The organism is Candidatus Chlamydia corallus (assembly GCF_002817655.1).
Taxonomy (GTDB): domain Bacteria; phylum Chlamydiota; class Chlamydiia; order Chlamydiales; family Chlamydiaceae; genus Chlamydia; species Chlamydia corallus.
This window is the reverse complement of sequence record NZ_NWQK01000002.1, coordinates 57,672-115,342: the sequence shown is the minus strand read 5'-3', so window position 1 is coordinate 115,342 and position 57,671 is coordinate 57,672. Positions and strand designations below refer to the sequence as shown.

The following is a 57,671-nucleotide window of genomic DNA, read 5'->3' as shown; positions in this document are numbered from 1 at the left end:
CTCTAGAACGCGAATACCTAGAACATCTCCCAAAGCAATAATTTCGCCTCTGCCGACCTTAGCGCCATCTAAAATAATATCGATACCGTATGCTGGATGATTTCCCAAGCTCAACACACTACCTAAATTTAATTTTATAAACTCATCGACAGCTAAGGAATACCTTGCTACTTCGACTATGAGCTTACTGTATCCAGGAAGAGGGGCTGCAGGAGCTTGTTGATTTTCAGGAAGAGGAGGGTCTTCATGAGTCAGGTTAGGATAACTCGTGATCTTAAATTCTCCAGAGGAAAGGCTTAAAAAACGTCCGCCAAAAAACTGATGTTTTTGCACTGTGAGTAAAGCGCCACTTTCTTCTGTTTCAGGATCGTAAAGACAACTATCTAACATGATAAATGATCCTGGGACTACTTGATGCCATTCTTCTTGAGTGAGCTGAGAATAACCCACTTCTACAGAAAGAGAGATCAGTTGCGTTTGATCTATATTACGAAGATCGGACTCCTCATGAAGACCTGAGAAAAACTTGTGGCAACTTTCGAACGTCTCCTCTGGCAACAAGAGACGAAAGCGAACATTTTTCCCATCTAGGCGAAGAGAAACATCTACAACTTGGTAAGAGCCTTGCAAACTTGTAGCTGTAAACATGGCATCACCCCCGACTTTGGCAGACAAAGAGGGAACCCACTGCAGTTCTTCAAATAATTTACAGGCTTCTGCTACAAAATAATAATGAAAACCGAGAAGTTTATCCTTCTCATAGAAATATGAAGAAAGGCTGGCGTCATCAAATACTGCTACCATGAGCTCCTGGAGGTCTTCTTCGGATGTCAGGAACAAAAGAGTATCTTTTTCCCAAGGTTGGACTACCATAGGTTGTATTAAGAGGTGCACACCAAATTCTTTAGTGGCTTCTACAGCACTTATAGATCCCCGGAATTTTATAGAAACCTGAGCATCTTCGAGCCGGAATTTCTCTTTAATTTTATGTTGGCAGAGCTCCTTAGGAAACTCAGGAGCAGCAACCTGCTCCTCAGACTTCCCTAGGGAATTTAAGAAACTATTCCGAGATTTTAACCAACTGACACTAGGATCGGCTGCTACTGCCATAAATTACCTTTATAAACGTGCTTCTTCAATTTTATAAGGATTTTGCTCTTTATCGTCTTGTTGTTGTTTTTGATTCTGATCTCTTTGATCTTTATCTTCTTCTCTATGACGAATTGTAGATGCAATCATATGTAAAGGAGTTTGTATTTCTTCGAGTTTAGGAAGTTGTACTAAAAGATTTCCAACTGCAAATTCTTTTAATGTGAGTTGATGATTTTTCAAAGCACTCACTAAAGAAGTCAGTTGGCTAGGATTACTCGTAATGAGATCCGCAGCTTCTGCCATCTGTACAGCATCTACAAAACTTGAAAACTGCACAGAAAGCTCTTGTCCAGATTGTACTAGTGTAAGATTTACTCCAGCAAAGGCTTCAGGAACATTGGTATTAGTGTCCAAGACTAATTCCACAAGTTGCTCACCGTTGATCTCGGAAATCACCATAGATTCTACAGTAGAAAGTATGACATTTTCTATCCACTGCATATCGATACCAGCAACAGCTACAGGAGCAACTTCTACAACAGCTTCTGAGGATCCAGCTGCTGCGATATCTACAAGGGATATTCCAGCAAAAGCATTCTCAGCAGAGCAAAATTCTTGAGATTCTTGGTCTTCTTCTTTAGATCCCACTTCAGCAATCTCATCGTTAACACGCTTCTCTTCATCAGCAAGTTTTCTAGATTCTGTGCGAGAATTTCCTTTACTTGAAGTAACTTTTTCTTGCCGTGTTTGCTTCCCTTCCAAAGAAAATACTTTTACATCGCGATTATCTCTAGGTTCAGGAGCAGAGTTTTGGTTCACAGTATGAGTATCTGCTTTAGAGGTATATAATGATTCTGTTGTTTTGTTTAATTCCATGAACTAGCTTCCCCCTGATTCACGTTTTTTTTTCTGGCGCAGTTGAAAAAGTAGCTGCCCCATTTCATCTTGTTCTTTTTCTTCAGCGCGAGCTTCTTCTTTGAGAGCTTCTTTCATCCACTCTTCTTTATGGAGTCGCGTTTTCTCTTCTTCTTTTCTACGCTTAGCTAAATTTACTTCTGCTTTTTCAAGTTCTTTAGAAGCAGCGAGCACAACATCTTTCTGTTTGTTGACCTTTTCTTCTTCTTCAGAGAGCTCCACTGCGACGACTTTGATATAAGACTTTATTTGTAAAACAGCGTCGCTGGTTGTGCCCTCATCCAACAAATCACGGAGTTGTTGGATTTTTTGCATATAATGATTTTTAACTTTATCGCGTTCGGCTTCTTTCTCTCGTAATTTCTCTTGTTCTATTTCTAAAAGACGTCGTTTTTCTTTAACAACTTTTTCTGCTCTATCTACACGATCCTTTTTAATCGCTAAAACAGGCTCTAGTGGATATTTGGCCACAGTGTACTACTCTTTATTTAGCGGAAAATGGCGCGCAGTTGCTGTGCTGCTTCCTCATAATTTGTCTTTTCGTGGATATCTTGCTTTAAAAATCGATTCAATTTGTCAATGTGATCGATAGCAAAATCTACCTCACGATCAGAGCCCCGTCGGTATTCTCCAATACGGATAAGCATCTCATTGGCTTTGTATTTAGCTAAAACTTCCCTTGCTTTACCTATAATCCGTCGTTGTTCCTCAGGAACAATAGCCGTAAGTAGTCGGCTAATGGAAGCAAGTACGTCAATTGCAGGATAATGGTATGCTTGAGCTAATGCATTGGAGAGAACAATATGCCCATCCAAAATCGATTTCACTTCGTCGGCAACAGGTTCGTTCATATCATCTCCTGCGACTAAGACCGTATAAAATGCTGTAATTGTTCCCTTATCGGACGCTCCCGATCTTTCCAAGAGACGCGGTAGTGTGGAAAAAACCGATGGAGTGTATCCTGCTCTAGCAGGGGGCTCTCCAGCGGCTAACCCCACTTCGCGCAATGCACGAGCAAACCTAGTGACAGAATCCATCATTAGTACTACGGTTTTACCTTGATCACGGAAATACTCTGCAATTGCAGTTCCTACATAGGCGGCATTAAGTCGCAATTGCGACGATTGGTCAGAAGTAGAAACGACGATTACCGAACGTTTCATGCCTTCTTCTCCCAAATCCCCCTCAATAAACTCACGTACTTCGCGCCCCCTTTCTCCAATAAGCGCGATTACATTAACGTCGGCTTCTTCAGCGTTTCTTGCGATCATACCTAAGAGCGAAGATTTTCCCACTCCAGCACCAGCAAAAATTCCTATACGCTGCCCCCTAGCGACCGTGAGCATACCGTCTATACAACGTACACCCGTAGATAAAATCTGTCGTAATTTCGCCCTATGTAAGGGATCTGGAGGTGCACGAAAAATAGGAAATGTTTGATCCACATTCTGTAGTGGACCTTTAGTCTCTATATCTATAGGTTCTCCTAACCCATTTAGAACTCGACCTAAAAGGCCGTTTCCTGCTCGAATATGTAGAGGAAGTCCTGTAGGAATCACTTCCGAAGAAGGACTCACTCCTGACAGCTCTCCTAAAGGAGAGAGAAAAGCAAAACTCTGGGTAAAACCAACGACTTCTGTAACGAGTGGCTCCATACCACTACGCTTCACTAAGCACACTTCTCCAACGCGTACATTAGGAACTACGGCTTTGATTAACATGCCGACCACTTCTGTAATACGGCCTACTACAGTCGTAAGATTCACATCCCCAAGTTGGGACATGAGAGTGTCAAAATCGGTTGTTAACTGATCCATGTTAGCCTAATTGCGTTGTCATAATCGTTTTCACGCTACTTACTGAGGTACCTACAATACTAGCGAAAAGTTCTGCTCTTTGCGTAGCTCGCTGTACAGCATATTGTACTTTAAGGAAGTTTGCTAAACTCTCACGATTACCATCTCTATCAGAGAAGTAGAGCAACGCACGATTTAGAACTTCCTCTCCAGAAGAAACCCAATCAATGACTTTTCTTGTTACCGAAGAGTCTTCTTCTTGATCTTGTTTCTTAGTATCTTGTTGCGTATGTTCAGCAATCGTATTTAAGTCCTCGTTAATTAAATCTATAATCACTCCTACAGCTTGAAAATGCTCATCTGCAAACTGTGCTGTTGTCTGACTATCTTCGAAAGTCGAGCGGAAATCCCAGAGACGCCCTTTAAGGTTGTTGATTTGCTCTTGGAGTTCTTCTGATTCCAAGGCCTCTTGCAGCTCAGGATCGATTAAATTAGAATTTTGGTCTTGCATCATCGCCATAGGATTCGGCTTAAATCCTTCGATAAGAGCGTCATTTTTAGGCGCAACATAAGATCCCAAAGCAAAGGGAGAAATATCTTTTTTTAACTCACTTACTAGGGGAGTGCCAGAATTTTGAGTTAGAGATTTTGTTTCTGAATCGCCATCAAGATTGGGGAAACATTCTATAGGGTCTATCATAAAGCAATGAAACCATCTTACTATTTTTGTCCTAAAAGCTTAGCCTAAAGGACCTGCACTTTTTGCCACTAAAGTATCATGCCAGTCTAAGACAGACTGAGCAAGAGCTCTTGTGGATTCTATTTCACAATTTGCTATCACTTGATCAGCAAATTTTAGGCAACTTTCTAGACTCTCTCTACGCACTTCAAAAGAACTCTCTTGATGCAATACGATGAGCATATGTGTAAGAGATAAAAATGCTTTTATACTCCAACTGTCTTCATTGTCTTTTACAAGTTTACTTAGACGTTCTTCAGCATCAAAAAGGTCCATTTTATGCAAAGAAATCAATGCGAGTCCTAGATCATGACCATAATGATTAGGGTTTAGAATATGCAGAGATTGAAATAACTTTCTTGCGCTATCTTCATCTCCCTGTTTAATGGCCAAAAGGCCTGCTTCAAATAACAAAGCAAAGTCTGCTTCAAATATTTCCAAATCTGCCATGATCTCTCTCTTATATTATTAACTTCCTTTAACTGCTCTAGCCATTGTGATCATTTCTGTGTTCACAGCGGTTAGGATGTTCGATACAGATTCCATATACTGTGATAAGATCTGCATACGGAATTGCAAATTGAACATAGTTCCCAAGTCAACAGTACCTTGTGTTGATGTTTCTAATTCAGTTAAATACTGTTGAACACCCTTCACGTAAGTACATACGCCGTCTAGCATCTTATTAAAATCGAATGCTGTACAACTTTTATTTGTAGCCATAGATTTTTCTCCTCTGGACCTTTATATCATCTTGCGGTTGATCCGACCCAGAACTTTCTGTAAAGCTACATAGCCCGCTAACAACACTTGTTGTTGTCCAAAAGATTCTTTATCGGATCCTTCTCGAAGAAGTGCATTTAACTTATGAACCTTATCTTGCACACTAGCTTTAAGTTCTTGAGCTCTGTTATGATCTTGCATATCTTGTTCTAAATCTAACAGCGGCTGAGAATTTTTTTCTTCTTTCGCTGTATTTTCCATATTAAACATAGAATATCTACCTAAATATAAATAATTAATAAACCCCAGTAATTGGTTATTTATTGTAGTCTATTTTATATTTCAACCCTTCCTTTTCTAAAAAGATCGCATTGGGTTGTATACTTGTTACTGTCATACCGTCAATCACGTCCCCTCTTGTTAAGATTCTGCCATTGACAACTACATTGATACTTATCTCCCCATATCTAGAATAGCCTGTAACACGATAACGATTCGGGTAACGTAAGTTTAAATCTATGATTCCCTCTTCAGCAGGAAGTAAGACAGCAAAATTTTTGACTAGCCTCACCCCAGGGATACTTGAAAGTTCTTGAACAACAGCACGGAATTTCTCTGCATCATCGTTATTCACATAACCAGTAAGAATAACCTCACCGTTCACAAAGGCAACATGGATATTTGCAAAACCTCCTTGAAGAAGATGGCCCGCAATTGCCTTCAGCATTTGTGTTTCAACAACAACTTTATTCTCTAGTAGCGAGAGATAATTAAAATGTATATTTAAATAATCAACGAGACAAGCAGCTTGCTCCTCAGTCTTAACATAGCCTGTGATAACAAATTTCCCTGGTTCTGGGGAATGCATACTGATTCCCTTAAACTCGGGACGCTTTGAGAGAAGAATGTTCATCTCTTGCCAAACAGCTTCATCATCAATGACGTTATCATCTATAGATTTCACAAAGGAAAGAGCATCTACTTTATAGAGTAGCTCACTTTTGTCCGCACTATTTTTGACATGTCCGATTAAAAAAAGTTGGCTGTTCGTTTTATTAAATGTATAACGCACAGTGGAAAACTGATTTATAACTTGGGCAAGGTCTTCTTGATAATCGACATTTTCTAAAGGAACCACTTCTTTTGTATGGAAAAGAGAGGCTGTCCCTATACCAAATAGAATAGCCAATCCACCAATAAATAAAGTAAGAATGAAAGATCCCGTAGGTAGTGTAGCTCGTTTTTGCTTTTCTTCTTCTTCTTGAGCCTCTTGTCTTTCTAATGCTTCGGCATCTTGCTGTCTTCCAAATAAACTGTAATCTTCGGGAGATAAAGAGGCGACTATAGTGTCCGCTGGAGCATGATGATCTATAAGTAAAAATAACGTAGTTCCTAAAGCTACCGCTTGATTTGAACTCAACGTGGAAGTCTTATCAATTTTTCGTCCTTCAACAATCACGCCATTTTTACTATCGAGATCTTCGATAATGATACCACCATCATTACCCACAACAATTTTAGCATGTTGATGCGAAACACTTAAGTCATTAAATACTATGTCGCAAGTTGTAGGATCTGTACCTAAAATATAGCTTTTTCCTGAATCTAAATGGAACTCAGCACCAATATTAGCTCCAGCTAAAACTTTAAGTAAAAAACGAGGAGGCTGCGTCAAATCTACAGATATATTTTTTTTGGCAATATCATCGATTTCTGCTGGGAAAATTGTCTGATCAAATCGGAATAGATCTTGAACATGAAACGGGGATAAAACAGAGCTCTTTTCGTTCTCGACTTTCTTAGCGCCTTCTTGGCCATCCTGTGCAGCGGGTTCATTTTTATCATTGGCAGTGTCAGAATCTTCCGCACCTTCAGCAACTTCTTCTTCTTGTAAAAAGGCTTCTTCTGCTTCTTTATCTTCCTCGTCTTTTTGTGAATCACCAGCTGTTACTTCGTCAGAGTTTTTCTGTCTCTCCTCGATCTCAAGTTCATCTTTTTTTTCTCGAGAAGCAGGCTTTTCTTTTCTTTCGATCTTTTCTTCTTTTACAGGTTCTTTTTCTTTCAGAGGAGTCGTATCCGTAGAAGCTTTTTTAAGAGAAGGTTCTGCTGACTTTGGTTGCGGATCTTGACTAGGCGAAGCTCCGTTATCTTCCATAATGGCATTCTGGGGTTCGTTGGTTCCTTCTTCTCCTTTCGGAGAATCGTTTGCATTTTGCGCCTTTGGACTCGAAGATTCTTGTGAAGATTCTTGGAAATCCCCTTTGGCAATTCTACCTTTTTGCTGACTTTTTTTTCCTTTTGCTGATGCAAGAAAAGCGTCAGCAAGCTCCTGATCCTTACTTGTAATTGGATCACCACTTCTCTGATCCGCTGGCTTTTCCTTAGCCTTCGCTGAGCTATCTGTTTGCGAAGCTTGCCGAGACTCAGTAACTTTTACCTGTTTATTACTATCGGACAAATCCTCAGAAGCATTAGAAAAATTTTCTTCAGAGAGATCAAAATCATAAACAAGGTCTTGAGGATCAAATTCATCTAATAAGAAAGAATACTGATTGCTTCCTAAGCGGATCGTATCTTCGTTTTCCAACTGTGTAGTTTCTTGGATCTCAACATCATTTACAAAAATAGGAATCGTATCATCTAAATTTGTGATATAGTAACTTTCGTCTGTTTTATTGATAAGAGCTTGAGATAAGGCGAGTCTGGAATCTTCAACAGGAATGTCATTAGCACTAGAGTCGCGTCCTATAGACCAACTTACCCCATCTTCCAAAACAAAAATTACACCAGACAAGGGGCCTTCATCAACAATTAATCGTACTGCCATTTATTCCACCCTGTTACTATTTACCTAGGCCAAGATCTGACAGCCATGTCTCTGAAAAATTCATAAAGCTCTCAACATGTCGCACAAAATCATCATATGTAGTATCCCCAGAAAATCTGCGAACCATGACAACACCGCCCTCGGAATCCAAACCTAAAGCACTGCCTCCTGTTTCTCTACCGAATAGATTGCCAATCATCATTTGCAAGTATATTTTTGCTGTATCAGCAGACGGAGGCAAAGCTCCTAACGAAGCACTTAAAACAATATCGTTATCAGCATTTTGCTGAGCACGCACTTTAACTACCTCACTTATAGGTAAGACATAGGCCCCGTCAGCATCCAACTCAAGAGTTGACGTTATACCCATATACGTGGCAAAATTTTTTATTAATTTTTCCAACATACTCGTGTTTTCCAACGCAGCAATGGTTGTCTTTGCTCCGTGAGGAATCGAGACAATCTCATTTCTAAAACCTGCTTTTTCTTCCTTTAAATCGAGTTATGCCAATACGAACTTTAAAAATAAAAACGATTTCTCATTTGTAGAAATAGCATTAAGTGATTTTTTTTGTTCATCTTTTTCATTATAAAGAACAAGAGACCACAAGAAAAATCGAGCTAAATCCATGACAAGATTTAATAATTATAATCTATCAGTTAACCAGAATACGCTCATTCCCTCGTAGACATCGGAGGGTATTCGTACTTCTAATGAAAGTTTAGAGTATTTTCGAAAGCTGTATATGTCAAGAGATGAATTAGGCATTAAAGCATCAATAGCTTAGAACAGAATGCACGCAAGAAGCTGAAATTTGCCTCTGGGATATATGTGAGCTCTTTTTTTCGTAAATTTCCCATTGTTTTTTTGCGGCACAAGTTAAAGAAAGTTTCGCTCTATTTACTCCTTCTTTGCTGCATTGCAATCTTTTTTGCACGCATTCACTAATAAAATCTATATCTAAATAAATAAAATGTTTTGGGGGTTTTTTCCATAAAAATGTTCGCGGCACGTTAAAATCAAACACAATACGATCTGGAATGCTAGCAAGACTTTCATAGGAAAGGTCAAAAAATTGAGAGGCAGGCTCTGACGAACCAAAGAAAATGACATCATACGGCTCTCTAAATGAGAGATCTTCTCGAGATAAGGTTCTGTATGGGCCAGTTACCTCTTGTCTAGAACAAAAGGTAATCTTATAGTAGCCACTTTGATACAACCTGGCTGCTACTTTCCTATTAATATCTGAGTACCCCACGAATAAGAAGTTCGTATTTATGGACTTACCATAGCTAAGGAGAGTCTCTTCAACGATAGTTTCTATATTCACTTCATGTTGGGGAAACGCTCTTCGTGAGCGATAATCCTTACCCTCCTTTAAAGCTTTTTGAAATAAAAAATGAAGCTCAAAGGGCAAATCTCTTTGTTTTCCTCCCTTCAAATACGCCCGTTTTACCTGTCCTTGAATTTCAGTTTCTCCAAAAATCAAACTATCTACACCACTCGTAACCTGAAATAGGTGAGTAAAGCAGGACAAACCTCGATGGCGATATGGACACATTCCTTGAGAAGTAAATTCTGAAAGCAGCGCTGCTTCAGCAATTTCAGGACTTTCTGAATAATAATAAAGTTCCGCTCGATGACAAGTAAGCAAAGAGATAAATGCGCCTCTTTCGCCTAAAAAACACTGTGCTAGAAAAAGATTTTTTTCAAAAGATTGTAGGTATTGAATAGCCCGCTCTCTTTCTTTTAAAGCGGCTTCACGATAACTGATTCCAACAACTCCTAACACCATAAGCACGATTCGATAATTTCAGAACAGTATGAAGGAAACTTATACCAAATTCACCAATGAAAAGTAACTTAGCTGTATAGACGAAGAGAAAATTAGAAGCCATCAAATAATCTATTTATGGTTGCTCATTAGGCTTTGAAGGCTTCTTTCTTTCGCATATAGCACAGGCTCTTTAAGTTGTCTTAAAAAAATCAAAACATAATTTTAACTCCCATCTTTAGTGGAAATCAAAGAAGAAGTATCGCCTATTTTCATAATTTCGATGCTTTGTTCTTTCTTGATTAGGAAAAAGATGTTCGGTTAAGATGCACTTTAGGCTTCTAAGAGAGTTGAAAGGATTCTGTTGTTACATGATAAGACTTTCACGGATATGCAGTTTAAAGCTGAATCAACGGAATAGCAGTCAATTACCTCAAGATCCATTTAGCCCTAAGGCAGACTTTATGCGTTGAGCTTATCCCTTTTCTTGTTGCAAAATAGATAAACAATCAAAAGATTGACCTATCCGCTCTTCTTAAAAATTCAACAAAATACCAAACACATGGCGGCATATACAGAAGCAAGTATTCTTTCTTTAGCCTCTCTTGATCACATTCGTCTCCGGGCTGGAATGTACATTGGAAGGCTAGGCAATGGTTCTCAAAGAGAGGATGGCATTTACACTCTTTTTAAAGAAGTTGTTGATAATGGGATTGATGAATTCATCATGGGCCATGGCAAATCTTTACAAATTTCTGCTAACGACAAGCAGATTTCAATCCAAGATCAGGGTCGCGGTATTCCTTTAGGCAAACTTATAGATTGTGTCTCTAAAATCAATACGGGAGCTAAGTATACCCAGGATGTTTGTCGCTTTTCGGTGGGATTGAATGGAGTGGGGCTCAAAGCTGTTAACGCGCTATCAGAAATATTTTCTGTGCGTTCTGTAAGAAAGAAAAAGTATCACCTTGCTACCTTCTGTCGAGGAATTCTGCAAGATTCTCAACAAGGTTCTACCAAAGATCCTGACGGAACTTTTGTTTCCTTCGCTCCTGATCCTTCTATCTTCCCTGATTATATCTTTAATCACGACTTTCTAAAAGAGAAAACCCGCCAATACACTTACTTACATCCTGGATTAGAGATCCTCTTTAATGATGAAGTATTTTTGTCTCGGAATGGTCTAAAAGATCTTTTTAATGCAGAGGTCCCTGAACTGCCTTTATACTCTCCCCTGTTTTTTCAAAATGATGATCTATCTTTTATCTTTTCTCACCTTGAGGGACATACGGAGCGCTACTTTTCTTTTGTCAATGGACAGGAGACTCTTGACGGAGGGACACACCTGACAGCCTTTAAAGAAGCCATAGTCAAAGGAGTAAATGAATTTTTTGGAAAGACGTTTGTTTCGAATGACATTCGAGAAGGCATCGTCGGTTGTATAGCAATAAAAATAGCCTCCCCCATTTTTGAATCCCAAACTAAAAATAAGCTTGGAAACACACAAATTCGCACCCCTTTAATCAAAGATGTGAAAGAAGCCATTATTCAGGCGTTACGTAAAGATAAGGCTACTGCTGACCTTCTTTTAGAAAAAATAAAATTCAATGAAAAAACTCGAAAGAATATCCAATTTATAAAACAAGATCTCAAAAGCAAGCAGAAAAAAGTACATTATAAAATTCCCAAACTTCGGGACTGTAAATTTCACTATAACGATCGATCCCTTTATGGTGAGGCTTCCTCTATTTTTCTTACCGAAGGAGAATCTGCCTCTGCCTCTATTCTTGCTTCAAGAAATCCCCTAACTCAAGCTGTTTTTTCTCTTCGAGGAAAACCGATGAATGTCTTTTCTTTAGAAGAAACCAAAATGTATAAAAATGATGAATTATTTTATTTAGCAACCGCTCTTGGCATTACTCAAAATGATATCCAACATCTGCGTTATAACAAAGTCATCCTTGCCACTGATGCGGATGTAGATGGCATGCATATCCGTAATCTCTTGATTACTTTCTTCCTCAAAACACTGCTGCCCCTTGTAGAAAACAATCACCTTTTTATTTTAGAAACTCCTTTATTTAAGGTTAGAAACAAAACAACCACACTGTACTGCTATTCCGAGCAAGAAAAGATGCTCGCTTTACAGCAGATCGGAAACAAGGACTCCTCTTTAGAAATCACAAGATTTAAAGGCTTGGGAGAGATTTCTCCTAAAGAATTTGCCGCTTTTATAGGTCCTGACATACGGCTCACCCCAGTTACAATCACTTCTTTAGAGGATATTTCTTCGATTTTACAATTTTATATGGGGAAAAATACAAAAGAGAGGAAACAATTTATTATGGATAACCTTATTACTGATTTTTAATTTATGCGTGACGTTTCAGAGCTCTTTAGAACACATTTTATGCACTATGCCTCTTACGTGATTTTAGAAAGGGCGATTCCTCATATTCTTGATGGGTTAAAACCAGTCCAACGCCGACTTCTATGGACGTTATTCCGTATAGATGATGGAAAAATGCATAAAGTTGCTAATATCGCGGGAAGAACTATGGCTCTCCATCCCCATGGAGATGCTCCTATTGTTGAAGCTCTTGTTGTCTTAGCAAATAAAGGCTACTTAATCAACACCCAAGGAAACTTCGGAAATCCTCTTACAGGTGATCCTCACGCTGCTGCCCGTTACATAGAAGCTCGACTCAGCCCTTTGGCTCGAGAAACCCTTTTTAATACTGACTTAATTGCTTTCCATGACTCTTACGATGGAAGAGAAAAAGAACCCGACATTTTGCCAGCAAAGCTTCCTGTTCTTTTACTCCATGGTGTCGACGGGATTGCTGTAGGGATGACGACTAAAATTTTCCCTCACAATTTTGTAGAACTTCTAAACGCTCAAATTTCTATTTTAAATAACAAAAATTTCACTGTACTTCCTGACTTTCCTTCGGGAGGACTGATGGATCCCTCGGATTATCAAGATGGTTTGGGATCGATTACACTTCGGGCATCTATAGAGATTGTTAATGATAAAACGCTTGTAGTGAAACAAATTTGCCCTCAATCTACAACTGAGACATTGATTCGTTCTATAGAAAACGCAGCAAAACGCGGTGTTATTAAAATCGATACCATCCAAGACTTCTCTACTGATGTCCCCCATATTGAAATTAAACTTCCTAAAGGCTCTCGAGCAAAAGATGTTCTTCCCACTCTATTCGAGCATACCGAATGCCAAGTGGTACTCTATTCTAAACCGACAGTGATCTACAATAACAAGCCTGTAGAGTGTTCCATATCTGAGATTCTCAAACTTCAAACTCAAGCTCTACAGGGATACCTTGAAAAAGAACTTTTATTACTCCAGGAACAATTAGCTCGGGACTATCATCACAAAACCTTAGAATACATCTTTATTAAACATAAGCTCTACGACTCTGTCCGAGAATCTCTAGCAATGAACAAGAAAATTTCCGCTGAGGACCTACATCAAGCTGTGTTACGTGCACTTGAGCCTTGGCTTCTCGATCTCACAACTCCCCCTACAAAACAAGACACCTCGCAACTTGCTTCATTAACTATTAAGAAAATCCTCTGTTTTAACGAAGAAGCTTGTACTAAGGAGCTTCTAGTCATAGAAAAAAAACAAATCGCGATACAAAAGGATCTTGAAAGAATAAAAGAAGTCACGATCAAGTACCTCAAAGGACTTTTAAAACGGTACAGTCACTTAGGAGATAGAAAAACACAAATCACAAATGTTACGATCGCAAAGAGACCTATCTTGAAACAACAAAGCTTAATTTAAAAATTAAGTTTTATGTAAAAAATTTCTCTTTAATAATAGATGGTAAAATATTTTCTTTTTAAATTAGAATTAACTTTATAGACACTATAACCATTCCAGTGCGAGATTATGGAACCACGTCACATTTATATAAGAAAACCAGAAACTCCAAAAACTCCCGAAGCAGAAAAACCCGGTGTGCCTGAGTATATGACTATGGCAAACATTCCTCATTTCGAAGGTCCTGTAAAAACTCTTGACCAGCTACGTTTAGCCCTTATCGAACAACGAGGGGCTGAGGAAGGGCAAAAGATGTACGACAATTTCATTCAGTCTATTTTAATTTCAACATTTGGACTTGTACATAAAGATATGGATCGAGCACAAAAAGCTTCTAAGCGCATGCGATCTGTGTATAAAGAGTAATAATGTCTTTTACCTATTTCCTAGCTCTTCCAATAGATAGACTGATGCAAGAACAGTTCCTAGGTTCTCCTAAGCGGTGGGCATCTTTACTTGACTCACCTTTATACCTTACGCTCATTGCTTATCACAACACTCCTTATTTAGCTAAGAAGCTCTCCGATTTTCCTTGGACTTTAGAGAAATGGCAAAAAATGGTCCTGCATGTCTCTAGTCTATTGAAGTCTATATTTTTATGTTCGGACCTTTCCTCTTTAAGGCTGCTTGCCTGTTCAAAATTCGAAATGTTGACTTTAAACGACCTCTATCTTCCCACCCAGAATATCTAAAGAATGGCTGAATCAAGATTTCGTGGTCTTTTCTTTGACTCAAATTTCAAAATCTCATTTACCAAGACCACTCCCGATTTTGATATCCTTACGTTTGAGATAAATAGGATCGCCGAGGTGTCGATTCCATCACTTGATCGCAACGTATTTGATATTTCTATCTTTATAGACTCATAAGATTATTTTTGAATATTTCTAAGTATCTAAGGTTCAGAAAAAGATCGTTTCTTCCAATAAAATCGCTAGATCCTTAACTGATTCGATATTAAACTAGTAAACAAGATTATCAAGATACCAATGAAAACTGTTGTTTCCTTTACTGTAAGTAAAGAAAGTTCGGGGCGTTTGGATAAGTATCTTACCGAGGTACATCCAGCACATTCCCGAACTTTCTACCAACAACATATTTTAAATCGGCTTGTCCAAATCAACGGGCAAATAAATACAAAGGTATCCACACGCCTAAATTCTGGTGATATAGTCACTATAGATATTCAAGAAAAAGAAGAACTTCTTGAACTAGTAGCAGAAGCGATCCCTCTAAATAAAGTTTACGAGGATGCGATGATCTTAGTGATAAATAAGCCTCGGAATATGGTGGTTCATCCCGCACCTGGTCATTTTCATGGCACCTTGGTTCACGCTCTTCTCAATGAAATAGGAGAGAGGCTTAAGGGAGAATTTCCTGAGGAACCCTGGAGGCCAGGAATCGTACATAGACTCGATAAAGATACTTCTGGATTGATTATCACCGCAAAAACTCGGAAAGCAAAGCAAGTCTACAGCGACCTTTTTGTTACTAAGCAGTTAAAGAAAAGCTATTTAGCAATTTGTATAGGCAAACCTAGTCACACGACGATCCATACAAGCATAAGCCGACACCACAACAAACGTAAAGAAATGACTGTAAGCTCTCAAGGCAAAGAAGCAATTACCCATTGCCAAGTCCTTGCCTTTAATGGAAAATTGAGTTTGGTTGCCTTATCTCCAGAGACGGGAAGGACCCACCAACTTAGAGTTCATATGAAACATTTAGGGACTCCTATTCTCGGGGATCCTGTGTATGGGATCTCTTCTATGAACTGTAGTTACGGCCTTGACAAACAACAATTGCACGCCTATAGCCTGGAATTTACCCATCCAGAAACTCTACAATTTTGTTCGTTAAAAGCTAGCCTACCTCAAGATATGCACTCCCTCTTACTAAAAGAATTTCGTAATGAAAAAACTATAATGAATAAAAATTTCTTGGAATCGATTTTAAAACAAACAATAATCTATTAAAAAGTTCATTTATTTTAGAAAACGCATTAAAATTAATTAAAATTGAATTTCATTTTTTAACATCTCTTTTTAAAGACAACGCGAATCAGTTAAGGATTACTATGAAAGAATTTTTAGCCTATATCATTAAAAATCTAGTTGACCGCCCCGAAGAAGTACACATTAAAGAAGTTCAGGGGACTCACACAATTATCTATGAACTAAGTGTAGCTAAACCTGATATTGGGAAGATTATTGGCAAAGAAGGCCGTACGATTAAAGCTATTCGTACTCTTCTAGTTTCTGTAGCAAGCAGAAATAATGTTAGAGTCAGTTTAGAAATCATGGAAGAGAAGTAGTGTTAGGCATTGCTTAAGTATTTATCATTGAAATTGCTAGCCTAAGGGGAAACCGAGGGCTGCCGCTTTATAAAAACAGTCCACGGCTAACCATAAAAACTCGGACCGAGCAGGACTCGAACCTGCGACCATTCGCTTAGAAGGCGAATGCTCTATCCACTGAGCTATCGGTCCATATTTTTGTATTACTTCAACCTTAATTGGGGGTGCTGAGCACGAAAGTGCGAATCCCTCAATCAGTATAAATCTAACAAAAAAAAAGTCAATTCTGACACAAGATTTTCTTGTTCCCCGAAGAGCTTCTTTCACAAATCTCTAATGAAAAACTCTATAGCCACACTCTTATAATTTTACTTAAAATTACGGAGCAACTTGGATTGTATTCTCCGATCTTATAACCTGGAAAATTAGAATCAATAGTTGCTTTACTCTAAAGAAGGATGGTCATGTTCAATAACAAAATGATCCTGATTGCTGGCCCTTGTGTTATTGAGGGAGAAGATATTACCTTAGAAATCGCTGCAAAGTTACAGTCTCTCCTAGCTCCCTATGCAAATCGTATCCAATGGGTTTTTAAAAGTAGTTACGACAAAGCAAATCGCTCTTCTTTAAACTCGTTCCGGGGACCTGGTTTAACAGAGGGGTTACGCATCCTAGCTAAGATTAAAGAAACTTTTGGAGTGAACATTCTTACAGATGTCCATACACCCGAGGAAGCTTATGCAGCCGCTGAGGTCTGCGACATTCTTCAAGTTCCTGCTTTCCTCTGTAGACAAACCGATCTCCTCATTGCAACTGCAGAGACTGGTGCTATAGTAAATTTAAAAAAGGGACAGTTTCTCTCTCCTTGGGATATGCACGGGCCAATTAATAAAGTTCTCTCTACAGGAAATGACAAAATCTTACTCACAGAAAGGGGGAGTACCTTCGGATATAACAACCTTGTTTCTGATATGCGTTCCATTGCTGTCTTAGGTCGCACAGGATTCCCTGTAATTTTTGATGCCACACATTCTGTACAGCTACCAGGAGCTCTCTCTACAGAAAGTGGAGGTCAAACAGAATTCATTCCTACTCTTTCGCGAGCTGCTCTAGCTGCAGGAGCTCATGGCCTTTTTGTAGAGGCTCATCCCGATCCCAAAACAGCGAAAAGTGATGCAACTTCTATGTTGAATTTAGAAGAATTGGCCTCTCTCCTTCCTATCTGGGATCAATTATTTACCTGCGTCAGTTCGTTTAGCATGGTCTCAGCATGACAAAATTTTTATACTGTGGTCTCTTTTATTCTGTGGGACTGCTTATTTTAGCTTTTGGGACTATGGTAGCTATTATTCAAGTGGATCAAATTTGTGATGTTTCCTGCATGAATAAACACTTTCAAGAATCTCCGCCTTTTTTAAAAATAAAAAAGGTGGGAGTCTCTAAACAAATTTGCTCTCCCGAAGAGCGATTCTTCAATTGTAAGGTTGATAAATCGTGTATGGAACTGCATTTCCCGCAATCTAGTTATTCCTGCAAAGAGTATCTCTCGAGGATATCGGGGCGTATCCTAACACAAAATTTTGAAAAGCAAATGCAGTTCCAAGGAAACTCGGGACTACTCAATTACCAAGATGGTTCTTTACATGTTTATGACTGTCGTTTTCAAGTAGATCCTTTACCTGGACATGAGTCTCCAGATAAGGATGACAGTTCTTCAGGAGGGATGAAAACTCTCTATTTATCTTTGCTAAGGAAATAAGCCTCTATGCCTATACTTTCTGTCTGTAACCTCGTAAAGAAGTATAACAAAAAGCCTGTTACCAATGATGTTTCTTTCCAAATAAATCCTGGGGAGATTGTTGGTCTACTCGGCCCTAATGGTGCAGGAAAAACAACAGCATTTTATCTTACTGTAGGTTTAATTCGCCCTGATTCTGGGAAGATTGTCTTTAAAAATGTAGATGTCACCAAGAAAACCATGGACTATCGTGCCCGGTTAGGAATTGGCTATCTTGCTCAAGAATCAACCATTTTTAAAGAACTAACGGTTCAAGACAATTTGGTTTGCATTTTAGAAATCATTTACAAAGCACGGAAACAGCAGTCGCATCTTTTAAACACTTTGGTGGACGATTTGCAATTAGGTTCCTGCCTACATAAAAAGGCAGGAACTCTCTCTGGAGGGGAACGACGAAGACTGGAAATTGCCTGTGTATTAGCTTTAAATCCTAGCGTATTATTGTTAGACGAACCTTTTGCCAATGTAGACCCTCTGGTCATTCAAAACGTGAAGTACCTAATTAAGATTCTTGCAGGACGTGGAATTGGCATCTTAATTACAGATCACAATGCTAAAGAGCTTCTTTCTATTGCAGATAGGTGTTATTTGATTATTGATGGAAAGATTTTCTTTGAAGGGTCTTCAAACCAAATGATTAGTAACCCTATGGTAAAACAACATTATCTGGGGGACTCGTTCTCCTACTGATCAACCGCGCAGAATTCGCTATTGGAAGGAGAACAGCTATAATCGGTAAGGATCCTTGTTAACGCTTCAAAGCCATCATCTTCTAGGATAGTGACTCCTGGTTTAATTCCCCGCTCCGCTAATTTAAATGCCTTAAATGTATTGCAAATACGTCCTGTGAGTCTAATGCCCATACCCTTTAAGTTCATTACAGAGGCATAATCTCCAAACATCTTTAAGGAAAGTTCACAAGCAGTAACTGCAAAGAGAATTTGGAACCCAGGATAACGTTTTTTTAAAATGTATAGACGTTGTGCAATGTCTATAAATGTAGGGATGATAACAATATGATATCTACGAGCATTCAGCCGCATCATTGTCCCTATAGAGCATGAAGTACATGTAGGATTCGCAGGATCATACTGGCAAGCGTCATTGAAACGTCCTTTAGGGCACGCCCTAGGTTTTTGACAATAAGAAAATCCGATCAAAAATATCCTATTGGGACGACCGAGCTCTTCTATAATATCATCTACGCTAGTACAACCATAAAAAAATAGGTTGCCTTTCTGTAAAGCTGGCTTAGGAGCTATCAATGCTTTAGCTAACCGAGCAAAAGAAGAGGGATCTTTCAAAAAAGAATAGGCAAGCTGCCTAGCATCTTGTAAAGAAGCGAGATACGCAAGAGTCTTCATACGGAGACCTCTTTTCGTAGCTTTAGTAATATAAGGAATCCTAGGCTTGTGCTCTAGTTTAGACATAAACACGGAATAAGAACAGTTAACAACAGCTGCAGACTACCATTACGATGCTTAGCAGTCACCCAAAAATCCTACAGAAACACTTTCCATAGTTTTTAAGATAAGATGGCACCATTTGATAGTATACAGCCTCAACAATAATCTAATCTAATAGAGGTTCGTCATCAGAGAGCACTTCCTCCGCAATTGCCTTAATTGTAGTAAGGCCTTCAGGGAAACCTAAACTACATAATAATTCATTTACTTGTTCTAACTCTGTAGTCAACTGGTCATTGATAAACTCTAGGCGAGCTAGTTGCTGTTGCATATGAGATGTTGGATGCATAGGACCCCTCCGTAACGATTCATAAAAAAGAGGAGCGAAAAATGTGCCAGCATCTTTGGAATATTAAAAAAATCCTTTAAGCTTTAGAAATCCAGTTCTAGAAACTATAGAACTATCCTGTCAGACTGCGTGCTAAACTTAAGTACATCTGATTTAAAAGTTGTAAAGAAGTAGCTACCACCGTCCACTCTTGCTGCATAGAAGTCAGGTGCATCTGCAAATCTAACTGGAAATTCTGTCCCATATCGGCAAAAGATTGCTGATCTGACTGTATTGTAGATTGTAAGGGGAACATACCTCCATTAATAACATTTCCTACTAACCCTGAAACTAAAGCCTCTTCAAGAATTTGCAATCGAGACTGCCATTGATCCTGTCCGCCATTAACTATAAAAGTTCCCGCTACAGAACCTGCAGCTATAGATAAGGGTAGCAGATAGTTTTGTAACAACACCAAAGAACCTGACACAGCGTTGATATTGTCCTCATAAGTCCTTAAAGCATCTAGAATCATCGAGCGCTGCTCATTAGTCAGCTTATCATCTTGAATCACTTTATCTCTTTGTTCTGCAACGACTGTAAGAGCTCCACGTGTTTCTTGAAGGTACAAAGCGGCTTGCTTTCGCTCCAGGTCCAGTTTTGCCTGAGCACTTTCCTTAGATCCAGGGAAGGCATTCGACCCTCCAGCACCTACTGCTGGTTGCTGTCCAACGTAACTAGCAAAATTGAAATACGTAGCTCCGTTGACATATTGAGAAATGGACTTAATAATAGCATTTCCAACCGAAGATCCTAAGTTACTATAATATAACTTCTTATAGATTTCATTTAGATAATCGACTTCTTTAGGCATATAGCGATCGATTAAAACAGAGGCCACTGCCGAAGGTAGGGGTAAAGCACGTAATTCGCTAGCTTGTGCTAATAATTGCCCATTAAACAATTCTGTCTTCATATTTGTGAACTGTTTAAGTTGATCCTGAAGATCTTCTATTTTAGCCTCTAGACTTTCTGATTCTACATTAGCAAGAGCCTTAAACCGAAAATAGGATCGTGCTGTATTTTCGGAAACTGCTTTTGCTAGTTTAGTAATTTCTGGTAAAAATCCCGTGGATCCGTAATTTAACAGGATTTGATTAATCTCAACTTTGCCGCTGTTGTTCGAATATATAGTATATTGAAAATTCTGTGAGTTTACTGTTATAGAAAAACTACCATTTGAATTTACAATTTGAGTCATTGCCGCTTTCATAGGTGCTGCTAACTCAAAACTAGAGTTGTCTAGCTCTTTAGCTTCTTCAAGAATAACAGCTTTAACATCATTCATTGTTGCAGTAGGGTTTAAAGCAACTACAGTAGATGTTGTAAAATAGGCCCAAATAGCACCAAGGTGCTCGCCACACTTAAACGAACTCAAAGATTGGGCACATTGATTAATAAGTTGTTGTTGTGCCGAAGTTAATTCATTGAAGCGGGAATTTAATCCCCGGGCTGTTTGTAGAGCTCCAGCTAAAGCCGCACTACTAATATCCCCTTGAGATGAACTGAGGTCAATTGGAGCAAAAACCCCAATTAAAGAACCAAGAAAGCTAGTCAAATCGGTAAACATACCTTTCTGATGCTGATTGACGTAGATGCTTGCATCAAGTACAGTATCAAAAGATCCTAAAGCAGTCACTTGATCTGAGTATAAGTCTGTTATATGTTGACAAAACATAATTTTATCATTTCTGGTGAGCTCAGAAGCATTAATTATTGCAGCAAGTTTTTCTCCAGCATCCCCAATCTGTTGCAGTCCAGCTTCATCAAAATTACCTACATGATCTGCTAAAGTTTGCAATTCTTTCTTAATCTCGGCAAAGCTGACCAACTGTTCTGATGTAAGTACTCCTTCTACTGCTGTAAGAATATCGTTCAACCCTTCGACTCTACTGTCTGCAAATGTTTGAGTTAAAGTAGCTTGATTGCCATATTGTATTGCTAATTGGTTAGTAAAGTCTGTTTTTATCCCTCCAGTGAACGTGTCTGCTCGTTGTATTGCAGTGAAGATCGCATCAGGAAAGTTATACAGAGACTGAAAATTCTCTTCTGTTAAATTAGTACCTGCTGCGATTAAACCCTGAAGTTCAGTATTTAATTTATCAAATACAGCTTTATTTGTAGGATTCTTAGACCCTACTTCAGCCATGATTTTGGTCATAACAGTATTAATACTAGCAATAAGATCCCGCGCCCATTTCTGTTTCACTGCATTGTAATATGTTCCTACTCCAGAGCCTACTAGTGAAGAACTTGCTGTAACCACAATAGATGCGTGTGCGGAAGAAAGAGGTTTCTCACGAACGGCTGCGATAGGGATAGACTTAACTACTGTCCCACGCTCAACTTCATATTTGTGTAGTTTCTCTACAGCAGAGCGGTAGCGCTCACTTGCCTTTTGATCTAAAACTTCAAGCAATCTTTCTAGTATGTAACGTTCGGCTGTAGTCTTTTCATAATTAATGATGTGTTCTAATGATTTCCTATGTTTTTGTGCAAAAGAATGCGTCGAAAATATTATAGGAAGTTTTTTATAACATGTTGAAATAGAAGTGCTATAAATCATATTAATGTCTACTTAGATAAGAACAGTATTATTTTTAATTAACATTAACATGAACAAATTATTTTTTTAATTCAAAAAATTGATTTGTTCTTTAAAAAGAAAACTATCAATATTATAGAAAACAAATTTTTTTTCATTAAAAAGCTTTATAGAAAAAATAAAAGCAAAATATGAAAATAAAATAAAAATTATTATTTATTTTCTATGTCTACCTTTTCTATTCAAAATCGACCAAGAACCATTTCAGGTGAAAGTACTCAAATCATCAAACTTGACCACAAGTACTCTGGTTTTGATCCGAGGTCCGTGCCTGCCATAAACTTAGAAGAGTTGAATTCAGGGATTTATGCTCTAAGACATTTAATGAATGCTCTACAATCAGAAAATACAAATGTTGCTTCTTTATTAAACCCGAACAATACGATCTTCCCAACCACAGAATCTTGGACACATTCAAAAAACTTGCTTCGACAAGCTAGCTCTCCAAGAGCGCCATCATCATTAAATCCTATGGATCTCATATCAGAAGCAGCTCTTGCTTTAGTTCGTATTATTGATGCAGGTCTAACCCAATTCGTGGACTCCGTCACTGAAATTGATCTCAATTCTTTATCCACTATATCCACAGTTCGTCAGTTAATGAAAAGCTACCTTGGTTTAACATCTCTAACACCTGAACAAGAAAAGGTTGTATTTGCTAGCTCCTTCATTCCTTCAGAAACAAATCTAATTGATCATGTAAAACAGGAAAAAGCTACTGAAATTCAAGCTAAACAAGACGAAATGAGAGCAGCATTAGAAGCTCAAGGGGTTTCTACTGAAGAAATCGAAGCAATACTAAAAGCATATCCTGATAGCTATGCTAAAGAATTCATCAAAGAGTTTATTGCAGAGCCTTTACGTATATATCGCACACAAGTCGGTGTGCCAATCACAAGCATGAATGAAAGTGCTATCCAAATCCTTCCTACACCTCCTACTATCACCCCTGACAATGTCAATGACGTCAACGGTATGATTACTCTAAGCTCCATTCTAAAAGCTATAGATGATGCTGTTAAACAAGCTCCTGCGCTTGCTGGGGACGAAGAAATCATTACTATGCTACAAACTTTGGTTCCTCTATCCAATAAGACTACTTTCACAACAGCCGAATTAAAAATTATTTACACAGCAACCCAACTTCCTAATACAAAAGCTTTAAAATATTACCTTACGAACAAACAAATTGCTGAGTATCGAGGAAAAATTACGACAGTGTATCAAACTGCAGTGCAAAATCTCTCTAGTACACAACGTGTAATCGAAAACAATCGGAAAATGTTAGAAGAACAACTCAGTATGTTCCAACAAGCACAAAATTGTTTTGTTACTTGGATTAGTCAAGCAAACGCGCTCAGGACAGGCATCACAAATAGCTATACTTCCTCTGTACTGACAACTTCTATGGAAATGTACGGAGGACTCCTTTGCCTTTCTTATATGTACGAGAGGTTATCTACTAGTGAAAAAGCAATTTTTGATAAGAGCGTAAATGACTATTTATCCACTCAAGTCATTAATAATGGTTCATGGGTAAACGGCTGGATTGCAAAAATGGCCGCGTATCAAGAACTAGCAGAATACTCTTTAGGAACAGCCGTAACGACTCAAGGTCAAATCAAAGCTTATCTACAAACACGTGGAAATGAGTTGAAAAACACGCGTCATTTTTTCCATGATATTGGTAATCAAATGTATAGCTTTGCTGATGACCCTGTATTCGGGAATTGTCTTTCATCAGTAAATGGTGTTATGCAACCCAATCTAGGCGGTTTTATTAAACAAGCCATGATCAATGTTGGAACCGTTAAAGGCGACTATGTAAGCAATGCGGAGAGAATCCTAAATCAATTTAACACCACTGCAGTCGCCCATATTTTACAACTACAATCACAAATAGCTGCTTTAAAACAGAAATCTGAGGAGTTAGACCCAGGAAAAGCCTCTTTCACAGAGAATCGCAAATTTGCTGTAGCTGCTTGGCTAACATCGGAAAGCTTAGGTAACGCGTTAATTGCTATGATTTTAAAGTCACAGCTACCGAAGCAAGAGGCTTTTTTAGAACCTTTGATCGAAGAAATTAACTTCAATAACATCGCAGCTAATGCCCTAAATAGCTTACTGCAGATTACAAATGAATTTGCTACTACTTCTGTCTACTATAGCTTCTCTTCCTATTTAGTTCAGAGTAAAACTGGAAATGATCTTTTTGCTGGAGATTACTATGAAACGCTTCTAGCTGCATCTAGAGAACGAGAGTATATTTATCGTGACACTGCTAGATGTAAACAAGCCATTGCCTTAGTCAATGAACTTCTCAAGAAAATTCAGGCTCTGCCTGGAGCTACCTCAGCACAAAAACAAGAAATGCTCAATGCAACAACTTACTATCAATACAGCTTATCAATTACTTTAAACCAGCTTACTGTTCTAGAATCTTTATTCGTTAATCTCAACATGACTCTTGTAACAAATAGCGGCAACTACGACAAAAGTATATTTAGAATTACTGGCTTTGATGACTGGATTCCTACTCTAGCTGCTTTAGAAAGTTTTCTAACTACTGGTTTCCCCAATATTAGTGCAACAGGTGGATTGGGTCCTTTATTTACCCAAGTACAATCGGATCAGCAAACTTATACTTCTCAAGGCCAGACACAGCAGCTCAACCTACAAAACCAAATGACAACCATCCAACAGGAATGGACGCTAGTGTCTACATCCATGCAAGTATTAAATGGTATTCTATCGCAGCTTGCTACTGCTATCTATCCCAATTAATTTCACGCCTAGGAGTTTTTTTACTTCTAAGGTTTTTTCTCCTTACTACTTATATATTATATGTCTGTATCTTAAGCAAATTACGAACAAGTATTCCCCTTATCTTCTGTTAAGAGTCAACTAAAGACCCTTAACAAGAATCATGCAGGAGGAAATCCAAAAAAAGAATAGAACTTGGAAAACGGTTCTTGACGTTCAAAGAAGCTATTGATTTTTCTAACCGAAGATCATTTTAATACTTGTAACGCCCTATTCAAAAAGACCTCGTCAAAGCATATAAAAATCTATCTAAACTATTAATTAAGTATTACTGAAGATAGGCAGAATATAGCGAACCAATATTGACCAGTACCTGCTGAATAAACGATGAGTTAGTTTCAAAGGAAAGTGTTTTGATTTCAGCTGCTGTCCTAGATCCTTCAGCAAACAAACTTTCTAATTTAGCTATGAACTTTTGCGTAGAGTCGTTAGAAATTTGTACATAAGGATAACCAAACTGTGGGGGCTTTGTAATTGCAGATGTAAGTTTTTGTTTGATTTCCTCATTATTAGCTTGGAAATTCGTTTTTATCATCTCCATGACAGACTCTAATGCCGACACTTGGCTATAGACATCACCAAGAGTGGAGCTATTTCTGGTGATCACTCTAGCAAGGGCTTGATCAGCCTTTTCTGATGATCCCCGAGTTTCTGTCTGTGTTCTGGGGACAGATCGTGTTAGGGCTGGGGTGCTTACATTATTTATTGTATCACGAACCATCTCATTTTGTCCGCGAGCATAGGCCCTGTTGATTGCTTTGTAGGCATCATAACCTGCAGATATCTGCGACTTATAACCAGAAACTGAAGACTTTGATGTCTTGTAAAGCTGCTTTACAGCTGATCCTATAGTACTTGCTTCAGCAGGAGCGACTCCTGCACTCACAACAGCAGCAGAAGCAATCTGTCCTAAAGCATTGAGTATGCCCTGTTGTTGCATCGCTTCATCCATGGCTCCTTGCAAAGCTTTTTCCGCATCTACTAAGGCTGCTGCCGTGCTGGTGTCCCCCGCTGCTTGCGCTGTTTGTGCTTGTGCCGCCAGTTCCTTCTGTGCAGCCTGGGAGTCAGGATTTTCCGTATTGAACATATGAATCATCTGACGGAACCCTGACATCAGAATCGAAACGCTCTCATTTGCAGCGTCATTTAGAAGCATAGAAACACGAAGGTTCCCAATAGTATTTCCGTGCTGCTGGGCAGTTCCAACTGTAGATCCTAGATTTGGAACTTCAGAACCATCTGAAGGTTTGATATTTTTAATATCCTTTTCAGCCTGAACTACTGTTCTCTGCGCATCTAGGAGAATAGGAGAGACAGGGAATTTTTTCAAAGCCTCAGCTATTTGTGTCTTAGCGTCCGCAATCGTTGCTTTAGCTGCCTCTACGTTGTTTAAACTGTTATTTCCTTTAGCATCTTCTACAGCGCCAGCAGCATTCTGTGCAGCAAAATACGCATTTTTAATTATATTGCCATCTTGCTCTATAAGTACAGTTGTAGTATCTGTCTCGTCAACCAGAGTTTGAGCAATTGCAGGGGTTTTCCCTGGGACTATTGGGCTATTCTGCATCTCTTCAAGCAATGTAGCGGCTTGCTCCTTGTTTGCTACAGATTGGAGCAGGGCAGCCTGCAAAAGATCAAAGGAAGTCAGTTTACCTAAAGAATCAAGAATATCTTTACTATCTGAAGCATATTTAGCTAATTGTGTAATCTGTGCACCAACTTGAATTGCACTTGCGTTCTTGCTTTCCCACTCTGCAGCAACTGCTTTTTCATCATCAGTAGATGCTGTATTCTTCATGTTAGTGACAGCATTCTGTAAGCTCACCAAAGCAGCCTTTACGTCATCCAGTGAGGTTGAGGTAAAGATCGTATTGTATGCTGTCTCTGCTTGACTCTTATAATCATCAAACGAGGGTGCACGAGCCGTGGGTGCAGTTGAACCAATGCTTGAAGCTCTGCCAGAAGGAGAGCTACTGAAAGCAACACTTAACCTATCGAGCAGGTTCATTAAAGCATTCCTTGCAGAACGTAAGAGACTCCATCGCCCTACAGACTCTGTCCTAGATGCTTCAGGCTTAGCCTCCGTACCTGCTATTTTTTGAGCTTCAGCACTCTTATTTGCTGCGCTAGATTCCAATCCTCGCGCAGAAAGATCTGCAGAAGTTGAGCGTTCTGTTTCGTCTATAGAACCTGGACCACCGATGGGATTAACCATAAAAACTCAAAAAATAATAAAACTCTTTAGCTTTATTATAAAAAAATAAAAAAAAGCTCACATTAATAATTAACGTGAGCCTATTTTTAAAGATTTTATTAAAAAAATTAAAATGCTGAAATTATACCAAGATCAAACTTCCGGAAAGTGAAGTCACTCCCAAGTCTCCTGTTTGCGGGTTTCGAGTAAGCTCCATAAGCTCTAAACGATAGGGAATCTGTGATGCCATACATATACAAAGCAGAAAATCCTTTATAATTCGTAAAACCATTGGCTTCTTTGGGATCGTAGTTAGCAGCAATAGCTTGGGCAAACCAAAACTTCAATAAATTACCACGACCAATACCTGAAATATCTATTTCTGGAACCGACAAAGCTTCAACATATTCATAACGTACTGTTGCCGACCAATCGCCAGCTTTTCTCAGTCCTCCTAAAGTCCCCCCAATAAACCAAGCCAGATTTTCTTTTTGATTTAGCGTGGTCTTAGTCGCCTTTGCTAAAGGATTCATTAAGAAAGCTCCATAAAGATAGAGAGGCTTTTTATTTCCGTTGATCCAAGGAATGCGACTATGCTTTCCGACGAGCCACTGCCAAACACAGTACTTATATTTCATAACATTTGTAGCAGCTTTCTCTGTTGAGGAGGTTTCTGAAGGAACAAAGGTATTCCAATCAACAACACTACATTTCACAAAAAACTGCTTAGGCAAACGATTGAGAATACCTTCTACAACCCAAGCATAATGTTTTTTTGTCATATTAACCACAAAAGGGCCTCCATGAACAATGACCTGATAAGGGTAGTTCTCAGAAAGTCGTCGTGTCCAATATAAATGCAGTCCGTCAAAATTACTTTGGAATTGCACTTCTGACTCAAAAAGATCTCCTAAACCAGAGCGTCCGATTTCCACAAAGAAGTCTGTACGTGTTTCAGGATTCTTATACAAACGATATCCTAGAAAGGCCCTATCGATATCGACCCCAGCTGCAGTGCTTTCTCCTCCTGCAATTGCCATCCAATTCATCTTTGAAGATAACCAATTCCTCTCGGCCCGATAATCAATATAGAGATAAAACTCACTACGATAACGATTTACTGGTAAAGGATTATACTTATCTTGATCCGAGGGTTTTTTTATATCCTCTCTGAAATACAACCACCGAGCTCTAACATCCCCCGCTATTCTTAAAACGCCATCTTGTTTTCGCGTTTCTACAAAGCCCCGTTTACCTAAGTATTCTTTTACTTCGTCTAAAGTTGTATAAGATTGACTTGTTCCTTTTTGTTCCGAGATAGGAAGTTCAGCGTATCCTGAAATTGTCAGGGCTAAAAGAATCACACTCGCGAACCATTGATATACCTGTTTTTTCATAGTATCCTTAGCATCAATATTAAGTGTAGAAACAGAAGATCAAGCAGGCCATCAAAACTAAAGCTAAAAGAAAGCGACTGAGATACAAGGAGCGAACACGATTAATTCTGATTGTCTTGCATTAAGTGTTGTCTTTGTAAAAGACCACGTTGTCCACGCCAGTATTCAAAAGAAGCCAAATTAATCAGATCTTCCACTCGAAGCAGTTTTGCAAAACCAAACAAAAAAGCCAAGAAAATGCCGCTCTCAGACAAAAAAGCAATAGCTTGAGCAGCTATCGATGATAGGGGCCAGGCAAGAGGTGTCAGGGGAGCTAAGAAAATTACATATGTAGTTTGGGTAAGGATATTTAAGCCTAAAGTAACCATACAAGCAAGTATTGTTGTCCCCATAACTTTTGTAGAACGCCGCATACTTTCCCAAAGTAGCTTAGAATACATAGGCAATCTTTTCGAGGAATAGTACCAAAGGAAATATAACTGTACCCAAGCAGTTATTGATGTTGCATAGGAAATACCTGAGACATCCTTTAAAACCCAACGACCTAAAATCAAACTTAGAACAATATTGGCCAAAGCAGTACCAATCCCTATAAAAAGCGGGACAGCATACTGCCGTTGTGCATAAAAAAGAACGGATACTAAAGGAGCCAAAGCCATAGGGATAATACTTGCACTGTAGCCTCGCAATACCCGAACAATGGCATAGACCGCACTTTGAGGAAAAAGTCCATGTTCATAAAGAACGCGCACTCCAGGTAAAGCTAGAAGCAATAGCCCCGTTGTCATAATAATCATTACGGACATTGTTAGGTTGAGAACGAACCTCATAAGTTCCAATCCTTTCTCATGATCTTCTCGTTGTACACAACGAGAAATTGCGGGGAGGAGAACGGTAAACACGCCAAATCCAAACAAATGTATGGGAAGTTGATAAATCTTTAAGGAATACATGAGATATAGAGGACCTATTTCATGTACATAGCGTGCTAAGCAAATATCAGAAAGAAGGTTGAGTTGAAATATGCTCGAAGTCAAAATTCCTAAAGACAAGGGAGCTAATAAAGCTCGAACACTATCGTGTTCTTCAGGAGGGGTCTTAGCACTCAATAGAAATTTCCATACTCCAGGAACAGTGATTAACCATTCAAAGAAAAAGCCAATAACTAGAGCAACTGACAAACCAATAATACGCTCTCTAGGATCGGAATGACGAGCAGCTATAACAAAGAAAATCCAAATGACATTTACAACTACCGGAGCTAATCCCACACCGAAAAATTTATTTTCACAGTGGAGCAAAGCACCGTTTACGTTATACATCATTAAGAAAATGCCACAGGGCAAGAGAATCATAGTAAGAAGAATAATATCATAGGTCCCCCCTTCAACGTATTGAAGAACCATCGCTAATATCACTTCAACAAATAGCGTAAATAAGATAGCACTGCCTTTAATCAATCTAGAGAAACGTCGGAAAAAAAACGCTGCACGATCTATACTTTGAGCACGGAGAAATTCAAAATGAGGAATGAAGGCTTGTTCTAAAATTAGCCCCCCTAAAATTTTTCTTAAGAAGAAAACAGTACGAAAACCCAACCAAAAAGCAGCCACAATTGGATCAGCTCCAAAATATGTTGCCATTGCAATTTCTCGAAATATCCCTGTAACACGACTACAGAAGGTTCCAGATAAAATATTAAAAATTGAACGAGCTAAGGAAACTTCGCTGTCTTTTTTGCTCATTAAACCGTTTTTCCCTCCATTCTTAAAACAATACTATCTCTTCGACACCCTCCCTCTGCTTTTTCAGACACCAAATTGCGAGCAGCTATTTCAAGCTAACAGAGCCTCTTTAGAAAGCTCAAAATTGCATTTTAAAAGCACGAGTATATTTTCATAACCTCTATGGTATCGAAATAGAAAGAAGCCTTTGTTTCATACCATTGTAAACGATACCTGTCAGCAGCTTTTTTCTATATAAAACTGAGACTTTCTTCTTATGAAAAATAGATTTTTATGAAAGTTTAAGAATTTTTGAATGATTCTTTAAAATATATTTTTTCTGTATCATGGCCAATACTACAGATTCAGTTTTGTTCGAAGCTCAAGAATATCAAATGTTGTATTAGAATACCCGTGAAAGTTATTACTAGAATTTTATCTAAATTGAAAAAATTAAAAGCACAATAAAGGAACTGTGTTTCTTCCGAAAATAAGTAGTTAGGAAGAGACCTTTAAGATTCTATGCACGTACTTCCTCCTCCAAACATTTCTTTATTAGGTGCTCACACCTCGACTGCTGGCGGGCTCAAAAATGCTATTTATGAAGGCCGCGATATCGGAGCTTCTACGGTTCAAATCTTTACAGCAAACCAAAGGCAGTGGCAAAGGCGAACCTTAAAACCAGAAGTCGTTAGAGACTTCAAAGAAGCGCTCAAAGAAACTGACCTTTCTTATATTATGAGTCATGCGGGATACCTGATCAATGCAGGCGCTCCCGATCCCATAATCTTAGAGAAAAGTCGTATAGGAATTTATCAAGAAATCGCGGATTGCATTACTTTAGGAATTTCTTTTGTTAATTTTCACCCCGGCGCTGCTCTTAAAAAATCTAAAGAAGAATGCCTTAATAAAATTATTGCTAGCTTTGGACAATCTGCTTCTTTATTTGATAATGCACCTTCTCTTGTTGTTTTATTGGAAACTACAGCAGGGCAGGGAACTTTAATTGGAAGCAACTTTGAAGAGTTGGGTTATCTCGTCCAAAACTTGAAGAATCGAATCCCCATTGGTGTCTGTGTAGATACATGTCATATTTTCGCTGCAGGCTACGATATTACCTCTCCAAAGGGCTGGGAACATGTTCTTAAGGAATTTGACCACCACATAGGTCTATCATATTTACGTGCCTTTCACCTTAATGATTCTATGTTTCCGTTAGGAGAAAACAAAGATCGCCATGCGCCTATTGGAAAGGGTTATATAGGTAAGGAATCTTTTAAATTTCTAATGACAAACGAACAAACTAAAAAAATTCCTAAGTATTTAGAAACTCCTGGCGGACCTGAAAATTGGGAAAAAGAAATTCGAGAACTTTTGAATTTTTCAAAAAATCGAGGATAATCGGGATATCTTTTAATTATAAAATTAATTTTATATGGAGAGAAATTCAAAAAAACGCCGTGCTGACAAACAGTCGGCGCTTTATAGAAAAGATTTCTAAATTAATTACAACTATGTTCTATGGGATAGGAACTCACAGACAACAGAAATATTGATAGGCAAAGGCAACTGAGCTTCTATTTGATCTTGCTCAGGAGATAAAAGTAATTCCCCTTTAAAGCCTGCCTTATCTAAAGAGATGTAGGAAGGCAGAGAGCTTTCATCCTTGCTTTCCAAGGCATCTTTTACAAATTGAAGTCGCTTTGACTTTTCTTTTAGAGAAATCTGCATCCCAGGACGAAGGAAGAAAGAACGTCTATCTACTCGTCGTCCGTTGACTAATACATGGCCGTGGGAAACAAGCTGTTGAGCAGCAAAAATTGTTTTTGCAAAGCCCATGCGGTAGACCATGTTATCAAGACGGCACTCAAATCTCTCGAGGAACATCTGAGTAACATTTCCTTGCTTATGTATAACTTCTTTGAAAGCCTTAACCAGCTGCTTCTCCATAATCATCCCATAGCAAGCTTTAAGCTTCTGTTTTTCTTCCAGTTGGAGTCCATAGTCAGACTTTTTCTTTCTCTGCATACCATGTTGACCTGGAGGATGAGGCTTCTTTAACAAAGGATTTCGACTTCTGCCAAAGATGTTCGCACCAAAACGTCTTGCCACTCTATTTTTAGGGCCACAATATCGAGCCATGTATTTCAGTCCTTATATTTAATCCTTGGAAATCATCAGTGCCCCTTAGTTTTTACTTTGGGGCAACCTTGGCACAATTTTACGAAGTTAAAGATGCGGGGTAAAATAAAAATAAAACGCACACTCATAACTTGACAAAATACCAAAGGGGATTTTAGTTCTAATGGCAATTTTCTACAATGCAATTATTTCTAAGATTATGTTAGAGTATTTATCATGGAAAAAAAATATTATGCGCTAGCCTATTACTATATTACTCATTTGGATAATCCACATGAAGAAATCGCTTTACACAAAGAGTTCTTAAAAAACTTAGATGTTTCTTGTCGTATTTACATTTCAGAGCAGGGTATCAACGGACAATTTAGTGGTTATGCATCCGATGCTGAGCTCTATATGCAATGGCTTAAAGAACGGCCTAAATTTGTCAATATTAAGTTTAAAATCCATCACATCAAAGAAAATATCTTTCCCAGGATTACAGTAAAGTATCGAAAAGAACTTGCTACTTTAGGGTATCCAGTAGACCTTTCCAAGCAAGCGAAACACATTTCGCCTCAAGAATGGCACGAGAAATTACAAGAAAATCGTTGTCTCATTTTAGATGTTAGAAATAATTATGAATGGAAAATCGGCCACTTTGATAACGCAACCCTCCCTAATATTCAAACTTTCAGAGAGTTTCCAGAGTATGCAGAGCAGCTTGTTCAGGAATGTGATCCCGAAACAACCCCTGTTATGATGTATTGTACTGGAGGAATTCGTTGTGAGCTTTACTCTCCAATTTTGTTAGAAAAAGGCTTTAAAGAAGTCTATCAACTTGACGATGGTGTTATTGCTTATGGACAACAAGTAGGAACGGGAAAGTGGTTGGGAAAACTATTTGTTTTTGATGATCGCCTAGCCATTCCGATTGATGAAAACGATCCTAATGTGACTCCCATAGCAGAATGTTGTCACTGTCACATTCCCTGTGATTTCTATTACAACTGCGCGAACACAGATTGTAATTTTCTATTTCTTTGTTGTGTTGAATGTATTCAAAAATATCAAGGATGTTGTTCTAAAGAATGCTCTCGAAGCCCTAGAGTTCGCAAATTCGATAGCTCGCGAGGAAACAAGCCTTTTCGACGTGCCCATTTGTGTGAAATCAAGGAAAACAACGAATCTACAAGTTGTTGTTTAATGTAGTGTGTATTTGAGGCTTTGTTTTTATATCTCCAAGTCTCGCGATGACTCATAAGGGAAAACAAGCCACAAATATCTCTAAAAAATTAGAGAAAGCTGGCTACATAAATCGCCCTATTTTCAGGATAATTCTCTAAATAACTTTTAATTTTCTATGACAAGAGTCACTACGTCTTGTTGATAATTTCCGTACCAATGATATCAGCATATTTGCGAGTAGGTTCTACAAATTGACTGTGCATAGGTTTTACTGTAGAAAGATAATAAGCTATTACATCATCTACATTATCCCCTCGTTCTTGAACATCTTGTACAAGACGGCGTAATATTCTTTCATCAGCATCGGTGTCTACAAAGATCCTAGTTGGTAAGATCTCTAAGTTCTTGATTTTCGAAATCTAAAACACCTTCTATAAGAATAACTTTAGCGGGATATATCGTTTCTGTTTGAAATCTATTATTTAGAGTAAAATCATAAATTGGAGCATGGACAATCTCGTTATTTTTTAAACGTTTTATATCTAACACCGACAAATCGTTATCAAAAACATTGGGATGATCATAATTTAATTGTGAACATTCTTTATGAGTAAAATCAAACGCATCTTTGTTAATTATCTTGGTAGATAACACTAATATCTTTACCAAAAATTTCTTTAATACTTTGAGTTAGGGTGGTTTTCCCTGCTCCAGAGCCCTCGGCAATTCCAATAATCATCATAAGCGTAAGCAACATAAAATTTTTCTCCATAGCTCTTCTCTCGTAATCAGCACGCAACAAAATACGGATAATCTGAAAGTTTAGTGATTTAAAAAAAGACAAAAAAAAGCAGAGTACCTAGAAATCTTTTTTTGTAATAAAGATTTTCCGATAAGGGTAAGGATACAATCCCCTCACCTCATTAGCTAGGAATAGTACATCTCGTCACACAAACAAACGAAGCGATCTTATACAAAATTTTAATTCGCGTATAGACAGATTTAAAAAGGAAAAACAAGAGCAGAATACTTTATGAGAAGAGTTACCCAGCTAAGCTCCGATCTTTTTTTTCCTAAAATAGTCTAAGAATTGCTATCCGCATCGGGAAAAGCTAGAGTATAAACAACTCTTTTTTTTTCTTCTTTCTGTAAAAATTGTATAAGATGCGGTTCTATACCCTGTGCTTGTAATATTGATGTAATTTTCTCCACATTATTTGGCAGTCCCAAACATACAACACAGATATCAGGAAATTTCTCTAAAGACGTTTTTAGGTGATTTGCCTGTAGAACAGACCAAGCATACTGGGCTTCAGAATCGTTATCTTTTACATCTGAGACGACTGTAGGAACACACCAAGACAATAACCAAGTTCTCCATCCCGGAACCAATTTTTGATCTAAAACAATTACCTTACTTCTTATGGTTTTAGTTAGCATAGCTAAAACACGTCGGATTTCCCTATAATTCTGTACGGAAACAAAATAACATTTTGGGATCGAAGACTGATGAATTTTTAAATAGCGACCTAGTTGTTTTCGTAATACCACACCTAATACTAGACGATAAACATGCTCTCTCCATATCCATAATGTCCAGATAGAAACAACTAAGACAAACCAGCCCACATAAAAAAAACTTTTTTCAGGAGATAAGCCTAAGTTACTTCCCAAAACTCGAATAACTCCTGCAGCGACTAACACCCCAAAGAAATCTAAGAAGTTATTGGCGGCTAAAATTTGCCCTCTCTTATGTTCTGGGCTTGCATATTGCACGTAAGCATGGAGAGGCACTTGATACACGCCCCCGAGAAATCCAAGTGCAAGTAAAAAAAATAAAACTACTATCACGGAACAAGCAAAAGCATAAAGTCCCATAAATACTAGAGCTAGGCCGATAGCTGCCAAAGGGACATAGCCTATTTTAATATCTTTTCCTGAAATTTTTCCTGTGATGTAGGACCCTATACCTACCCCCAAAGCAACAACAGGGAAAAGGTAGGCGCCATAATGTTTAGGATATTTTAAAGTAAACTCTACAAAAGGAATAATCTCTAACTGCGTATACGCACCTATCAATAAGAAGAAAGATCCCAAAAAAATCGATACAGTCAGATAGTGAATTATCCGAGTGTCTTTTAAAATTTTCCATAAATCTTTGAAACTAGCAAAGGTGATCTTCTGTTTAACATTTTTCACATTGCTAGGTCGGATATAGAAAGAAATGATGGTACTAATAATAGAGACAACAACACAAAGTACTGTTGGCCAAACGTAGCTATTGATATCTAAACGATGGGTTATATCGACGACCAGAGGAGCAAGGCAAGAACCCAAAATGCTTCCTGTATAGGTGGCTGCTGTCATAATACCATTTGCTTGAGAAAGTTGTTCTGAAGGAAGCATTTCGGGAAGAATTCCAAGCTTGGCTGGTGCAAATATCGTGGTGTGGCATGCCATTAAAATTAAAACTAGATACCCTCCAATTACAGATTGGATAAAGAAAAAGTAGGCTCCAAGAACTGTACATATAATTTCGATGAATCGGGTAGCTAAGATAATATTCCGTTTCTGAAAGCGATCTGCTAAACTTCCAGCTAACGGGGCTAGTAAAAGAAAGGGAAGGGCAAAAAAGAAACTTACACAGGATAGAATCTTTGCGTTCTCTGTTAGAGTTTTACCTTCCAACAAAAAAAAGGCTAAAAGAAATTTATATAAATTGTCATTTATAATCGTCAGGAAATGCGTAGTTACTAGTGCCCTAAACGATTTTTTTTGTACCGAAACAGTCATGAATGCCACCAAACATTGCCGAGCAAGCTTTAGCAACTCGCCCCCCCACCTCCTAGCTCAGCTTGCGGAGGATATTACGTCCACGTATCAAAAACCTTTTACCAAACGATGGATTCTTGTTGCAAATGCTACTACAGGGCACTGGATAAAAAAACAACTTTTGTATGCCTTATCAGATCACATTTTTATGGGATCGACTATTTTCACCGCTTCGGATTCCATTGTCAAACACTTATTCTTGGGTAGGGGTTGCTCGCAACCTCGCATTCCAGACTACCTTACACTTCCTCTATTAATAAATAATACTTTAGAAGAGATCCAGAAGACTTTTCGATTGCAAGATGGTAGTGAATTTTTATCTCAGCCAACCTATGAAAGATCAAAAAAACTTGCTACTGCATTTAAACAATTCCATACTTTTTCACAACGCCCTACGAAAAGTGCTGGGCATTACCAAGAGCTATTCCAACGCTTGGAAAGTCATTTTTCTTCATATGAGGAGATGTTCTCGACTATTTTAAATAATCGATCCCAACAAGAGGACTGTTCCCTTCATATTTTCGGTTATGCTCATCTTCCCAAGCATCTTGCGGAATTCTTTATTGACTTGAGTACATTTTTCCCTGTTTATTTCTATTGTTTTTCCCCCTGTCGAGAATATTTTGGTGACTTACTTTCCGATAGAGCTATTGATTTCTTTTGGAATCAATTCCCCGACTCTCCAATAAAAAATGCTTGGGAGCATTATGTATTATCAGATAGACAAGTGCTGCTTGCAAACTTAGCTCATAAATCTCAGTCATCACAAAATTTTTTCTTAGATAGGGAAATAGACTATCAAGAAATCTTTCTTTCTTCGAAAAATGATTCTTCTTTAGGACGAGTACAAAATTCTATTTTAGACCTCAAACCAATCTCCCCTCAAGACATCTCTCAAACAAAACAAACAATTTGTATTTATAAAGCCCTGAATATTTCTAGAGAAGTTCAAGAAGTATTTTGTAAGGTTACTGAACTTTTGCATCGTGGAGTCTTACCTGAGGAAATTTTTATTCTATCTTCTCACATAGAGAGCTACAAGGTACATTTAAATGCTATTTTCTATCCTCACGTGCCTATATACTTTACTGATGAAGTGGATTCACGATCTGAAGATCTCAGAAATAAAATTCTTCTACTCTCCTCGATTTTACAAACACAAGGAGATTTACATTGCGTTCTTCAGCTGCTTACGCATCCACAGCTACAACAACCCATAGATCAAAATAAGGTGCCCTATCTGATTAAAAAGCTTTCCTCAGAATGGGAAAAAATTTCTTCAAGAGACCAAACTTTGGGTCAACAAACGAAAGCTTTAGGTGATCTTATATTAGAAGAATATCCCTTTAATCAAGAGGGTGGGCGTGTCAGTCAAGTAGAAGTTTGGGAAACGACATTACCTTTAATTTATTCCATTCAAGACTATATAAATCTTTATCTTTCTAATTCCCAACATAGCTACGAAGATCTTTTTCAACTTTTATTTTCTTTTTTAGAAAAAGTTTTCTTGTTATCTCCAGAAGAAACGTCTTTCATCACAGCACTAAGAAATTCTCTTTTCCCGACATTTGCTACATATTCCTGTTCCCTTCTTTTCTTTACTGATTTCTGTTTGGATTTTTTGCTTCACTTTCATAAACCAAGTCCCTTGTATGACAAACCAGGGCCTTATATAGGGAGTTTAAGTAGCCTAAGCTTAATTCCCAAAGGTTATACATTTATTTTAGGAGCGAATAAGACAACATCATCAGACGTTTTTGATCTTTTAAATAAGGCAACAACTCACGAAGAGCTCGCATTTTCTTCTACAGAAGACGAGGAAAATTTTCATTTCCTACAAATTCTAGTCTCTACAAAACATGAGCTTCATATTAGTTACATATCATCAGCAGCCCATTTCAATCTCCCCAGCTCATTTCTAAATCACATCAAAGAAACCTTAGATCTACCTACAGAAACATTAGCAACACAGCCCTACCTCTCCGCTTTCTTCAAAAATAAGACTCAGTTGCATGCTTCCCTAATATTCAAACTTTCAGAGAGTTTCCAGAGTATGCAGAGCAGCTTGTTCAGGAATGTGATCCCGAAACAACCCCTGTTATGATGTATTGTACTGGAGGAATTCGTTGTGAGCTTTACTCTCCAATTTTGTTAGAAAAAGGCTTTAAAGAAGTCTATCAACTTGACGATGGTGTTATTGCTTATGGACAACAAGTAGGAACGGGAAAGTGGTTGGGAAAACTATTTGTTTTTGATGATCGCCTAGCCATTCCGATTGATGAAAACGATCCTAATGTGACTCCCATAGCAGAATGTTGTCACTGTCACATTCCCTGTGATTTCTATTACAACTGCGCGAACACAGATTGTAATTTTCTATTTCTTTGTTGTGTTGAATGTATTCAAAAATATCAAGGATGTTGTTCTAAAGAATGCTCTCGAAGCCCTAGAGTTCGCAAATTCGATAGCTCGCGAGGAAACAAGCCTTTTCGACGTGCCCATTTGTGTGAAATCAAGGAAAACAACGAATCTACAAGTTGTTGTTTAATGTAGTGTGTATTTGAGGCTTTGTTTTTATATCTCCAAGTCTCGCGATGACTCATAAGGGAAAACAAGCCACAAATATCTCTAAAAAATTAGAGAAAGCTGGCTACATAAATCGCCCTATTTTCAGGATAATTCTCTAAATAACTTTTAATTTTCTATGACAAGAGTCACTACGTCTTGTTGATAATTTCCGTACCAATGATATCAGCATATTTGCGAGTAGGTTCTACAAATTGACTGTGCATAGGTTTTACTGTAGAAAGATAATAAGCTATTACATCATCTACATTATCCCCTCGTTCTTGAACATCTTGTACAAGACGGCGTAATATTCTTTCATCAGCATCGGTGTCTACAAAGATCCTAGTTGGTAAGATCTCTAAGTTCTTGATTTTCGAAATCTAAAACACCTTCTATAAGAATAACTTTAGCGGGATATATCGTTTCTGTTTGAAATCTATTATTTAGAGTAAAATCATAAATTGGAGCATGGACAATCTCGTTATTTTTTAAACGTTTTATATCTAACACCGACAAATCGTTATCAAAAACATTGGGATGATCATAATTTAATTGTGAACATTCTTTATGAGTAAAATCAAACGCATCTTTGTTAATTATCTTGGTAGATAACACTAATATCTTTACCAAAAATTTCTTTAATACTTTGAGTTAGGGTGGTTTTCCCTGCTCCAGAGCCCTCGGCAATTCCAATAATCATCATAAGCGTAAGCAACATAAAATTTTTCTCCATAGCTCTTCTCTCGTAATCAGCACGCAACAAAATACGGATAATCTGAAAGTTTAGTGATTTAAAAAAAGACAAAAAAAAGCAGAGTACCTAGAAATCTTTTTTTGTAATAAAGATTTTCCGATAAGGGTAAGGATACAATCCCCTCACCTCATTAGCTAGGAATAGTACATCTCGTCACACAAACAAACGAAGCGATCTTATACAAAATTTTAATTCGCGTATAGACAGATTTAAAAAGGAAAAACAAGAGCAGAATACTTTATGAGAAGAGTTACCCAGCTAAGCTCCGATCTTTTTTTTCCTAAAATAGTCTAAGAATTGCTATCCGCATCGGGAAAAGCTAGAGTATAAACAACTCTTTTTTTTTCTTCTTTCTGTAAAAATTGTATAAGATGCGGTTCTATACCCTGTGCTTGTAATATTGATGTAATTTTCTCCACATTATTTGGCAGTCCCAAACATACAACACAGATATCAGGAAATTTCTCTAAAGACGTTTTTAGGTGATTTGCCTGTAGAACAGACCAAGCATACTGGGCTTCAGAATCGTTATCTTTTACATCTGAGACGACTGTAGGAACACACCAAGACAATAACCAAGTTCTCCATCCCGGAACCAATTTTTGATCTAAAACAATTACCTTACTTCTTATGGTTTTAGTTAGCATAGCTAAAACACGTCGGATTTCCCTATAATTCTGTACGGAAACAAAATAACATTTTGGGATCGAAGACTGATGAATTTTTAAATAGCGACCTAGTTGTTTTCGTAATACCACACCTAATACTAGACGATAAACATGCTCTCTCCATATCCATAATGTCCAGATAGAAACAACTAAGACAAACCAGCCCACATAAAAAAAACTTTTTTCAGGAGATAAGCCTAAGTTACTTCCCAAAACTCGAATAACTCCTGCAGCGACTAACACCCCAAAGAAATCTAAGAAGTTATTGGCGGCTAAAATTTGCCCTCTCTTATGTTCTGGGCTTGCATATTGCACGTAAGCATGGAGAGGCACTTGATACACGCCCCCGAGAAATCCAAGTGCAAGTAAAAAAAATAAAACTACTATCACGGAACAAGCAAAAGCATAAAGTCCCATAAATACTAGAGCTAGGCCGATAGCTGCCAAAGGGACATAGCCTATTTTAATATCTTTTCCTGAAATTTTTCCTGTGATGTAGGACCCTATACCTACCCCCAAAGCAACAACAGGGAAAAGGTAGGCGCCATAATGTTTAGGATATTTTAAAGTAAACTCTACAAAAGGAATAATCTCTAACTGCGTATACGCACCTATCAATAAGAAGAAAGATCCCAAAAAAATCGATACAGTCAGATAGTGAATTATCCGAGTGTCTTTTAAAATTTTCCATAAATCTTTGAAACTAGCAAAGGTGATCTTCTGTTTAACATTTTTCACATTGCTAGGTCGGATATAGAAAGAAATGATGGTACTAATAATAGAGACAACAACACAAAGTACTGTTGGCCAAACGTAGCTATTGATATCTAAACGATGGGTTATATCGACGACCAGAGGAGCAAGGCAAGAACCCAAAATGCTTCCTGTATAGGTGGCTGCTGTCATAATACCATTTGCTTGAGAAAGTTGTTCTGAAGGAAGCATTTCGGGAAGAATTCCAAGCTTGGCTGGTGCAAATATCGTGGTGTGGCATGCCATTAAAATTAAAACTAGATACCCTCCAATTACAGATTGGATAAAGAAAAAGTAGGCTCCAAGAACTGTACATATAATTTCGATGAATCGGGTAGCTAAGATAATATTCCGTTTCTGAAAGCGATCTGCTAAACTTCCAGCTAACGGGGCTAGTAAAAGAAAGGGAAGGGCAAAAAAGAAACTTACACAGGATAGAATCTTTGCGTTCTCTGTTAGAGTTTTACCTTCCAACAAAAAAAAGGCTAAAAGAAATTTATATAAATTGTCATTTATAATCGTCAGGAAATGCGTAGTTACTAGTGCCCTAAACGATTTTTTTTGTACCGAAACAGTCATGAATGCCACCAAACATTGCCGAGCAAGCTTTAGCAACTCGCCCCCCCACCTCCTAGCTCAGCTTGCGGAGGATATTACGTCCACGTATCAAAAACCTTTTACCAAACGATGGATTCTTGTTGCAAATGCTACTACAGGGCACTGGATAAAAAAACAACTTTTGTATGCCTTATCAGATCACATTTTTATGGGATCGACTATTTTCACCGCTTCGGATTCCATTGTCAAACACTTATTCTTGGGTAGGGGTTGCTCGCAACCTCGCATTCCAGACTACCTTACACTTCCTCTATTAATAAATAATACTTTAGAAGAGATCCAGAAGACTTTTCGATTGCAAGATGGTAGTGAATTTTTATCTCAGCCAACCTATGAAAGATCAAAAAAACTTGCTACTGCATTTAAACAATTCCATACTTTTTCACAACGCCCTACGAAAAGTGCTGGGCATTACCAAGAGCTATTCCAACGCTTGGAAAGTCATTTTTCTTCATATGAGGAGATGTTCTCGACTATTTTAAATAATCGATCCCAACAAGAGGACTGTTCCCTTCATATTTTCGGTTATGCTCATCTTCCCAAGCATCTTGCGGAATTCTTTATTGACTTGAGTACATTTTTCCCTGTTTATTTCTATTGTTTTTCCCCCTGTCGAGAATATTTTGGTGACTTACTTTCCGATAGAGCTATTGATTTCTTTTGGAATCAATTCCCCGACTCTCCAATAAAAAATGCTTGGGAGCATTATGTATTATCAGATAGACAAGTGCTGCTTGCAAACTTAGCTCATAAATCTCAGTCATCACAAAATTTTTTCTTAGATAGGGAAATAGACTATCAAGAAATCTTTCTTTCTTCGAAAAATGATTCTTCTTTAGGACGAGTACAAAATTCTATTTTAGACCTCAAACCAATCTCCCCTCAAGACATCTCTCAAACAAAACAAACAATTTGTATTTATAAAGCCCTGAATATTTCTAGAGAAGTTCAAGAAGTATTTTGTAAGGTTACTGAACTTTTGCATCGTGGAGTCTTACCTGAGGAAATTTTTATTCTATCTTCTCACATAGAGAGCTACAAGGTACATTTAAATGCTATTTTCTATCCTCACGTGCCTATATACTTTACTGATGAAGTGGATTCACGATCTGAAGATCTCAGAAATAAAATTCTTCTACTCTCCTCGATTTTACAAACACAAGGAGATTTACATTGCGTTCTTCAGCTGCTTACGCATCCACAGCTACAACAACCCATAGATCAAAATAAGGTGCCCTATCTGATTAAAAAGCTTTCCTCAGAATGGGAAAAAATTTCTTCAAGAGACCAAACTTTGGGTCAACAAACGAAAGCTTTAGGTGATCTTATATTAGAAGAATATCCCTTTAATCAAGAGGGTGGGCGTGTCAGTCAAGTAGAAGTTTGGGAAACGACATTACCTTTAATTTATTCCATTCAAGACTATATAAATCTTTATCTTTCTAATTCCCAACATAGCTACGAAGATCTTTTTCAACTTTTATTTTCTTTTTTAGAAAAAGTTTTCTTGTTATCTCCAGAAGAAACGTCTTTCATCACAGCACTAAGAAATTCTCTTTTCCCGACATTTGCTACATATTCCTGTTCCCTTCTTTTCTTTACTGATTTCTGTTTGGATTTTTTGCTTCACTTTCATAAACCAAGTCCCTTGTATGACAAACCAGGGCCTTATATAGGGAGTTTAAGTAGCCTAAGCTTAATTCCCAAAGGTTATACATTTATTTTAGGAGCGAATAAGACAACATCATCAGACGTTTTTGATCTTTTAAATAAGGCAACAACTCACGAAGAGCTCGCATTTTCTTCTACAGAAGACGAGGAAAATTTTCATTTCCTACAAATTCTAGTCTCTACAAAACATGAGCTTCATATTAGTTACATATCATCAGCAGCCCATTTCAATCTCCCCAGCTCATTTCTAAATCACATCAAAGAAACCTTAGATCTACCTACAGAAACATTAGCAACACAGCCCTACCTCTCCGCTTTCTTCAAAAATAAGACTCAGTTGCATGCTTCACAAGCATACAATCATTCTCTTGCTGAAGCTTTCTATTCTAAAAAAGCACCGTTTCCTTCATTGTTTACTCAAACAGCAAAGTCCCTGAATCTTCCTGAACATCTATCTCTCAACGAAATCATCAGAGGCATCTTTTCTCCTTTAGACCTCTTTTTAAAAACGAATTATAATCTCAGAATTTCTCCTCCCGAACGCATTAAAAAACAGCCCAAACTCTTCCCAACAAAACATCAAATTGAAGACTTTTGGAAGGAGCATTTTTTAGACGAAGAGCATCACTTGATCCCGAGTATCTTCTCCCATTCCGAAGAGCTCTTTACTTATTATAGAGAAAAAATGCACCTGTTGCATGACAGATTAGACAAAGATCCAAAACTTGCACCTTATACAGTCACGTTCTCTTCATCAATTTTTGAGGAGAGACCTTATCGTCAAAAGTACCTCCTCCCTCCTCTTTCTTTATCTTTCAAAGAAAATTTAGTACAGATCCATGGAACTATTCACGGGGTGTGCAATGAGGGGGTCTATTTATGTACTATTGATCCAGGGGCTTTTCTAAAGAAAACAACGAAAACTTCACGTATTCTGCCTGATACCTCTTATGAACAAAGGCAACTCTTAGAAAGATATTTAGCACTTGCAGCGTTACAAATGTCTGGGCATCTCTCTTCTAAGGACGTTTTAATAAAACTGACGTCTTTTAATACTCAGGAAAACTGCCCGCCTCCTTTTTCAGATCCCGAAAGCTATCTCCTTAGAGCTTTAGAGGTCTATCACCTGATGTCTTCACAACCTATCCCATTACTTTCTCCATTATGTTGGAAAACCTTAGATGATGATGAAAAATTTCATGAAGCAGTGTTTTCTGCTATAAATGAAGAGACTAAGAATCCTAATCTTTCTATTTTCTGGCAATTTCACAACCGCAATATCCAGGAGATCTTAAGCAACATGGGTACATCCGAACGCTTAAAAATCCTATCCCTTTTCAAAGGTCCTTGTGAAACCATTTAATATTTTTGATTGTAATTCTTCAATTCAGGGAAAATTTTTTCTAGAAGCCTCTGCTGGCACAGGAAAAACTTTTACTATAGAACAGATTGTTTTGCGAGCCTTGATTGAAGGTTCTCTAACCCATATAGAACATGCCCTGGCCATCACATTTACGAATGCTGCTACTAACGAGCTTAAGGTTCGCATTAAAAATACTCTCTCTAAAATTCTAAGAGAATTAAAGGCAGCTTTAAACTCTTATCCAGCTTCTCTACCCACATATCTAGATGCTAACTGCAATGTAAAGCAGATTTACATGCAAGTTCGCAATGCCCTTGCTACTCTAGATCAAATGTCTTTGTTTACTATTCACGGCTTTTGTAACTTTATTCTAGAACAATATTTTCCTAAGACTCGTCTTATTCATAAAAACCCTGCTCTGACCCATTCTCAGTTAATTCTTCATCACATCAATAATTATTTAAAACAAGACCTCTGGAAAAATGTACTTTTTCATGAACAATTTCATCTATTAGCAGTTCGCTACAATGTAACCTCGAAACATACATCTTCTCTTATTGATAAGCTACTTGCCAGCTATACCCAACGAGTCTCATTCTCTCTTCCCTCACGTTTAGAAAGACTCAAGCAGCTTTCCCTTTGGCATCAACAAATATACCAGTCTCTTTTAGAAATTCCAAAACAAGACTTCCTAAATCAGCTGATTGCTCACACCTCAGGATTTAAAAAGCAGCCCTTTTCGATTCTTGATGATCTCCATCATTTTGTAGATCTTCTCTACACCTCAGAGACTCATAGCGCCTTGTTTTCATTCTTTAAAGTTGCAGAAACTTTCAGTTTCAAACATCGCCTCGCACGTTATAAACCCTGTAATGCCTTTACTCTTTTAGAAAAAATGTCGTGGATAGAGCGTACTCTAGAATTCTGTAACATAAACAATATTTTTAATACTTTGTTACTTGATATCCAATGTTATCTCAAACAAAACTATACCCCATGGCTTTCTCCTGACGAAAGTATCTTTGCTCTAGAGAAGCTGTTCTCCTCATCTGAAGCCCAACCTGTAGTTCATGCTCTAAGAGAACAATATCAGCTCGTATTAATTGACGAATTTCAAGATACGGATAAGCAACAATGGAGCATCTTTTCCAAGCTATTTATTTCTGAAGAATTTGCAGGATCGGTATTTCTTATTGGAGACCCTAAGCAATCTATCTATGAGTGGAGAAATGCCGATCTTCCTACCTATCTTAAGGCCAAATCTTCGTTTTCAGAAACTAACCAACTGCAACTCGTCAACAATTACCGTTCTACACCAAAACTCATGGAAGCCATCAACAAAATATTTAAAAAAATCTCTCCTTTCCTGGAAATCCCTGGCTATCCATCTATAGAATACCACTCGCTAAATCCTCAGAGTATAGAGAAATTTGAAAACTCCCCTCATGCTCCTGTGCATTTCTTCTTTTATGAAAATATTAAAAACCAAGCCTTATGGATATTTTCAGAGGCTCTGCGACTACAAAAAGAACAAAAGATTCCCCTAGGAGATATGGTGGTCCTAGTCTCTGATTCTAAGCAAGCTTTTGAGTTAATTTCCTATGCAACGATTCCTGTTTCCTTTTCTAAAAATAAATCTATATTCCATCTTACAGAAACTTACATACTTACTGTGGCTTTATTAGAAGCAATTCTTCATCCAGAAAATTACGAAAAAATCAGCAAAATACTGCTCTCCTCGTTTTTTGGGCTCTCTTTAGATGAAGTCACTATGAAGAAAGAAGACTATACTGTCTATTTCCAATCACTACATAGCTATATCGCGAACCACGGACTTCTAGCTACATTTTATCATTTGATGACTACGCAAGGAAAAGTATTGTTAAGATCCTCTCAAGGGGGGCTTATTTTCCAGGAAATGGAGAAGCTTTGTGGTTATCTAGATACAATTTCTTCTTATCCCTACCATCAACTTCTTCACTTGAAAAATTTTTCTGAAACAGGACGATGGGAAGAGGAGCTCGCTATATCTTTCCATTCTGAGGACTCGGAAACTTTAAAAATCACTACCATTCATTCTTCTAAAGGTCTTGAATATGATATAGTTTTTTGCCCAGGAATTGACAGAAGCAAAAAAAATAAAAGCTCTTCAGAACTACTAAGAGAAATGTACGTTGCTTGCACCCGAGCAAAAAAACAACTGTACCTACCTATAAACATGCAGTCGTCTTCCCTCCAGAGCATCTCGGCATTAACAAATTACGTGAAATTAGAAGGCAAGCACGCATCGGCTTATGACTTAGCTATCCACCTATATCAAGAACATCCGGATTTATTCTCATACTCTTTACCTACGGAAAATAGACAGGCTACAACAACGTTTAATCTACCACCTTTGGAGACCTTCTCTCTAAAAGAGATTCCTTCAAAAACCATCTTTTCTTTTTCCTCTACAAAATCCATGTTGGACAGTTACAAGGACTCGCAATCTTTCCCGCACCCTAAACTCACGCTTTCAAAACAACAACTCCCCACAGGAGAGAAAACTGGAATCCTCATACATAAAATTTTAGAATCTATTCAACTTTCGCTATTAAAAGATACAGATTACTTAATGTCTACGATCGCGCGTTTCACCAAACATACGCATCTTGAAGGATTCGAAGAAACAATTCTTACACTACTCACTAAGACATTTTGTTCTCCTTTAACATTTTCATCGCAGACATTTTCTCTATCTCAAGTTCTACCGAATAAGATATTTCGAGAGACTTCTTTTTTATTTCTAGAAAATAACGAGCTTTGGCAAGGGGTAATAGACTTCTTTTTTGAGCATGAAGGAAAATATTATATTATCGATTGGAAAACATCATTTCTAGGAGAGACAAGTTCTGATTACTCAGAAAGTAGTTTAGCTATCTATGTAAAGCGAGAGAAATTAGATTACCAAGGAAGGATTTATATCAAAGCAGTAAAAAAATTTTTAAGTCAATTTGACATCAATGATGATGTTGAAATTGGAATTATCTTTATCCGTGGCATAGACAGACATGGAAATGGGTTTTTTGTTTTAAACGAAAAACCAGCCTTTAATCCCAAAGTAATCCAAAAATATCAGGCCTGTCATTAGGATTGAATTCTAGGGGAGGTAAAATAAAGAGCTGTGTGAGCTTCATTAGATTTCGCTCTAAAGGCTGTGCCTCTATCTTGAAGGTGCATGCTCCGTCACGAGGAGGTTTTACTTTAGTGATCTGAGCTACAAGCAGTCCAGGAGGAAATACCCCATCTAATCCTGTCGTTACTAAGATATCTCCTGGTAATAGAGTCTTTCCCTCACTGAAGCAAAATCCTTCTCCTTCTAAACAGAGAGCTCCTTCTTTCCATAAAGCCCCACCAAATCCAGAAAGTATGCCTCTCAGAAGCGCTTGGTTTTCTCCCTCTCCTTCTATTGAAGCATCTAATTCTTGTAGTTGTGCAATTTTCTCGTACTTATCCTTTTCAAGGATATAGGCATGTGAAAGCTTTTCTAATTGTCTAACTAATTCTCTAAGGCTATGTTTTATCCACCACGCCTGAATTTCCCCTCGCATAGCAATTACAGAAGGTTTCATTCCTACATCTGTGATTAATCGTATCCGGGATTGATGTTCTCCAACATAGTCAACAAGTCCTACGAGAACATTTCCAGAGAGCACTGGAGAGTTTTTTTTTATCCCATGAATTTTTCCTACATTCACCCAACAAGAGCTAGACCAATGTGTGTGATCTCGATAGATAACCTTTCCCTCCACCAACTTATGAAAATAAGGAGTTAGGATCTCAGGAAATAAAGGAGGAATGTGATTAGAGACCTCATAAAGTTTGAGTCTTTCTTCGAAAGAAGCCACCTTTTCCTTAAGAAGGAGGTTCTCTAATTCTAAATTAGCAAGATCAGAAGAGGGAGCAAGTTTAATTTTAGGAAAAAATTTGGCATGTAAAGCAATAAAATTGCCTCTCATTTTATCATAAATTTCTTGAGGAACGCTGCGATAAGAAAGAATCCCCAAAGCAATAACAATATATACGCAGATTTTTGTTTTTTTATTGCGTAGGCTAAGATAGCTCATAGGCTTCAATAAAACTTTGAACTACATAATCAATATTCTTTTCTGTAATTCCATTTAAATTGATCCTTCCTCCCGCTGTTGTATAAATAGCTTTTTCCTCTCTTAGAAAGATCACCTGTTTATCATTAAACCCTAGGTAAGCAAAAAATCCATGTTGGGATAACAAAAAGTCAAACGTATGACCTGCAACCTTACGTAAAGCTTGAACAAACTTAGTTCTCATTTTACCCAAAGATTCTCTTATAAAATTGAGTTCTGATTGCCATTCTTCCTTCAAATATGGATTACTCAAAATTGTAGATACAATTTCTGCACCCCAACGTTGTGGTGAAGAGTATTCCCCTCGAATTTTTTCTTCCAAGCAACTACGAATTTTAACCAAGTCATCTACAAACGTGCTAGAAATAGCAAAATACCCGACACGTTCACCATAAAGAGCAAAGTTTTTACTTGCTGAAGCAGCTACAAGAACCGTATTCCCCTCGGATAAAAAAATTTCTATAGGCCTTCTATCTAAATCTATGCCGTGAGCAAATCCTTGATACGCAGCATCAAAAAAGGGAATTAAACCACGTTCTTTCATTAAGCTTGCGAGTTCCCTCCACATATCTTCAGTGAAATCTACACCTGTAGGGTTGTGACAACAAATATGCAATAAGATGATTGAATTCTTTTCTACTTCCTTTAAAAATGAAATCAAAGGTTCAAATAATAATTGCTTTTGTTCTCTGCTATAATAAGGATATCGGATAACCTCAAGGCCTTCTTGAGAGAAAATACGTATATGGTTGCTCCAGGTCTGCTCGGGAACATAAACCTTACCTGATACTTTTGCCATAGAAAGAAGCTTAGCACCCAAGTGTAATGCTCCTGTACCCCCTAAAGACTGAAACCCAGTTACAGTACTTGGATCTAACTCACCAAAAACCAGCTCACGCATCTCATTTAAAAATATTGGCAATCCTGAAATAGGAAGATAACTCTTGTTTTGTTCTCCTTCCAAAATCACAGTTTGTGCTTTACGTATGCAAGATAGACCGCCGTAACGTTTTTGTGGATGCTCATAAACACCAATCACAAGATTGACCTTCTCGGAACGCTTATCCCTAAAGAAAAGGTTCTGCAAACCTAAAATAGCATCAGGAGAAAATGTGGGTACGTGCTTAAAAAAACTCATATGTGATTACACCTAATTATAACAAAGATTGATTCTAAACCCTCTAACATGATACTTTTTTGTATCTTTTGGGGTATTAGCTCAGTTGGTAGAGCGCAACAATGGCATTGTTGAGGTCAGCGGTTCGACCCCGCTATGCTCCATGTTCTTCCCAAATGGATCGTATTCGAGAAATCTTATACTCCTTTCCTTGAATGACTACCACTTCATCCAACTTCTTTCCTAGCATGTTCTGCGCGAGTTTTGATTTTAAAGAAAGTATACAGCTATCTGGATCAGCATCCCAAGGCCCCAAAATCGTATATTCTACAACCTCTCCATGATCTCCCTTTAAAGTAACACTACAGCCAACACCAACCTTATCTGTAAAGACAAGATCTTTCGTAAGAATTCTAGCACGATTAATTTCTTCAGATAGCACGCGAATTTCTTCTTGTAGACGAGCCCTCTTTTCTAGAGCAAATTTGTACTCAGAATTTTCCCTCAAATCCCCTAAAGAACGAGCATCTTCAATTTCTTTAGCATTATCAACCATCTCTTTACCAACAAGAGACTGCAGTTTTGCTTTCATTCTTGAAAAACTTTCAGAAGTTGACCATAAGATGTTTTCTTCTTCAACACTGGGCTTATTCTTTTTGAGTGTTGGTTGAACAACTTCAGCAAGACTTTGTAAAACATTCAAATCGGCAGAAGAAAACTGGGGGCACTTGGTAGAAAGCAGTAGAAACTCTTTTAAAAAAGAAAGGGGTGCATTTTCTATCATCTCACGCACAGGAAGGTACCTTTGCCCTACCAAGAAATGATGTAACTTTTTCCCTAATTCTTTATGAGGTGTAGAGGCCACTTGATACATAAAATTCAGAGCTGACTCTAAAAACAACCTTAAAACTTCCTTATCTTCAGGATCAAAAAGACCATCCTCATGGTTGCCAAGCTTCAAGAAAAACCAGACAAATAGCTCAGGAAACATCATTGGTTGATAAGCACAATCCAAAAGTCTTTTTTTTGCAACTTCTAAGCTTGAGGGGTCGTTTTTAATAATTTTATATACAAAATCCCTCATAGTTGGTGAGGTGGTATAAAGAAGAATCTGCATAAAAACTTCTTGCCATAGGGAAGAATACTTTCTCACCAAAGATAGAAACGACTTTTGCAAAGCAACAATGGGCATTTTTTCTAGAAGCCGACTGATATCATCTTCTGATAAGGAAGTTATGTATTCCTTGTCTATAATAGCATCCTTAACCCCTAAATCTTCAGAAAGAAGAAGATCTCTCTGTAAAGCTAAAGACTTATTCTCACCATCAATATCAAGATCTTGCAACGCCTTGATCAGACTCTTGCGAATCTCCATATTTTTCAATTCGCTATGCAAATCTCTAATAAAATGATAGATAAGAGAAATCTTCTCAGAATTATCAAGACTGAGTGCCAGCTTACGTTCCAACTGTCCTATATGAGAACACCCTGCATCAGACAAAACATAAGGTTCTTTAGCGTTGTCTGGTGATACAATTTGAGTACCCTTTTTAATCTTAGTTTTAGCTGATTGCCACCATCGATTCCAATCTGCTTCAGGAATTACAAGATCGACCAACTCATCTTTGATTTCTTTTGCAGTCTTTGGTCCAAGATCTCTAAGAAGAATTTCAACAACCTCAATAGGGTTTTCTTTAGCAAAAGCCTCAAACCCATCGGGATCTCCAAACCGTCGTGAAAGGAAGTGTTCGCTATTCAAAGGAGTTAAACTTTTAAATGCCGTTTCAAAAGAAATATCCTTGGCACTCATAATCCCCTCAAATTCTATCAACACCTTTTGTTGAAGAAACGAGACTCCCATAACCTCGCCAACACCCCAACCTCCTTGATGGAAGACAAAATTCCCCTTGTGCATATGCATCAAAAAATCAAAACGACTAAGACTAAACTGAAAATCACGCCCATCACGAAGCCCTACAACACGTAAAGCCTCATTAAAGTTCTCCTCTCCACCGTATTTCTTATTAACATAGTCAGAAGCTATATCAAAAAACACCTGGCTATTAGATGTTTGCAAATCTAAAATTAATTGAAGAACACGGTCTTTGTCTTTTCCCTCAGGTATTTTCTCCCAAAGAGGAAGTACGGTATCGACAATCTTTCCAAACAAAGATGCTAAAGAAGAAGACTTTACCTTTTCTAGAATTTCAATAAGCTCTGGCCCCCGTACTACATCGTTAAAACAATATTCTTCCCAAAGGCTTAAAAAGTTCGCAGATTGGCCTTCTTCTATTAAGACTTGCAACTTTTCTAAATAGTCCACGATGTCTCCAGTTTTTAACCTGAAAATATACTCTTACGTATGAAAAAGAGCAATATCACAATACAAAATAATCAAACTTGTTTTATAATAAATTAAAATGATGGTGATTGTTATGAATAGTAAATCTGCACAAAAAATAATAGATTCTATAAAACAAATCTTAACCATTTATAATATAGACTTTGATTCATCTTTTGGATCTTCATTGTCTTCCGATGCTGATGCAGATTACGAATACCTAATCGCAAAAACTCAAGAAAAAATCCAAGAATTAGACAAGAGAGCTCAAGAAATTTTAGCACAAACAGGAATGTCTAAAGAACAAATGGAAGTCTTTGCAAATAATCCAGATAACTTCTCTCCAGAAGAGTGGTTAGCTCTAGAAAAAGTCCGTTCTTCTTGCGATGAATATCGAAAAGAAACAGAGAATTTAATAAACGAAATTACCCTCGATTTACATTCTGGCAAAGAATCAAAACCGGTCAAACAAAAATCTTCAACTTCCAAAAAAAATAAGAAAAAAAACTGGATTCCTCTATAAAATCACTTATAATCGCGATTGATATGAAACACCCAAGGAGAGCATCCAAGGGACTTCCCTCATAGATTTTTATGAAAATTACAGTCACTCGGGGTTTAGATTTATCCTTGCAAGGATCTCCCAAAGAATCTGGTTTCTATAACAAGATAGATCCAGAGTTTGTTGCCGTAGACTTAAGGCCATTCCGTCCATTACCTCTTAAACTTAAAGTAGATCAAGGAGATGAGATCCTTTCAGGATCTCCTATAGCAGAGTACAAGCACTTCCCTAATACATACATTACCTCTCACGTTTCGGGAATAGTTACTGCTATACGACGTGGAAGTAAACGTTCTCTTTTAGATGTAATAATCAAGAAAACCCCAGGTCCTACATCTACAGAATATACCTATGATCTCCAAACTCTTTCACGTTCAGAGCTTTCTGAAGTATTTAAAAAAAATGGTTTGTTCGCATTAATTAAACAACGTCCCTTTGATATTCCCGCGATCCCCACACAAACCCCTAGAGATATTTTCATCAATTTAGCAGAAAATCGTCCCTTTACTCCAACCCCAGAAAAACATCTTGCACTCTTTTCCTCTAGAGAAGAAGGGTTTTATGTATTTGTGGTAGGAGTTCGAGCTATAGCCAAACTTTTTGGACTCCGTCCTCATATAGTTTTCAGAGATCGTTTAACTCTCCCTACTCAAGAGCTAAACACAATTGCTCGTCTTCATACCGTTTCAGGCCCGTTTCCCTCTGGATCGCCGTCGATACATATTCATAGTGTAGCCCCCATTACCAATGAGAAAGAAGCGGTATTCACCTTGTCATTTCAAGATGTCCTTACGATTGGCCATCTTTTCTTAAAAGGACGAATACTGCATCAGCAAGTAACAGCACTTGCAGGTACCGCATTAAAAAGTTCTTTAAGACGTTACGTGATTACTACCAAAGGAGCTAGCTTCTCTAGTTTAATCAAACTTGAAGATATCTCGGATAACGACACATTAATCAGTGGAGACCCTTTAACTGGAAGGCTGTGTAAAAAAGAAGAAGAACCCTTTTTAGGATGGAGAGACCACTCGATCTCTGTCTTACATAACCCAACTAAACGTGAGTTGTTTAGCTTTTTAAGAATCGGGTTTAACAAACCGACCTTCACAAAAACCTACCTCTCAGGATTTTTTAGAAAAAAGCGCACTTACACCAATCCAGATACCAACCTTCATGGAGAAATGCGTCCCATCATAGATACGGATATTTACGATAAAGTAATGCCAATGAAAATTCCTGTAGTTCCTCTGATTAAAGCTGTAATTACCAAAAATTTTGAATTAGCTAATGAACTAGGATTTTTAGAAGTTTGTGGTGAAGATTTTGCTCTACCAACTCTTATAGATCCATCTAAGACAGAAATGCTTACCATAGTCAAGGACGCTTTAATAGAATATGCAAAAGAATCTGGAATCCTAACACCTCATTAGGATTGATTTTTTGTTCTTCAAAGAACCTAAAATTCAAATCCCGAATGAAGTAATTCTAAAATAAAAGGAGCCGAGTAGGTAATGATCATATCCGCTCCTGCTCTCTTGATTCCTATCAAAGACTCGTAAAATAAACTCTCTTTGTTCAGCCATCCTTGTTGAGATGCCGATAAAATCATAGCATATTCACCACTTACCTGATACCCAGCTAAAGGCAAACAGGTATTTTGGCGAACTCGGTAGATAACATCAAGATAGAGTCCTGCAGGTTTAACCATCAACACATCCGCACCCTCTTGCTCATCCAAAGAACATTCAAGTAATGCTTCTAATACGTTCTTAGGGTTCATCTGATATTGTTTTTTATCTCCAGAAGTTACATGAGAACTCAGGGCATCACGAAAAGGAGAATATAAAGAAGAAGCGTACTTCACACTATAAGACATTATAGAAGTCCTTGAGTAGCCCGACTGATCTAACTTAGAGCGAATATAGGCAATTCTTCCATCCATCATATCACTAGGAGCTACTATGTCCGCTCCCATTTCAGCATGCAAGGTTGCAATATTTCCAAAAATTCTAACACTCTCATCATTAAGAACCTCTCCATTAAGGAAAATTCCATCATGACCATGTGTAGTATAAGGATCTAAAGCAATATCACTAATCAAACACAATTGAGGAAATGCATTTTTTATTTCATGAATACTACGACATAAGATGTTTTTAGGATTTGAGGAATACGAACCATAAGCATCTTTAAGATCACTAGGAATGATAGGAAATAGCATGACAGCTCTTAAACCATAGTCACACAAGCGTTCAATTTCTTTTAACAGCAAATCTAAGCTCCATCGGAATACTCCAGGAAGACTTGATATCTCTTCTTTTATGTTCTTGCCGCATTTCACAAAGAACGGAGCTATAAGATCTTGTGGGTTTAAGTAAGTTTCAGCTAATAAATCTCTGATAGCTGCTGTTTTTCGATTTCTTCTGGGACGTCTACTTAGGGTTAACGAGCTCATTTCTCAAATCCTTTCAACAATTTCCACAGCTTCTGAATATATACTGGTATATTTATACATATAATACTCTTCTTCTTTAGGGGGTGTGGAAACTGTTTATAACTTTGTTTTTTGAGGGAATTTTATGTGGTTTTATTGTTTAAAACCTTGTCAAAACACTGTTCATTTTGTTGATAAGAGAGGATTTTGCATGTTTATAAACACAAGATCAACCCTTTTTCTACATCGATTTTTCAAAAGAAATTATCTTTAAAAGGTGAAGGTTTTTGTTAGTTATACAGAAAATCTGCTCTTCTGATTGAGATTTGGGGGGAAGGGGGGTCTTTTTTTAGTTCATTTTTTTATGAAACAGGTTTTACAAATGTAAAATTTCTCTCGTAATTTTAGGAATTAGTGACGAAACTTTTTCTCCGATACTTGGTTACAAAAACCATAGGCTAAAGTATGCTTAGGGTCATAAGCGACGTTGTACGTCGTACTCTCCTGTAGAGATATAGCACACCAATCATCAAAGCAGGAACCCACTTAAGCAAGTTTATATTACCCGAATATATTAGAAGTTTTTTGGGAGATGACAGTTCAGTTTTGAGGTTTTCATGTTGGGCAAAGAAGAAGAGTTTACTTGTAAACAGAAGCGGTGTCTATCACACTTTGTTACCGACCTGGAATCCAATGTATTTGCTTTAAAAAATCTTCCAGAAGTAGTTAAGGGAGCTCTATTTTCTAAATATTCTCGTTCTCTTTTAGGGTTGCGAGCACTTCTGTTAAAAGAATTTTTGTTTGGTGAAGAGGAAGGGGAAGTTTGTGACGAAGTCTATGACTTCGAAACAAATATACAGAAGGCAGCAGACTTTTACCAGAGGGTTCTAGATAATTTCGGAGATGATTCTGTGGGAGAGTTGGGCGGAGCTCACCTAGCCATGGAAAACGTTTCTATTTTAGCTGCTAAAGTTTTGGAAGATGCTCGAATCGGCGGATCCCCATTAGAAAAGTCTACAAGATACGTCTATTTTGATCAAAAGGTGCGGGGGGAGTATTTATATTACCGAGACCCTATTTTGATGACCTCGGCCTTTAAAGACATGTTTTTGCGTACTTGTGATTTTTTATTCGATACCTATTCTGCTTTAATTCCTCAGGTTCGTGCATATTTTGAGAAACTGTATCCTAAAGATTCCAAAACTCCAGCATCTGCATATGCTACATCATTACGGGCTAAGGTTTTGGATTGTATACGAGGGCTTCTTCCTTCAGCAACTTTGACGAACTTAGGATTTTTCGGTAATGGTAGGTTCTGGCAAAATTTAATTCACAAGTTACAGGGACACAATCTTTCAGAGCTTCGGTGTTTAGGAGAGCAATCTTTAACAGAGCTTATGAAAGTAATTCCTTCGTTCGTAAGTCGAGCTGAGCCCCATCATCACCATCGTCAAGCAATAATGCAGTATAGAAGAGCTTTAAAAGAGCAATTAAAGGGGCTCGCAGAACAAGCGGCATTTAGTGAAGAGACATCTTCTTCACCAGGTGTTCGGTTGGTATACGGAGATCCTAATGGCATTTATAAAATAGCTGCAGGGTTTCTTTTTCCTTATTCCGATCGTCCTATCGCGGATCTTATAGGCTATTGTAAAAGCATGCCTCATGAAGATTTTGTACAGCTTTTAGAAAGCAGTGTTTCTGCAAGAGAAAATCGCAGACATAAGTCTCCTCGTGGTTTAGAATGCGTAGAATTTGGCTTTGATATACTTGCTGATTTCGGAGCTTACCGGGATCTACAAAGACATCGCACGCTTACTCAAGAACGCCAGTTACTCTCTACGCATCATGGATATAATTTCCCTGTTGAGCTCCTAGATACTCCTATGGAAAAATCTTATCGAGAAGCTATGGAGAGGGCCAATGAAACCTATGATGAGATTGCTAAGGAATTTCCTGAAGAAGCTCAGTATGTAGTTCCTATGGCTTACAATATACGTTGGTTTTTTCATATAAATGCAAGGGCTTTGCAATGGCTTTGTGAGCTACGCTCACAGCCACAGGGTCATCAAAATTACCGGGCTATAGCTACAAGTTTAGTGAAAGAGGTTATCAAGTTGAACCCTATGTATGAATTGTTTTTTAAATTTGTAGATTATTCTGACATAGAGAGTTTGGGACGGTTAAATCA

General features: G+C 37.8%; 48 protein-coding genes, 2 tRNA genes and 1 pseudogene (2 of these 51 cut by a window edge). 20 read left to right on the top strand and 31 right to left on the bottom strand.

The window, feature by feature from the left end; genetic code table 11:
- The 11 genes from sctQ to CMV32_RS02835 all read right to left on the bottom strand — a co-directional run.
- Positions 1–1,110, bottom strand: partial view of a type III secretion system cytoplasmic ring protein SctQ gene (gene sctQ / locus CMV32_RS02885; RefSeq protein WP_100934440.1) — the 5' portion only. It extends 6 nt beyond the left edge of the window; only the first 1,110 of its 1,116 coding nucleotides appear in the window; its start codon is at positions 1,108–1,110; its stop codon lies off the left edge, out of view.
- A 9-nt stretch (positions 1,111–1,119) separates the two neighbouring features.
- Positions 1,120–1,968, bottom strand: a complete 849-nt coding sequence (locus CMV32_RS02880; RefSeq protein WP_100934439.1) for a DUF5421 family protein — start codon at positions 1,966–1,968, stop codon at positions 1,120–1,122.
- A 3-nt stretch (positions 1,969–1,971) separates the two neighbouring features.
- Positions 1,972–2,478: a type III secretion T3S chaperone gene (locus CMV32_RS02875; RefSeq protein ID WP_100934438.1), complete on the bottom strand. Its 507-nt coding sequence runs from the start codon at positions 2,476–2,478 to the stop codon at positions 1,972–1,974.
- Positions 2,479–2,495: 17 nt separating this feature from the next.
- Positions 2,496–3,824: a type III secretion system ATPase SctN gene (gene sctN / locus CMV32_RS02870; protein WP_100934437.1), complete on the bottom strand. Its 1,329-nt coding sequence runs from the start codon at positions 3,822–3,824 to the stop codon at positions 2,496–2,498.
- 1 nt (position 3,825) lies between these two features.
- A complete protein-coding gene (locus tag CMV32_RS02865) occupies positions 3,826–4,503 on the bottom strand; it encodes a CT668 family type III secretion system protein (RefSeq protein WP_100934436.1) in 678 nt (225 codons plus the stop codon).
- A 39-nt stretch (positions 4,504–4,542) separates the two neighbouring features.
- Entirely contained in the window at positions 4,543–4,992 is a 450-nt protein-coding gene (locus tag CMV32_RS02860; protein ID WP_100934435.1) for a CdsG family type III secretion system protein, read from the bottom strand.
- A gap of 18 nt (positions 4,993–5,010) precedes the next feature.
- Positions 5,011–5,265 carry a DUF5407 family protein gene (locus tag CMV32_RS02855; RefSeq protein ID WP_010883348.1) on the bottom strand — a complete coding sequence of 85 codons (255 nt, stop codon included), beginning with the start codon at positions 5,263–5,265 and terminating at the stop codon, positions 5,011–5,013.
- A 21-nt stretch (positions 5,266–5,286) separates the two neighbouring features.
- Positions 5,287–5,565, bottom strand: coding sequence for a DUF5398 family protein (locus CMV32_RS02850; RefSeq protein ID WP_338028201.1), 279 nt, complete (start codon positions 5,563–5,565; stop codon positions 5,287–5,289).
- Between the two features lie 16 nt (positions 5,566–5,581).
- Positions 5,582–8,092, bottom strand: a complete 2,511-nt coding sequence (sctD, locus tag CMV32_RS02845) for a type III secretion system inner membrane ring subunit SctD (RefSeq protein ID WP_100934433.1) — start codon at positions 8,090–8,092, stop codon at positions 5,582–5,584.
- Positions 8,093–8,108: 16 nt separating this feature from the next.
- Positions 8,109–8,498 (bottom strand): type III secretion system chaperone, encoded by a 390-nt coding sequence (locus tag CMV32_RS02840; RefSeq protein ID WP_100934432.1) that lies wholly within the window; start codon positions 8,496–8,498, stop codon positions 8,109–8,111.
- A 370-nt stretch (positions 8,499–8,868) separates the two neighbouring features.
- Positions 8,869–9,888, bottom strand: a complete 1,020-nt coding sequence (locus CMV32_RS02835) for a glutamyl-tRNA reductase (protein ID WP_100934431.1) — start codon at positions 9,886–9,888, stop codon at positions 8,869–8,871.
- Positions 9,889–10,429: 541 nt separating this feature from the next.
- Between CMV32_RS02835 and CMV32_RS02830 the strand changes: the two genes are divergently transcribed.
- The 6 genes from CMV32_RS02830 to CMV32_RS02805 all read left to right on the top strand — a co-directional run bounded on the left by CMV32_RS02830 (position 10,430) and on the right by CMV32_RS02805 (position 16,031).
- On the top strand, positions 10,430–12,238 hold the full coding sequence (locus CMV32_RS02830; RefSeq protein WP_100934430.1) for a DNA topoisomerase IV subunit B: 1,809 nt from the start codon (positions 10,430–10,432) through the stop codon (positions 12,236–12,238).
- A 3-nt stretch (positions 12,239–12,241) separates the two neighbouring features.
- Positions 12,242–13,678, top strand: coding sequence for a DNA gyrase subunit A (locus CMV32_RS02825; RefSeq protein WP_100934429.1), 1,437 nt, complete (start codon positions 12,242–12,244; stop codon positions 13,676–13,678).
- A gap of 108 nt (positions 13,679–13,786) precedes the next feature.
- A complete protein-coding gene (locus tag CMV32_RS02820) occupies positions 13,787–14,083 on the top strand; it encodes a CT656 family putative T3SS effector (RefSeq protein ID WP_100934428.1) in 297 nt (98 codons plus the stop codon).
- A gap of 2 nt (positions 14,084–14,085) precedes the next feature.
- Positions 14,086–14,409, top strand: a complete 324-nt coding sequence (locus CMV32_RS02815; protein WP_100934427.1) for a hypothetical protein — start codon at positions 14,086–14,088, stop codon at positions 14,407–14,409.
- A gap of 297 nt (positions 14,410–14,706) precedes the next feature.
- Complete coding sequence (locus tag CMV32_RS02810; RefSeq protein ID WP_100934426.1) at positions 14,707–15,693, top strand: RluA family pseudouridine synthase; 987 nt, start codon at positions 14,707–14,709, stop codon at positions 15,691–15,693.
- 101 nt (positions 15,694–15,794) lie between these two features.
- Positions 15,795–16,031, top strand: a complete 237-nt coding sequence (locus tag CMV32_RS02805) for a KH domain-containing protein (RefSeq protein ID WP_100934425.1) — start codon at positions 15,795–15,797, stop codon at positions 16,029–16,031.
- A 101-nt stretch (positions 16,032–16,132) separates the two neighbouring features.
- Here the strand turns inward: CMV32_RS02805 and CMV32_RS02800 are convergent.
- Positions 16,133–16,205, bottom strand: a tRNA-Arg gene (locus CMV32_RS02800).
- Positions 16,206–16,477: 272 nt separating this feature from the next.
- Between CMV32_RS02800 and kdsA the strand changes: the two genes are divergently transcribed.
- From kdsA to lptB, 3 genes are read left to right on the top strand one after another with little or no spacing between them, the layout of a single operon-like run.
- Positions 16,478–17,287: a 3-deoxy-8-phosphooctulonate synthase gene (kdsA, locus tag CMV32_RS02795; RefSeq protein WP_100934424.1), complete on the top strand. Its 810-nt coding sequence runs from the start codon at positions 16,478–16,480 to the stop codon at positions 17,285–17,287.
- The gene (locus tag CMV32_RS02790) at positions 17,284–17,772 is read left to right on the top strand and encodes a DUF1137 domain-containing protein (RefSeq protein ID WP_100934423.1); all 489 of its coding nucleotides are present in this window, start codon (positions 17,284–17,286) and stop codon (positions 17,770–17,772) included. The genes kdsA and CMV32_RS02790 overlap by 4 nt, the downstream gene beginning before the upstream one ends.
- A gap of 6 nt (positions 17,773–17,778) precedes the next feature.
- Complete coding sequence (lptB, locus tag CMV32_RS02785) at positions 17,779–18,501, top strand: LPS export ABC transporter ATP-binding protein (protein WP_100934422.1); 723 nt, start codon at positions 17,779–17,781, stop codon at positions 18,499–18,501.
- Here lptB and CMV32_RS02780 read toward each other — a convergent pair.
- The 3 genes from CMV32_RS02780 to CMV32_RS02770 all read right to left on the bottom strand — a co-directional run bounded on the left by CMV32_RS02780 (position 18,495) and on the right by CMV32_RS02770 (position 22,171).
- On the bottom strand, positions 18,495–19,241 hold the full coding sequence (locus CMV32_RS02780; RefSeq protein ID WP_239923143.1) for a hypothetical protein: 747 nt from the start codon (positions 19,239–19,241) through the stop codon (positions 18,495–18,497). The genes lptB and CMV32_RS02780 overlap by 7 nt on opposite strands.
- 142 nt (positions 19,242–19,383) lie before the next feature.
- The gene (locus tag CMV32_RS02775) at positions 19,384–19,566 is read right to left on the bottom strand and encodes a hypothetical protein (RefSeq protein ID WP_100934421.1); all 183 of its coding nucleotides are present in this window, start codon (positions 19,564–19,566) and stop codon (positions 19,384–19,386) included.
- 112 nt (positions 19,567–19,678) lie between these two features.
- Entirely contained in the window at positions 19,679–22,171 is a 2,493-nt protein-coding gene (locus tag CMV32_RS02770; protein WP_100934420.1) for a CT620/CT621 family type III secretion system effector, read from the bottom strand.
- Positions 22,172–22,375: 204 nt separating this feature from the next.
- Here CMV32_RS02770 and CMV32_RS02765 point away from each other — a divergent pair, with 204 nt between their 5' ends.
- Positions 22,376–24,994, top strand: a complete 2,619-nt coding sequence (locus tag CMV32_RS02765) for a CT620/CT621 family type III secretion system effector (RefSeq protein WP_100934419.1) — start codon at positions 22,376–22,378, stop codon at positions 24,992–24,994.
- 307 nt (positions 24,995–25,301) lie between these two features.
- On the opposite strand, the gene CMV32_RS02760 is transcribed toward CMV32_RS02765, so the two are convergent.
- The 3 genes from CMV32_RS02760 to CMV32_RS02750 all read right to left on the bottom strand — a co-directional run bounded on the left by CMV32_RS02760 (position 25,302) and on the right by CMV32_RS02750 (position 30,369).
- On the bottom strand, positions 25,302–27,248 hold the full coding sequence (locus CMV32_RS02760) for a hypothetical protein (protein WP_100934418.1): 1,947 nt from the start codon (positions 27,246–27,248) through the stop codon (positions 25,302–25,304).
- A gap of 107 nt (positions 27,249–27,355) precedes the next feature.
- A complete protein-coding gene (locus CMV32_RS02755) occupies positions 27,356–28,624 on the bottom strand; it encodes a hypothetical protein (protein WP_100934417.1) in 1,269 nt (422 codons plus the stop codon).
- A gap of 101 nt (positions 28,625–28,725) precedes the next feature.
- On the bottom strand, positions 28,726–30,369 hold the full coding sequence (locus CMV32_RS02750) for a lipid II flippase MurJ (protein ID WP_100934416.1): 1,644 nt from the start codon (positions 30,367–30,369) through the stop codon (positions 28,726–28,728).
- A 501-nt stretch (positions 30,370–30,870) separates the two neighbouring features.
- On the opposite strand from CMV32_RS02750, the gene CMV32_RS02745 reads away from it, so the two are divergent.
- A complete protein-coding gene (locus tag CMV32_RS02745; protein WP_100934415.1) occupies positions 30,871–31,749 on the top strand; it encodes a deoxyribonuclease IV in 879 nt (292 codons plus the stop codon).
- Positions 31,750–31,860: 111 nt separating this feature from the next.
- Here the strand turns inward: CMV32_RS02745 and rpsD are convergent, their stop codons facing one another.
- On the bottom strand, positions 31,861–32,490 hold the full coding sequence (gene rpsD / locus CMV32_RS02740) for a 30S ribosomal protein S4 (RefSeq protein ID WP_100934414.1): 630 nt from the start codon (positions 32,488–32,490) through the stop codon (positions 31,861–31,863).
- A 216-nt stretch (positions 32,491–32,706) separates the two neighbouring features.
- Between rpsD and trhO the strand changes: the two genes are divergently transcribed.
- Positions 32,707–33,681, top strand: a complete 975-nt coding sequence (gene trhO / locus CMV32_RS02735; RefSeq protein ID WP_100934413.1) for an oxygen-dependent tRNA uridine(34) hydroxylase TrhO — start codon at positions 32,707–32,709, stop codon at positions 33,679–33,681.
- Positions 33,682–33,845: 164 nt separating this feature from the next.
- Here the strand turns inward: trhO and CMV32_RS05685 are convergent, their stop codons facing one another.
- From CMV32_RS05685 to CMV32_RS02725, 4 genes are all read right to left on the bottom strand, one after another.
- The gene (locus CMV32_RS05685; protein ID WP_275051710.1) at positions 33,846–34,007 is read right to left on the bottom strand and encodes a nucleoside/nucleotide kinase family protein; all 162 of its coding nucleotides are present in this window, start codon (positions 34,005–34,007) and stop codon (positions 33,846–33,848) included.
- A gap of 31 nt (positions 34,008–34,038) precedes the next feature.
- Positions 34,039–34,311, bottom strand: a complete 273-nt coding sequence (locus CMV32_RS05680) for a nucleoside/nucleotide kinase family protein (protein WP_275051709.1) — start codon at positions 34,309–34,311, stop codon at positions 34,039–34,041.
- Entirely contained in the window at positions 34,289–34,501 is a 213-nt protein-coding gene (locus CMV32_RS05585; RefSeq protein ID WP_239923142.1) for a hypothetical protein, read from the bottom strand. The genes CMV32_RS05680 and CMV32_RS05585 overlap by 23 nt, the downstream gene beginning before the upstream one ends.
- 239 nt (positions 34,502–34,740) lie before the next feature.
- Positions 34,741–36,450 carry an MFS transporter gene (locus tag CMV32_RS02725; RefSeq protein ID WP_100934412.1) on the bottom strand — a complete coding sequence of 570 codons (1,710 nt, stop codon included), beginning with the start codon at positions 36,448–36,450 and terminating at the stop codon, positions 34,741–34,743.
- Here CMV32_RS02725 and CMV32_RS02720 point away from each other — a divergent pair.
- Together CMV32_RS02720 and CMV32_RS02715 are read left to right on the top strand one after the other, a co-directional pair.
- A complete protein-coding gene (locus CMV32_RS02720) occupies positions 36,449–38,593 on the top strand; it encodes an exodeoxyribonuclease V subunit gamma (RefSeq protein WP_338028196.1) in 2,145 nt (714 codons plus the stop codon). The two genes, CMV32_RS02725 and CMV32_RS02720, sit on opposite strands and share 2 nt — an antisense overlap.
- Positions 38,500–39,042: pseudogene (locus CMV32_RS02715) on the top strand (rhodanese-like domain-containing protein); the annotation flags it as partial. The gene CMV32_RS02720 and the pseudogene CMV32_RS02715, both read left to right, overlap by 94 nt.
- 164 nt (positions 39,043–39,206) lie before the next feature.
- Here the strand turns inward: CMV32_RS02715 and CMV32_RS05675 are convergent.
- The 4 genes from CMV32_RS05675 to CMV32_RS02705 all read right to left on the bottom strand — a co-directional run bounded on the left by CMV32_RS05675 (position 39,207) and on the right by CMV32_RS02705 (position 41,811).
- Positions 39,207–39,368 (bottom strand): nucleoside/nucleotide kinase family protein, encoded by a 162-nt coding sequence (locus tag CMV32_RS05675; RefSeq protein ID WP_275051710.1) that lies wholly within the window; start codon positions 39,366–39,368, stop codon positions 39,207–39,209.
- A gap of 31 nt (positions 39,369–39,399) precedes the next feature.
- Positions 39,400–39,672, bottom strand: coding sequence for a nucleoside/nucleotide kinase family protein (locus tag CMV32_RS05670; RefSeq protein WP_275051709.1), 273 nt, complete (start codon positions 39,670–39,672; stop codon positions 39,400–39,402).
- Positions 39,650–39,862: a hypothetical protein gene (locus tag CMV32_RS05575; protein WP_239923142.1), complete on the bottom strand. Its 213-nt coding sequence runs from the start codon at positions 39,860–39,862 to the stop codon at positions 39,650–39,652. The genes CMV32_RS05670 and CMV32_RS05575 overlap by 23 nt, the downstream gene beginning before the upstream one ends.
- Before the next feature lie 239 nt (positions 39,863–40,101).
- Positions 40,102–41,811 (bottom strand): MFS transporter, encoded by a 1,710-nt coding sequence (locus tag CMV32_RS02705; RefSeq protein ID WP_100934412.1) that lies wholly within the window; start codon positions 41,809–41,811, stop codon positions 40,102–40,104.
- Here CMV32_RS02705 and CMV32_RS02700 point away from each other — a divergent pair.
- Together CMV32_RS02700 and recB are read left to right on the top strand one after the other, a co-directional pair.
- Complete coding sequence (locus CMV32_RS02700; RefSeq protein ID WP_100934411.1) at positions 41,810–44,884, top strand: exodeoxyribonuclease V subunit gamma; 3,075 nt, start codon at positions 41,810–41,812, stop codon at positions 44,882–44,884. The genes CMV32_RS02705 and CMV32_RS02700 overlap by 2 nt on opposite strands.
- Positions 44,871–48,014 (top strand): exodeoxyribonuclease V subunit beta, encoded by a 3,144-nt coding sequence (gene recB, locus CMV32_RS02695; protein ID WP_100934410.1) that lies wholly within the window; start codon positions 44,871–44,873, stop codon positions 48,012–48,014. The genes CMV32_RS02700 and recB overlap by 14 nt, the downstream gene beginning before the upstream one ends.
- Here the strand turns inward: recB and CMV32_RS02690 are convergent.
- Both CMV32_RS02690 and CMV32_RS02685 read right to left on the bottom strand, forming a co-directional pair.
- Positions 47,974–48,990, bottom strand: coding sequence for a rod shape-determining protein MreC (locus CMV32_RS02690; RefSeq protein WP_100934409.1), 1,017 nt, complete (start codon positions 48,988–48,990; stop codon positions 47,974–47,976). The two genes, recB and CMV32_RS02690, sit on opposite strands and share 41 nt — an antisense overlap.
- Positions 48,977–50,167 (bottom strand): amino acid aminotransferase, encoded by a 1,191-nt coding sequence (locus CMV32_RS02685; protein WP_100934408.1) that lies wholly within the window; start codon positions 50,165–50,167, stop codon positions 48,977–48,979. The genes CMV32_RS02690 and CMV32_RS02685 overlap by 14 nt, the downstream gene beginning before the upstream one ends.
- A 70-nt stretch (positions 50,168–50,237) precedes the next feature.
- On the opposite strand from CMV32_RS02685, the gene CMV32_RS02680 reads away from it, so the two are divergent.
- Positions 50,238–50,310, top strand: a tRNA-Ala gene (locus CMV32_RS02680).
- Here the strand turns inward: CMV32_RS02680 and greA are convergent.
- Complete coding sequence (gene greA, locus CMV32_RS02675; RefSeq protein ID WP_100934407.1) at positions 50,301–52,469, bottom strand: transcription elongation factor GreA; 2,169 nt, start codon at positions 52,467–52,469, stop codon at positions 50,301–50,303. The genes CMV32_RS02680 and greA overlap by 10 nt on opposite strands.
- A 112-nt stretch (positions 52,470–52,581) precedes the next feature.
- Between greA and CMV32_RS02670 the strand changes: the two genes are divergently transcribed.
- Entirely contained in the window at positions 52,582–53,010 is a 429-nt protein-coding gene (locus CMV32_RS02670) for a hypothetical protein (protein WP_100934406.1), read from the top strand.
- A 71-nt stretch (positions 53,011–53,081) separates the two neighbouring features.
- Complete coding sequence (locus CMV32_RS02665; RefSeq protein WP_100934405.1) at positions 53,082–54,479, top strand: Na(+)-translocating NADH-quinone reductase subunit A; 1,398 nt, start codon at positions 53,082–53,084, stop codon at positions 54,477–54,479.
- A 26-nt stretch (positions 54,480–54,505) separates the two neighbouring features.
- Here the strand turns inward: CMV32_RS02665 and hemB are convergent, their stop codons facing one another.
- On the bottom strand, positions 54,506–55,504 hold the full coding sequence (gene hemB, locus CMV32_RS02660) for a porphobilinogen synthase (RefSeq protein ID WP_100934404.1): 999 nt from the start codon (positions 55,502–55,504) through the stop codon (positions 54,506–54,508).
- A 596-nt stretch (positions 55,505–56,100) separates the two neighbouring features.
- Between hemB and CMV32_RS02650 the strand changes: the two genes are divergently transcribed.
- Positions 56,101–57,671, top strand: partial view of an FAD-dependent thymidylate synthase gene (locus CMV32_RS02650; RefSeq protein ID WP_100934402.1) — the 5' portion only. Its footprint extends 28 nt past the window's final position; 1,571 of the gene's 1,599 nt are visible here — the first part of the coding sequence; it begins with the start codon at positions 56,101–56,103; the stop codon falls past the right edge of the window.

What these genes read in the sequence shown, in the direction of transcription:
- CMV32_RS02880 (WP_100934439.1), bottom strand. Translation starts at nt 1,968, where the DNA reads ATGGAATTAAACAAAACAACAGAATCATTATATACCTCTAAAGCAGAT.
- sctN (WP_100934437.1), bottom strand. Translation starts at nt 3,824, where the DNA reads ATGGATCAGTTAACAACCGATTTTGACACTCTCATGTCCCAACTTGGG.
- CMV32_RS02865 (WP_100934436.1), bottom strand. Translation starts at nt 4,503, where the DNA reads ATGATAGACCCTATAGAATGTTTCCCCAATCTTGATGGCGATTCAGAA.
- CMV32_RS02860 (WP_100934435.1), bottom strand. Translation starts at nt 4,992, where the DNA reads ATGGCAGATTTGGAAATATTTGAAGCAGACTTTGCTTTGTTATTTGAA.
- CMV32_RS02855 (WP_010883348.1), bottom strand. Translation starts at nt 5,265, where the DNA reads ATGGCTACAAATAAAAGTTGTACAGCATTCGATTTTAATAAGATGCTA.
- sctD (WP_100934433.1), bottom strand. Translation starts at nt 8,092, where the DNA reads ATGGCAGTACGATTAATTGTTGATGAAGGCCCCTTGTCTGGTGTAATT.
- CMV32_RS02840 (WP_100934432.1), bottom strand. Translation starts at nt 8,498, where the DNA reads ATGTTGGAAAAATTAATAAAAAATTTTGCCACGTATATGGGTATAACG.
- CMV32_RS02835 (WP_100934431.1), bottom strand. Translation starts at nt 9,888, where the DNA reads ATGGTGTTAGGAGTTGTTGGAATCAGTTATCGTGAAGCCGCTTTAAAA.
- CMV32_RS02830 (WP_100934430.1), top strand. Translation starts at nt 10,430, where the DNA reads ATGGCGGCATATACAGAAGCAAGTATTCTTTCTTTAGCCTCTCTTGAT.
- CMV32_RS02825 (WP_100934429.1), top strand. Translation starts at nt 12,242, where the DNA reads ATGCGTGACGTTTCAGAGCTCTTTAGAACACATTTTATGCACTATGCC.
- CMV32_RS02820 (WP_100934428.1), top strand. Translation starts at nt 13,787, where the DNA reads ATGGAACCACGTCACATTTATATAAGAAAACCAGAAACTCCAAAAACT.
- CMV32_RS02815 (WP_100934427.1), top strand. Translation starts at nt 14,086, where the DNA reads ATGTCTTTTACCTATTTCCTAGCTCTTCCAATAGATAGACTGATGCAA.
- CMV32_RS02810 (WP_100934426.1), top strand. Translation starts at nt 14,707, where the DNA reads ATGAAAACTGTTGTTTCCTTTACTGTAAGTAAAGAAAGTTCGGGGCGT.
- CMV32_RS02805 (WP_100934425.1), top strand. Translation starts at nt 15,795, where the DNA reads ATGAAAGAATTTTTAGCCTATATCATTAAAAATCTAGTTGACCGCCCC.
- kdsA (WP_100934424.1), top strand. Translation starts at nt 16,478, where the DNA reads ATGTTCAATAACAAAATGATCCTGATTGCTGGCCCTTGTGTTATTGAG.
- CMV32_RS02790 (WP_100934423.1), top strand. Translation starts at nt 17,284, where the DNA reads ATGACAAAATTTTTATACTGTGGTCTCTTTTATTCTGTGGGACTGCTT.
- lptB (WP_100934422.1), top strand. Translation starts at nt 17,779, where the DNA reads ATGCCTATACTTTCTGTCTGTAACCTCGTAAAGAAGTATAACAAAAAG.
- CMV32_RS02780 (WP_239923143.1), bottom strand. Translation starts at nt 19,241, where the DNA reads ATGTCTAAACTAGAGCACAAGCCTAGGATTCCTTATATTACTAAAGCT.
- CMV32_RS02775 (WP_100934421.1), bottom strand. Translation starts at nt 19,566, where the DNA reads ATGCATCCAACATCTCATATGCAACAGCAACTAGCTCGCCTAGAGTTT.
- CMV32_RS02770 (WP_100934420.1), bottom strand. Translation starts at nt 22,171, where the DNA reads ATGATTTATAGCACTTCTATTTCAACATGTTATAAAAAACTTCCTATA.
- CMV32_RS02765 (WP_100934419.1), top strand. Translation starts at nt 22,376, where the DNA reads ATGTCTACCTTTTCTATTCAAAATCGACCAAGAACCATTTCAGGTGAA.
- CMV32_RS02760 (WP_100934418.1), bottom strand. Translation starts at nt 27,248, where the DNA reads ATGGTTAATCCCATCGGTGGTCCAGGTTCTATAGACGAAACAGAACGC.
- CMV32_RS02755 (WP_100934417.1), bottom strand. Translation starts at nt 28,624, where the DNA reads ATGAAAAAACAGGTATATCAATGGTTCGCGAGTGTGATTCTTTTAGCC.
- CMV32_RS02750 (WP_100934416.1), bottom strand. Translation starts at nt 30,369, where the DNA reads ATGAGCAAAAAAGACAGCGAAGTTTCCTTAGCTCGTTCAATTTTTAAT.
- CMV32_RS02745 (WP_100934415.1), top strand. Translation starts at nt 30,871, where the DNA reads ATGCACGTACTTCCTCCTCCAAACATTTCTTTATTAGGTGCTCACACC.
- rpsD (WP_100934414.1), bottom strand. Translation starts at nt 32,490, where the DNA reads ATGGCTCGATATTGTGGCCCTAAAAATAGAGTGGCAAGACGTTTTGGT.
- trhO (WP_100934413.1), top strand. Translation starts at nt 32,707, where the DNA reads ATGGAAAAAAAATATTATGCGCTAGCCTATTACTATATTACTCATTTG.
- CMV32_RS02720 (WP_338028196.1), top strand. Translation starts at nt 36,449, where the DNA reads ATGAATGCCACCAAACATTGCCGAGCAAGCTTTAGCAACTCGCCCCCC.
- CMV32_RS02725 (WP_100934412.1), bottom strand. Translation starts at nt 36,450, where the DNA reads ATGACTGTTTCGGTACAAAAAAAATCGTTTAGGGCACTAGTAACTACG.
- CMV32_RS02700 (WP_100934411.1), top strand. Translation starts at nt 41,810, where the DNA reads ATGAATGCCACCAAACATTGCCGAGCAAGCTTTAGCAACTCGCCCCCC.
- CMV32_RS02705 (WP_100934412.1), bottom strand. Translation starts at nt 41,811, where the DNA reads ATGACTGTTTCGGTACAAAAAAAATCGTTTAGGGCACTAGTAACTACG.
- CMV32_RS02690 (WP_100934409.1), bottom strand. Translation starts at nt 48,990, where the DNA reads ATGAGCTATCTTAGCCTACGCAATAAAAAAACAAAAATCTGCGTATAT.
- CMV32_RS02685 (WP_100934408.1), bottom strand. Translation starts at nt 50,167, where the DNA reads ATGAGTTTTTTTAAGCACGTACCCACATTTTCTCCTGATGCTATTTTA.
- CMV32_RS02670 (WP_100934406.1), top strand. Translation starts at nt 52,582, where the DNA reads ATGAATAGTAAATCTGCACAAAAAATAATAGATTCTATAAAACAAATC.
- CMV32_RS02665 (WP_100934405.1), top strand. Translation starts at nt 53,082, where the DNA reads ATGAAAATTACAGTCACTCGGGGTTTAGATTTATCCTTGCAAGGATCT.
- hemB (WP_100934404.1), bottom strand. Translation starts at nt 55,504, where the DNA reads ATGAGCTCGTTAACCCTAAGTAGACGTCCCAGAAGAAATCGAAAAACA.